The organism is Mycobacterium sp. NGS40 (genome assembly GCF_059812735.1).
Genome location: NZ_JCALDG010000007.1, coordinates 1 through 55,292 on the forward strand (window position 1 = coordinate 1; position 55,292 = coordinate 55,292).

At 66.7% G+C, this 55,292-nt stretch carries 52 protein-coding genes, 1 tRNA gene and 4 pseudogenes (1 of these 57 running past the window's edge); 28 read left to right on the top strand and 29 right to left on the bottom strand.

What is annotated here, in order from left to right:
- Positions 1-143 precede the first annotated feature (143 nt).
- Complete coding sequence (locus AC5Y5O_RS12415) at positions 144-851, bottom strand: hypothetical protein (protein ID WP_096289957.1); 708 nt, start codon at positions 849-851, stop codon at positions 144-146.
- Positions 852-880: 29 nt separating this feature from the next.
- Between AC5Y5O_RS12415 and AC5Y5O_RS12420 the strand changes: the two genes are divergently transcribed.
- Both AC5Y5O_RS12420 and AC5Y5O_RS12425 read left to right on the top strand, forming a co-directional pair.
- Positions 881-982, top strand: a tRNA-Ser gene (locus tag AC5Y5O_RS12420).
- A gap of 81 nt (positions 983-1,063) precedes the next feature.
- A complete protein-coding gene (locus tag AC5Y5O_RS12425) occupies positions 1,064-2,305 on the top strand; it encodes an HNH endonuclease signature motif containing protein (protein WP_500025456.1) in 1,242 nt (413 codons plus the stop codon).
- A gap of 92 nt (positions 2,306-2,397) precedes the next feature.
- Here AC5Y5O_RS12425 and AC5Y5O_RS12430 read toward each other — a convergent pair whose 3' ends face one another.
- Complete coding sequence (locus AC5Y5O_RS12430; protein WP_096291352.1) at positions 2,398-3,426, bottom strand: fused (3R)-hydroxyacyl-ACP dehydratase subunits HadA/HadB; 1,029 nt, start codon at positions 3,424-3,426, stop codon at positions 2,398-2,400.
- 231 nt (positions 3,427-3,657) lie between these two features.
- Positions 3,658-4,293: a TIGR03086 family metal-binding protein gene (locus tag AC5Y5O_RS12435; RefSeq protein WP_207768625.1), complete on the bottom strand. Its 636-nt coding sequence runs from the start codon at positions 4,291-4,293 to the stop codon at positions 3,658-3,660.
- 96 nt (positions 4,294-4,389) lie between these two features.
- Between AC5Y5O_RS12435 and AC5Y5O_RS12440 the strand changes: the two genes are divergently transcribed.
- Together AC5Y5O_RS12440 and AC5Y5O_RS12445 are read left to right on the top strand one after the other, a co-directional pair.
- The gene (locus tag AC5Y5O_RS12440) at positions 4,390-4,785 is read left to right on the top strand and encodes a MarR family winged helix-turn-helix transcriptional regulator (RefSeq protein WP_096291353.1); all 396 of its coding nucleotides are present in this window, start codon (positions 4,390-4,392) and stop codon (positions 4,783-4,785) included.
- Between the two features lie 234 nt (positions 4,786-5,019).
- Positions 5,020-6,021, top strand: a complete 1,002-nt coding sequence (locus tag AC5Y5O_RS12445; RefSeq protein WP_165796473.1) for an AraC family transcriptional regulator — start codon at positions 5,020-5,022, stop codon at positions 6,019-6,021.
- 22 nt (positions 6,022-6,043) lie between these two features.
- Here AC5Y5O_RS12445 and AC5Y5O_RS12450 read toward each other — a convergent pair whose 3' ends face one another.
- The gene (locus tag AC5Y5O_RS12450; protein WP_243394179.1) at positions 6,044-7,117 is read right to left on the bottom strand and encodes a GGDEF domain-containing protein; all 1,074 of its coding nucleotides are present in this window, start codon (positions 7,115-7,117) and stop codon (positions 6,044-6,046) included.
- A gap of 340 nt (positions 7,118-7,457) precedes the next feature.
- On the opposite strand from AC5Y5O_RS12450, the gene AC5Y5O_RS12455 reads away from it, so the two are divergent.
- Positions 7,458-8,687: a sensor domain-containing phosphodiesterase gene (locus tag AC5Y5O_RS12455; RefSeq protein ID WP_500025460.1), complete on the top strand. Its 1,230-nt coding sequence runs from the start codon at positions 7,458-7,460 to the stop codon at positions 8,685-8,687.
- Between the two features lie 4 nt (positions 8,688-8,691).
- Here the strand turns inward: AC5Y5O_RS12455 and AC5Y5O_RS12460 are convergent, their stop codons facing one another.
- Positions 8,692-11,433, bottom strand: coding sequence for a winged helix-turn-helix domain-containing protein (locus tag AC5Y5O_RS12460; RefSeq protein WP_500025462.1), 2,742 nt, complete (start codon positions 11,431-11,433; stop codon positions 8,692-8,694).
- A 252-nt stretch (positions 11,434-11,685) separates the two neighbouring features.
- Here AC5Y5O_RS12460 and AC5Y5O_RS12465 point away from each other — a divergent pair, with 252 nt between their 5' ends.
- The gene (locus AC5Y5O_RS12465; RefSeq protein WP_500025464.1) at positions 11,686-11,916 is read left to right on the top strand and encodes a hypothetical protein; all 231 of its coding nucleotides are present in this window, start codon (positions 11,686-11,688) and stop codon (positions 11,914-11,916) included.
- Positions 11,874-12,161, top strand: a pseudogene (locus tag AC5Y5O_RS12470) (response regulator transcription factor); the annotation flags it as partial. The gene AC5Y5O_RS12465 and the pseudogene AC5Y5O_RS12470, both read left to right, overlap by 43 nt.
- A 15-nt stretch (positions 12,162-12,176) precedes the next feature.
- Here the strand turns inward: AC5Y5O_RS12470 and AC5Y5O_RS12475 are convergent.
- Positions 12,177-13,661: a glycoside hydrolase family 183 protein gene (locus AC5Y5O_RS12475; RefSeq protein ID WP_500025466.1), complete on the bottom strand. Its 1,485-nt coding sequence runs from the start codon at positions 13,659-13,661 to the stop codon at positions 12,177-12,179.
- A gap of 468 nt (positions 13,662-14,129) precedes the next feature.
- Here AC5Y5O_RS12475 and AC5Y5O_RS12480 point away from each other — a divergent pair, with 468 nt between their 5' ends.
- From AC5Y5O_RS12480 to AC5Y5O_RS12495, 4 genes are all read left to right on the top strand, one after another.
- Positions 14,130-15,545: an MFS transporter gene (locus tag AC5Y5O_RS12480; RefSeq protein WP_279304549.1), complete on the top strand. Its 1,416-nt coding sequence runs from the start codon at positions 14,130-14,132 to the stop codon at positions 15,543-15,545.
- A 228-nt stretch (positions 15,546-15,773) separates the two neighbouring features.
- Positions 15,774-17,000: an acetyl-CoA acetyltransferase gene (locus AC5Y5O_RS12485; protein WP_500025469.1), complete on the top strand. Its 1,227-nt coding sequence runs from the start codon at positions 15,774-15,776 to the stop codon at positions 16,998-17,000.
- A gap of 1 nt (position 17,001) precedes the next feature.
- Positions 17,002-18,528: a carotenoid oxygenase family protein gene (locus AC5Y5O_RS12490; protein WP_096289964.1), complete on the top strand. Its 1,527-nt coding sequence runs from the start codon at positions 17,002-17,004 to the stop codon at positions 18,526-18,528.
- A 37-nt stretch (positions 18,529-18,565) separates the two neighbouring features.
- Positions 18,566-19,051, top strand: coding sequence for a VOC family protein (locus AC5Y5O_RS12495; protein WP_096289965.1), 486 nt, complete (start codon positions 18,566-18,568; stop codon positions 19,049-19,051).
- A gap of 4 nt (positions 19,052-19,055) precedes the next feature.
- On the opposite strand, the gene AC5Y5O_RS12500 is transcribed toward AC5Y5O_RS12495, so the two are convergent.
- Genes AC5Y5O_RS12500 through AC5Y5O_RS12525 form a run of 6 tightly spaced genes read right to left on the bottom strand, consistent with a single transcriptional unit; the run spans position 19,056 to position 25,489 of the window.
- The gene (locus tag AC5Y5O_RS12500) at positions 19,056-19,490 is read right to left on the bottom strand and encodes a hypothetical protein (protein WP_096289966.1); all 435 of its coding nucleotides are present in this window, start codon (positions 19,488-19,490) and stop codon (positions 19,056-19,058) included.
- Positions 19,491-19,546: 56 nt separating this feature from the next.
- On the bottom strand, positions 19,547-20,794 hold the full coding sequence (locus tag AC5Y5O_RS12505; protein ID WP_096289967.1) for an SAM-dependent methyltransferase: 1,248 nt from the start codon (positions 20,792-20,794) through the stop codon (positions 19,547-19,549).
- Positions 20,775-21,248: a type II toxin-antitoxin system Rv0910 family toxin gene (locus tag AC5Y5O_RS12510; RefSeq protein ID WP_096289968.1), complete on the bottom strand. Its 474-nt coding sequence runs from the start codon at positions 21,246-21,248 to the stop codon at positions 20,775-20,777. The genes AC5Y5O_RS12505 and AC5Y5O_RS12510 overlap by 20 nt, the downstream gene beginning before the upstream one ends.
- A gap of 3 nt (positions 21,249-21,251) precedes the next feature.
- Positions 21,252-21,440, bottom strand: coding sequence for an antitoxin (locus AC5Y5O_RS12515; RefSeq protein WP_096289969.1), 189 nt, complete (start codon positions 21,438-21,440; stop codon positions 21,252-21,254).
- Between the two features lie 60 nt (positions 21,441-21,500).
- On the bottom strand, positions 21,501-23,912 hold the full coding sequence (locus AC5Y5O_RS12520) for a cation-translocating P-type ATPase (protein ID WP_096289970.1): 2,412 nt from the start codon (positions 23,910-23,912) through the stop codon (positions 21,501-21,503).
- Positions 23,909-25,489: a serine hydrolase gene (locus tag AC5Y5O_RS12525; protein ID WP_096289971.1), complete on the bottom strand. Its 1,581-nt coding sequence runs from the start codon at positions 25,487-25,489 to the stop codon at positions 23,909-23,911. Before AC5Y5O_RS12525 ends, AC5Y5O_RS12520 begins: the two co-directional genes overlap by 4 nt.
- 42 nt (positions 25,490-25,531) lie before the next feature.
- Between AC5Y5O_RS12525 and mug the strand changes: the two genes are divergently transcribed.
- Positions 25,532-26,065 carry a G/U mismatch-specific DNA glycosylase gene (gene mug / locus AC5Y5O_RS12530; RefSeq protein WP_096289972.1) on the top strand — a complete coding sequence of 178 codons (534 nt, stop codon included), beginning with the start codon at positions 25,532-25,534 and terminating at the stop codon, positions 26,063-26,065.
- On the opposite strand, the gene AC5Y5O_RS12535 is transcribed toward mug, so the two are convergent.
- Together AC5Y5O_RS12535 and AC5Y5O_RS12540 are read right to left on the bottom strand one after the other, a co-directional pair.
- A complete protein-coding gene (locus AC5Y5O_RS12535) occupies positions 26,043-27,161 on the bottom strand; it encodes an MBL fold metallo-hydrolase (RefSeq protein ID WP_096289973.1) in 1,119 nt (372 codons plus the stop codon). The two genes, mug and AC5Y5O_RS12535, sit on opposite strands and share 23 nt — an antisense overlap.
- Before the next feature lie 5 nt (positions 27,162-27,166).
- Positions 27,167-27,898 carry an enoyl-CoA hydratase gene (locus tag AC5Y5O_RS12540; protein WP_096289974.1) on the bottom strand — a complete coding sequence of 244 codons (732 nt, stop codon included), beginning with the start codon at positions 27,896-27,898 and terminating at the stop codon, positions 27,167-27,169.
- Positions 27,899-27,925: 27 nt separating this feature from the next.
- On the opposite strand from AC5Y5O_RS12540, the gene AC5Y5O_RS12545 reads away from it, so the two are divergent.
- Entirely contained in the window at positions 27,926-29,398 is a 1,473-nt protein-coding gene (locus AC5Y5O_RS12545) for an acetyl-coenzyme A carboxylase carboxyl transferase subunits beta/alpha (RefSeq protein ID WP_096289975.1), read from the top strand.
- 13 nt (positions 29,399-29,411) lie between these two features.
- On the opposite strand, the gene AC5Y5O_RS12550 is transcribed toward AC5Y5O_RS12545, so the two are convergent.
- On the bottom strand, positions 29,412-29,960 hold the full coding sequence (locus tag AC5Y5O_RS12550; RefSeq protein WP_096289976.1) for a TetR/AcrR family transcriptional regulator: 549 nt from the start codon (positions 29,958-29,960) through the stop codon (positions 29,412-29,414).
- A 99-nt stretch (positions 29,961-30,059) separates the two neighbouring features.
- On the opposite strand from AC5Y5O_RS12550, the gene AC5Y5O_RS12555 reads away from it, so the two are divergent.
- Positions 30,060-31,199, top strand: coding sequence for an FAD-dependent oxidoreductase (locus tag AC5Y5O_RS12555; RefSeq protein WP_500025482.1), 1,140 nt, complete (start codon positions 30,060-30,062; stop codon positions 31,197-31,199).
- Positions 31,200-31,225: 26 nt separating this feature from the next.
- Here the strand turns inward: AC5Y5O_RS12555 and AC5Y5O_RS12560 are convergent.
- Positions 31,226-32,125 (bottom strand): annotated as a pseudogene (locus tag AC5Y5O_RS12560) (ATP-binding cassette domain-containing protein); the annotation flags it as partial.
- A 254-nt stretch (positions 32,126-32,379) separates the two neighbouring features.
- Here AC5Y5O_RS12560 and prrA point away from each other — a divergent pair.
- Positions 32,380-33,090 (top strand): two-component system response regulator PrrA, encoded by a 711-nt coding sequence (prrA, locus tag AC5Y5O_RS12565; RefSeq protein WP_090609587.1) that lies wholly within the window; start codon positions 32,380-32,382, stop codon positions 33,088-33,090.
- 22 nt (positions 33,091-33,112) lie between these two features.
- Positions 33,113-34,453: a HAMP domain-containing sensor histidine kinase gene (locus AC5Y5O_RS12570; RefSeq protein WP_096289978.1), complete on the top strand. Its 1,341-nt coding sequence runs from the start codon at positions 33,113-33,115 to the stop codon at positions 34,451-34,453.
- Positions 34,454-34,457: 4 nt separating this feature from the next.
- Here AC5Y5O_RS12570 and arfC read toward each other — a convergent pair whose 3' ends face one another.
- The 3 genes and pseudogenes from arfC to arfA all read right to left on the bottom strand — a co-directional run bounded on the left by arfC (position 34,458) and on the right by arfA (position 35,613).
- Positions 34,458-34,895 carry a channel accessory protein ArfC, sunset domain variant gene (arfC, locus tag AC5Y5O_RS12575; protein ID WP_096289979.1) on the bottom strand — a complete coding sequence of 146 codons (438 nt, stop codon included), beginning with the start codon at positions 34,893-34,895 and terminating at the stop codon, positions 34,458-34,460.
- 14 nt (positions 34,896-34,909) lie between these two features.
- Positions 34,910-34,990, bottom strand: a pseudogene (gene arfB, locus AC5Y5O_RS12580) (channel accessory protein ArfB); the annotation flags it as partial.
- Entirely contained in the window at positions 34,978-35,613 is a 636-nt protein-coding gene (gene arfA / locus AC5Y5O_RS12585; protein ID WP_133160883.1) for a channel-forming protein ArfA/OmpATb, read from the bottom strand. The gene arfA and the pseudogene arfB, both read right to left, overlap by 13 nt.
- 109 nt (positions 35,614-35,722) lie before the next feature.
- On the opposite strand from arfA, the gene AC5Y5O_RS12590 reads away from it, so the two are divergent.
- Positions 35,723-35,980 carry a DUF2630 family protein gene (locus AC5Y5O_RS12590; RefSeq protein WP_500025486.1) on the top strand — a complete coding sequence of 86 codons (258 nt, stop codon included), beginning with the start codon at positions 35,723-35,725 and terminating at the stop codon, positions 35,978-35,980.
- Between the two features lie 2 nt (positions 35,981-35,982).
- A complete protein-coding gene (locus AC5Y5O_RS12595) occupies positions 35,983-37,536 on the top strand; it encodes a phytoene desaturase family protein (RefSeq protein ID WP_500025488.1) in 1,554 nt (517 codons plus the stop codon).
- A 7-nt stretch (positions 37,537-37,543) separates the two neighbouring features.
- On the opposite strand, the gene AC5Y5O_RS12600 is transcribed toward AC5Y5O_RS12595, so the two are convergent.
- Both AC5Y5O_RS12600 and pdxH read right to left on the bottom strand, forming a co-directional pair.
- A complete protein-coding gene (locus AC5Y5O_RS12600; protein ID WP_096289983.1) occupies positions 37,544-38,836 on the bottom strand; it encodes a citrate synthase in 1,293 nt (430 codons plus the stop codon).
- A gap of 182 nt (positions 38,837-39,018) precedes the next feature.
- Entirely contained in the window at positions 39,019-39,690 is a 672-nt protein-coding gene (gene pdxH / locus AC5Y5O_RS12605; RefSeq protein WP_165796475.1) for a pyridoxamine 5'-phosphate oxidase, read from the bottom strand.
- A gap of 71 nt (positions 39,691-39,761) precedes the next feature.
- Here pdxH and AC5Y5O_RS12610 point away from each other — a divergent pair, with 71 nt between their 5' ends.
- On the top strand, positions 39,762-40,883 hold the full coding sequence (locus AC5Y5O_RS12610) for a citrate synthase 2 (RefSeq protein ID WP_096289984.1): 1,122 nt from the start codon (positions 39,762-39,764) through the stop codon (positions 40,881-40,883).
- Between the two features lie 126 nt (positions 40,884-41,009).
- The gene (locus AC5Y5O_RS12615; RefSeq protein ID WP_096289985.1) at positions 41,010-41,459 is read left to right on the top strand and encodes a VOC family protein; all 450 of its coding nucleotides are present in this window, start codon (positions 41,010-41,012) and stop codon (positions 41,457-41,459) included.
- Here AC5Y5O_RS12615 and AC5Y5O_RS12620 read toward each other — a convergent pair.
- Positions 41,456-43,138, bottom strand: coding sequence for an FAD-dependent oxidoreductase (locus AC5Y5O_RS12620; protein ID WP_096289986.1), 1,683 nt, complete (start codon positions 43,136-43,138; stop codon positions 41,456-41,458). The two genes, AC5Y5O_RS12615 and AC5Y5O_RS12620, sit on opposite strands and share 4 nt — an antisense overlap.
- A 16-nt stretch (positions 43,139-43,154) precedes the next feature.
- Entirely contained in the window at positions 43,155-44,180 is a 1,026-nt protein-coding gene (locus AC5Y5O_RS12625) for an AurF N-oxygenase family protein (protein ID WP_096289987.1), read from the bottom strand.
- Between the two features lie 226 nt (positions 44,181-44,406).
- Here AC5Y5O_RS12625 and serC point away from each other — a divergent pair, with 226 nt between their 5' ends.
- Entirely contained in the window at positions 44,407-45,531 is a 1,125-nt protein-coding gene (gene serC, locus AC5Y5O_RS12630) for a phosphoserine transaminase (RefSeq protein ID WP_423790937.1), read from the top strand.
- A gap of 141 nt (positions 45,532-45,672) precedes the next feature.
- Positions 45,673-46,428, top strand: coding sequence for a septation protein SepH (gene sepH / locus AC5Y5O_RS12635; RefSeq protein WP_096289988.1), 756 nt, complete (start codon positions 45,673-45,675; stop codon positions 46,426-46,428).
- On the opposite strand, the gene AC5Y5O_RS12640 is transcribed toward sepH, so the two are convergent.
- From AC5Y5O_RS12640 to AC5Y5O_RS12650, 3 genes are read right to left on the bottom strand one after another with little or no spacing between them, the layout of a single operon-like run.
- Complete coding sequence (locus AC5Y5O_RS12640; protein WP_096289989.1) at positions 46,429-46,716, bottom strand: DUF2537 domain-containing protein; 288 nt, start codon at positions 46,714-46,716, stop codon at positions 46,429-46,431.
- Positions 46,717-46,774: 58 nt separating this feature from the next.
- Entirely contained in the window at positions 46,775-47,593 is an 819-nt protein-coding gene (locus AC5Y5O_RS12645; RefSeq protein WP_096289990.1) for a TrmH family RNA methyltransferase, read from the bottom strand.
- Positions 47,590-48,021, bottom strand: a complete 432-nt coding sequence (locus AC5Y5O_RS12650) for an Rv0880 family HTH-type transcriptional regulator (RefSeq protein WP_096289991.1) — start codon at positions 48,019-48,021, stop codon at positions 47,590-47,592. Before AC5Y5O_RS12650 ends, AC5Y5O_RS12645 begins: the two co-directional genes overlap by 4 nt.
- A gap of 131 nt (positions 48,022-48,152) precedes the next feature.
- On the opposite strand from AC5Y5O_RS12650, the gene AC5Y5O_RS12655 reads away from it, so the two are divergent.
- Positions 48,153-48,428, top strand: coding sequence for a DUF2530 domain-containing protein (locus tag AC5Y5O_RS12655; protein ID WP_096289992.1), 276 nt, complete (start codon positions 48,153-48,155; stop codon positions 48,426-48,428).
- Between the two features lie 19 nt (positions 48,429-48,447).
- Positions 48,448-48,903, top strand: a complete 456-nt coding sequence (locus tag AC5Y5O_RS12660) for an SRPBCC family protein (protein WP_096289993.1) — start codon at positions 48,448-48,450, stop codon at positions 48,901-48,903.
- 239 nt (positions 48,904-49,142) lie between these two features.
- Here AC5Y5O_RS12660 and AC5Y5O_RS12665 read toward each other — a convergent pair.
- A pseudogene (locus tag AC5Y5O_RS12665) lies at positions 49,143-49,919 on the bottom strand (DUF3027 domain-containing protein); the annotation flags it as partial.
- A 209-nt stretch (positions 49,920-50,128) separates the two neighbouring features.
- On the opposite strand from AC5Y5O_RS12665, the gene AC5Y5O_RS12670 reads away from it, so the two are divergent.
- Both AC5Y5O_RS12670 and AC5Y5O_RS12675 read left to right on the top strand, forming a co-directional pair.
- On the top strand, positions 50,129-51,724 hold the full coding sequence (locus AC5Y5O_RS12670) for an MFS transporter (protein WP_096289995.1): 1,596 nt from the start codon (positions 50,129-50,131) through the stop codon (positions 51,722-51,724).
- Complete coding sequence (locus AC5Y5O_RS12675; protein WP_500025510.1) at positions 51,721-52,221, top strand: DUF2771 domain-containing protein; 501 nt, start codon at positions 51,721-51,723, stop codon at positions 52,219-52,221. Before AC5Y5O_RS12670 ends, AC5Y5O_RS12675 begins: the two co-directional genes overlap by 4 nt.
- Here AC5Y5O_RS12675 and AC5Y5O_RS12680 read toward each other — a convergent pair.
- Positions 52,218-53,222, bottom strand: a complete 1,005-nt coding sequence (locus AC5Y5O_RS12680) for a glutathione S-transferase family protein (protein WP_500025513.1) — start codon at positions 53,220-53,222, stop codon at positions 52,218-52,220. The two genes, AC5Y5O_RS12675 and AC5Y5O_RS12680, sit on opposite strands and share 4 nt — an antisense overlap.
- 37 nt (positions 53,223-53,259) lie before the next feature.
- A complete protein-coding gene (locus AC5Y5O_RS12685; protein ID WP_085221888.1) occupies positions 53,260-53,670 on the bottom strand; it encodes a cold-shock protein in 411 nt (136 codons plus the stop codon).
- A 165-nt stretch (positions 53,671-53,835) separates the two neighbouring features.
- On the opposite strand from AC5Y5O_RS12685, the gene AC5Y5O_RS12690 reads away from it, so the two are divergent.
- Together AC5Y5O_RS12690 and moaA are read left to right on the top strand one after the other, a co-directional pair.
- The gene (locus AC5Y5O_RS12690; protein WP_096290009.1) at positions 53,836-54,240 is read left to right on the top strand and encodes a YccF domain-containing protein; all 405 of its coding nucleotides are present in this window, start codon (positions 53,836-53,838) and stop codon (positions 54,238-54,240) included.
- Positions 54,237-55,292 carry the 5' portion of a GTP 3',8-cyclase MoaA gene (gene moaA, locus AC5Y5O_RS12695; RefSeq protein ID WP_500025517.1) on the top strand. The gene runs 24 nt beyond the window's last position, so only the first 1,056 of its 1,080 coding nucleotides appear in the window; its start codon is at positions 54,237-54,239; its stop codon lies beyond the right edge, outside the window. Before AC5Y5O_RS12690 ends, moaA begins: the two co-directional genes overlap by 4 nt.

Sequence of the window (55,292 nt, forward strand, 5' to 3'; positions counted from 1 at the left end):
GGGCACGTCAGGGATGGGAGCAGCTGCATTGTTTTGGCGGTGCTCATGCTTCGGCGCTCGATGTCCGGGCTCCCGTCGTTTCTTTCAAAATCAAATCAGAGCTGCCGCCCGTGGTTTTCGGGTTGATGAGGGGTCACGAGGGGTCACCAGATGACCACCTGGGCGTTGTCGCCGCCATAGCATCGCGTTGAGATCTTCGTCGATCCGTCGCTGAAGTAGGCGGGGTATCCGCTGATGCAGGTCATGTCGTAGCCGTTGCCGGTGACAGGCGAGTATGCGGTGAAGTTTCTGGACATTCCTGTGGCGTAGAAGATTTGGCGGACGTTGGCGGCGAATGCGCATGTGGTGTGGCCGCCCACGACGCCTTCGTGCCCGTCCGGGCAGATGGTGAAGACGTCGTTGCCGCCAGCGGCTGGCGGGGGTGCGGCTTGAGCGGTAACGGTGGTCGGCGGTGGTGTCACGGTCACCGTCGGTTGGGGTTGAGCTACGACAGTCGGTGGAGGCTGGGCGACACCACCAGGCGATGCCGTCGGCAAGTTAGCGGGTGCCGCAGCCGGGGCTAACAGGACCGGCGTCACCGGGGTCGCCGCACGCTTGGTGTCATTGCCGTCGCTGAATAGGGCAACGACGCCAAAGATGGCGAAAGCGACGACGACGCCGCACAACAGGCCGACGCCCGCGATCATCCACACGGATCGCCAGGGCCGCGACAACGCGACGGTGGCGGGTTCCTCGTTCGACCATGCATGACCGAACGCAGCCTCGGTCGGCGGTGACACCACGGTGGTTGGGTCGTCTGCGGCGCCGACTGTCGTAGCCGGCTGACCATCAGCAATCTCGTCGGCGGCCATCGCGCCTCCCCCTAGTTCGCTTCTCGATTAGTTTGCGCCAGCGGTAGGACAGCTGTCTCGAGAATCCCAGCAGCCCGGAGACCCGGTTTCCGTGTCCGTCACCAACCGGTGTCGCAGGTTCGAATCCTGCCGGGGCACAGGCCGCCGCGTATGCCGTCCGATGATGCCTGGGACACCCGAAAGTTGTCGTACCCCGCTGCGATGATGTGGTTATGTCGTTGGCCGCTTCGTGTAGCGCTGTTGAATCGCGCCCGGCGGACCGTCTGGGGGTGTTGTTTGAGGAGTTGGCGGAGTTGGCCGGTCAGCGTAATGCGATTGATGGGCGCATCGTGGAAATCGCCGCTGAGATCGAGCGCGACGAGCTGTGCGGAGCCACCGGCGCACGCTCAGTCGCAGCATTGCTGGGCTGGAAGCTCGCCCTGTCTCCGGCCAATGCCCACACGATCACCACCGTCGCGGGCCGGCTCGAGGAATTCCCGCGCTGCGCGGCCGGGCTGGCCGAGGGTCGGCTGTCGCTGGATCAGGTCGGCGTCATCGCCGCCCGGGCCGGTGAGGGATCTGATGAGCACTATGCGGCGCTGGCCGAGGTCGCCACGGTCAGCCAGTTGCGCACCGCGGTCAAACTCGAACCACGACCCGACCCCGATCCCGCACGCCCCGCACCGGCGCCCTCGATCACCAAAACCTCCACCGACGAGGGCAGCTGCTACCGGATCAAACTCCCCCACCTAGATGCCGCGAAGTTCGATGCGGCCTTGGCCTCACACCGGGACGCGCTTTTCGCCGAATGGAAACGCGATCACGCCGAAAGCGACCCCGAGGACAGGCCACCGCTGCCGGGCACCGTCGACGCGTTGATGCGCCTGGTGGAGGCCGGCTGGGACGCCGAGGCGGCCCGCCGCCCGCACGGGCAGCACACCACCGTGGTCGTGCACCTCGACGTGCAGCAGCGTGCTGCCGCGCTGCATCTGGGTCCGCTGCTGACCGACGCCGAACGCCAATACCTGACCTGTGATGCCACCTGCGAGGTCTGGTTCGAACGCGGCGGCGAGGTCATCGGTGCCGGCCGTGCGTCCCGGGTGATCAGCCGGCGGCTGCGCCGCGCGCTGGAGCACCGCCACCGCAGCTGCGCGGTGCCCGGGTGTGGGGCCACCCGCGGTCTGCACGCCCACCACCTCCGGCACTGGGAAGACGGCGGCCCCACCGAACTAGCCAACCTGGTACTGCTCTGCCCGTATCACCACCGCTGCCACCACCGCGGCCTGATCACCATCAGCGGACCCGCCGACGCTCTCACCGTCACCGACGAAACCGGCCAACCACTGCACGCGGGATCACTGGCGCGCCCGCCCACCCAACCCCCACCCGACGTCCCACCCTGCCCCGGACCCACCGGCGAACGCGCCCAATGGTGGTGGTACGAACCCTTCCAACCCCAACCACCACCCAACTAGACCAGTCACCGGGCGAATGCATCGAACCCCAAACACACCGGGGCATAACGAAATTCATTCGCGCCACCGGGTCGAGTGATTCGGCGTGTAGATCAGCTGAAGCGGACGGTTGATGTCGCCAGACCGAAGATCTTGCGGCCGCCTGACTTCGCGCCGACGATGACGACACCGCTGCGAGTTTCCGGATCCAACGACTTGACCCGGCCGCTGTACTCGATGTCCGCGCCCTCGGCGGCCGACACGACCACGGGCTGGGACAGCCGCACCGCGTAGCGGGTCACCGCGCCCGGGTCGCCAGTCCAGGTCGAGGCAAACGCGGCTCCCAAACCCATCGTGAGCATGCCGTGGGCGATCACGTCCGGCTGTCCCGCCATTTTGGCGAGGTTCTCGTCCCAGTGCAGCGGGTTCGCATCGCAGGCCACCCCGGCGTAGTTCACCAGGTCGCCGCGGGACAACCGGGCGTGGTGCACCGGTAACTCGTCGCCGACCTTCACGTCATCGAAACACGGCGTCCCCGGGGTGCGGGCGGTCCCTCCTTGGGAGATCAGAACCTCGTCCGCCGGGCGCACTGTCTTCTGGTAGTCCGCGTCCGAGTAGTCGATGCCGGCGAGGTTCACGTCGTGCATCATCACTTGCTGCGCGGTCCCCCTGATCGCCGGATCGACGTCCTCGGCGGTGACGCCGACGACGGTGGTGTGCAAGGTGTGCACCCGCTCGCCGGCGGTGTCGGTGAAGGTATTGGTCACGGTGATCAGGTCCCTGCCTGCGAACCTGCGCACCGAGGACAATTCGACGTCGATGTGCAGTTCGTCGCCGGCCACGATCGGCCGGTGCTGCTCGAAGACCTCCTCGGTCTGCAGGTACATCTCGTACCCAATGACCACCGATTCGAAGAGGCGCCGGTTTGCCGCCATGGCCGGGGCCGACGTGAACGTCAGCGGCGCCACGACGTCCGAATATCCCAACTCCGCGGCAGCGGCGACATCCCAGTGCGCAGGGTGATAGTCCTGAACGGCACGCGCGAATTCGCGCAGCTTCTCGCGGCCGACCTGATAGATGTCTTCCATCGCGTAGTAATGGCCGACCCGCGATTCGAGCGTCGACGAGTCTGCTGCCGTCATCAGTTTCCCCACCTGTTCTATTCGGTTGCCCCCTGAGGCCAACCAAAGAACACTAGCGTGCGGACACCATGGCAATACGCACCGATACTGTTTCGCCGAAAAATCACAGCACAATCCGAAACCACTTCGCCAAATAGACTGGACGCCTTAGCTATTCGCTATAGACGCGATAGCGCAAGACTAAATCTATTCCAGCACTGGACTATTCATTACAGATCGATGATGGCCGGATCACGCACCGGTGACCGCCGGAGGCCGTTGCGCCCAGTCCGGACGACGGCCGAGGTGGCACAGAATGCGGTCGAAATCGTCGCCGCCCGCCACCTCGAGCGCGGGCCCGAACGGGGCACCCTGATCGCCGCGGAATTCGCCGTCGGGCACGGCCAGCACCAGGGGCAACGCGGCGGCAATAACATCGGCGGGTAGCTCGTAGCGCTGGCCCAGCGATGCGGCGACATCCCAGCCGTGCACGACGTAGTCGACGAAGTGAAAGCCCATCGCCATCGCGCCGGGAACCGCAGCGCCCTCGCCGAACTCGGGCAGCCGGAAAGGCGTTTCGCTTAAGCCATCCGCGGCGAACGCGTCGATTACGTCGAGGGCGGCATCGGCATAGACGCGCCCGTGATCGGCCCTCACCGCGTCGACGACAGCGTCCGCATTCCACTTATCGAGATCTGCACCGGCGCCTCGCGCCGCCGCGGCGAAACCACGATGTTGAACGGTCATATGGGCGAGAAGATCCAGCAGCGTCCAATCTCCACAGGGCGTCGGCTTGGCGAAGTCGGCATGCGTGACAGCGTTGACGATGTCGATCGAGTGCAACAGCGCGATGCGATGCAGTGGGCGGATGTCGGCCGAATTAATAATCATTTGCTTACCATATGCGCACGCATACGATATTGCAATGCCTATGATGGCGCGGTGGTTGCGAAGTCGCCGGACCGGCGCCCTGACCTGGCCGCGATGATGGCGCCGCTGCTGCGCGAGCTGGTCGCGGCCGAGGAACCGGTCCTGGCCGCCCACGGCATGACGATGTGGGGCTACGTCGTGCTGCTGGCGCTGGACCGGTCGTCGATGCGCACCCAGGCCGCGCTGGCCACGGCGATCGGCGCCGACAAGACCCGCATTATTCGCACGCTCGACGACCTGCAGGACGACGGTTACATCGAACGACGGCCCGACCCGGAGGATCGCCGAGTGCGGTTGCTCGCCATCACCGAAGCCGGTCGGCGCGTCAAAGACGCCGTGCAGAGTGAGATCCAGCGCGGCGAAGAACGCTGGCTCGGTGAACTCAGCGCCGAGGAGCGAAGGATCTTCCTGCGGTCCCTCCAGCGGCTGGCTCCCCGCGATTGGGGATGACAGATGACACGGTGGCACGAAATATTTGCCCACCGGAAAGCGCTGGCTAATTAGGTACATCCAAACAATGCGGGATTCCCGCACGCGATGCGCTGGATCGCACATCCAGTAGGCCGGTTCTCCTAGACGGGCATACTCGATGGTCATTTGGTCGGGCACGAGGGTGGGAAGAGGCGAATCCGAGCTGCCATGAATAGCGGGAATCAAGTCAGCGTCAGGGCGCAGCGACCACGCGTGGTGAGTAGCTACGTCGCCCAGCGCAGCGACACGCGTAGCGCCCTCGGCGATCCCGCCGGCTACTGGGTCGACCACGTCTGCGCCAATCACGGCTCGCTGCACTTCGTTTTTCCAGACATGGCGAAGTTCAGAGCAGGCAGCATCGTCCAGCACAACGGAGATCACCGCGTCGTCGATTTCTGGTCGGAGGGCCTGCATTACGCGAAAACCAACGCCGACGTGCGTGCCGACGGCGATCTCGGGAGCATGCTGTTCATCATCCGCAGCGGCGTTCTCGACTTTGAGCAAGACAGCCGCCAGGTCCGGCTACAGCCGGGACAGGCTCTGCTGCTGAGCAAGTCCCGTGCTCTTCAGATCCGCCACAATTCCTGGGCGCGGGGCTGGACGTTCGATGTGGCGGACGCACGCCGGCCCCTCAACTTGCCGGAAGGCCCCGTCGCGATGGACTTCCGGCGCGGGCTCGGCTCGGTGGTCAGCGCGATGATCTCGACCGTGAGCCTGCAGCACGACACCCTCGACGACTACGAGTTCTCGCGGTCCTGCGCCACCATCAACGACCTGTTGTTCGCGTGCATGACCGGTCGCGGCGGAACTCCTGACACCCTCGGTTCAGTCGAGCAAGCGGTGCGCGAACACGTCGCGCGGTACGCGAGCAATCCGGACCTCACGCCGACCGGCGTCGCCCACGCACTGGGCTGGTCGGTGCGTCAAATCCAGTTGGCCTTGCAACGCGCCGGGACCACGGCCAGCGATCTGATCCGCACCACACGGCTCACCCGCGCCGCAGATCTGCTTCGCCAGTCGCCGCCGAACACCCCGATCGACGCCATCGCGACCGCCAGTGGCTTTCGTTCCAGGAGCACCTTCAACACCGTCTTCAAGCAGCATTTCGGCATCACCCCGAGCGAGGCGCGGATTCGCGGTGTGCCACAACGGGATTGCGATCACCGCGCGAGTCTGCTCTTGCACCACGCGAAGGATTGCTCCACCGCGCCCTGATGGACGGGAAGCCCTTAGCAACCTAACGCGCCGCGCGCATTAACTCCGGGCAGTGACAGACCCGATTCCCCCCGGCGCGTTTGGCCTCGTACATCGCGGCGTCGGCGCTACCGATCAAATCGTCGATCACTTTCATGTCGGCAATCGTCGGAAGCTCGGCAAGAGCGATCGCGGAAGTCCCGATGCTCGCGGTGATCGAGAAGGGAATGTCGGCGACCGCTTGACGGAGCCGTTCGGTCATGGTGGCGTGCTGCGGCGTGGCTGCGGTGTCGACAACGACAAATTCCTCGCCGCCGACACGAGCAATCACCGCCGCGGGCCGGCAGTTCTGTTCGAGCGCCGAGCCGACCGCGACCAACGCCTGGTCGCCGACCGCATGCCCCTGGGTGTCGTTGATCTGCTTGAAGTTGTCCAGGTCGATGACCACCGTCACGAGATAGGTGCCCGGCGGCCGACCGTGCAATGCCATCAACTCCGCCACCGCGTTGTAGAACGAGCGCCGGTTGTGCAGGCCGGTGAGTGAATCGCGGTCGGTGCTGCGCAGGTCGTTGCGCAACGTATGCATCAGCGACAGAACGCCAAAGGGCACGCCGATATTGAGCACCGCAATGGTGATCAGCCCGGCGCTGATCAGCGCTACGTCGCCGTCGGCGGCGATGAATCGGTGCGCCAAGATCGCCGCGCAGATCACGGCCACGACGAAGTTGGTGATCACCATGCGACGCGAGTGGAAGTATGCGATGAAGCCACCGAGAATGGCGAAAACCGTGCAACCCATCAGCCCGGTGTAAGGATTGGACAAGCACAGGGATGCGACGGCAATAGCCGCCATTGCCGAAAACGCGAACAGGATCGATTGCCGTCTCGTGGGCCAATGGACCAACCACAATGTCGCGCCGACCACCCCCAGCACCGATATCGCGACGGAAATTACCCGCAAAACCGGCTGGTTGGGTCCGGTGGGGCTCCACAGCATGATCGTCGGCAGCGTGCTCTGTGCGGCGATAGCAACGAAATTTGACCTTTGCCAGACTTTCTGCAGACCGCGGTTCTTCAAATAGGTGCTGAGCAGGTCATAGTGATCAGATTGCTGCATTATCGACCTGCTCACCCGAATCGGGCGCAACGACATCATGCACCGGAATTGCCACGTGAAGAATTAAATACCTAAGACATTGTTGGCGCATATCGGAGAACCGCATTCATCACTCCACTGGCGCTACCTAGCGGAGTAGCCGGTGTGTGCGCTAACAAGTGAACCGGGGACCGCGTCGCCATCCACCCTATGAAGAGGCCCCAGGCCGACCACTCATTGGGGTAGTCGGCGTGGGGAAAGCGGGTAGTGATGCAATGAAACACGGTGTTCGGAGTTAGCGTTGAATTCATGACCGCTGGATGTTCGCGCAGGTAGCCCTGTGATGACCCCTGGCCCGACAATGACCGAGGCTCTTGACGAGGCGGTCATGGGTACGGGGCTGAGCTCGGCATATCAGCAGGTCGTGGCGCTGCCGAGCGAAATCGTCGTTGGCTATGAGGCATTGGCTCGCTGGCCAGAGTTGGACAATCCATCGCCCATCGACGTATTTGCCCGCGCCGAACAGACCGGCCGTTTGAATACGCTGGATCGTGCCTGCATTACTGCCGCTGCCCGAGGAGCGTTGCTGGGCTCGTCGACTCCCGGAATGCTGCTGCTGATCAATTGCGAACCCGCAACGTCGCACATCGACCTGGCACAAGATGACGACGTCATGCACGCCGCCTCGCGCTTCCGCCTCACTTTCGAAGTCACCGAGCGGGGATTGTTGACCAATCCGCGCGCGCTGCTGCGCAAGGTCGTGGCGCTGCGTTCGCTGGGGTTCGCGATCGCGCTCGACGACATCGGCTCACGCCCCGATTCGCTGGTGTTGCTTGACGTGCTGTCGCCCGAAATCTTGAAACTCGACATGGGCTTGATACAACGCCAACCGGATCGGCTGCAGGCCCGCACCGTCGCGGCCATCACCGCGCACCACGAGCGGACCGGTGCCGTGATTTGCGCGGAAGGTATCGAAACGGAGGAGCATCTCGAACAGGCGTTGGCGTACGGCGCCACGCTCGGTCAAGGTATGCGGTTCGGCGGTCCCGGGGAGCTTCCGAGCACGCGACGGGCGTTCTCGTGGCCGGCGCGAAAGATGCAGTCAGCACCGACGAAAATCGCCCCGGCGAATCTTGGCCTGGCAGAAGCGGTTCCGACCACCCGGATCGTCCGCAAGGACACCGTCACCGAACTCGCCCGACACATCGGCCGGATGGCCGTCACTGCTGAAACCCCGCCGATGATTCTCTTCACGCTGAAGGACACCCGCGACATTCACGAGATGTCACAACAAAACCTCTCGATGCTTGCCGAAAGATCGCCGCTGGTAGCGGTTTTCGGCCAGCATCTGCCCGAAGAGCTGGGACCGCGAGTCAGGCAGGTGCGGCTTGACCCCGACGACCCGTTGACGAACGAATCGACCGTCTTGGTGCTCGGCCCCGACACCGCCGCGGCGCTGATCGCGCGCGAGCGAACGTTCCCCGCGTGCGGGCCCGACGCGGAGGGAGATCGGCGTTACGAGATGTCGATCACCTTCGACCGGGCCCGCGTCACGGCGGCGGCGCGAAGCCTGCTCGACCGGCTCGCGTGATCGATCAGGGCAGGATTTCGCGCCGACGCGCCTCCGCGATTGATTCGCCGCGTCGTGCGACCCCCAACTTGACGTAGATACCCTTCAGGTACCACTTGACGGTGTTGATCGTGACGCCGAGATTGCGGGCGATCTGCTTGTTTGTCATGCCGCGTTCCAGCAGGCGCAGGATTTCCACTTCACGGCTGCTGAGCCCTTCCTCGGGCAAGGAGTTGCGTTCGCCGGGAAGACCGATCATCGGAATCGCCGCCTTCTGGGCGTCGAAGTGCGCGGTGGTCAGCAGCAATGACAGGTATTCGGCCGGCACCTCAGGCAATTCGGTGTCTCGTCGACCGGTCCGGCTCGCCTCCCGAAGGCCGACAATGACATTGAGCAACTCGGGCCCGGCGTCGACGACGGTGCGAAGTAGACCGGCCTTAGCACCCGCGATCAGTGCGGGCACCAGTTCCTCGGTAGCGGCGCACGCATTGCCCGCCAAAGCGTGTGCCCGGCAAAGGGCTACGGTGCTGGCGACGTCGGCATAGCGCGCGCCCGCGTCACGGTTGTCCTGCCGGACCGCGGAAAGTAGATCGATCGCGGCGTCGTGATTGCCGCGTGCGCTGAGAATCTGCGCACGCATCACCAGCCGGTAGTGACGCACGGCCATGGCGATGCTGTTGGCACCCGACGGCAGTTCGGTGGCCTGGCGGTCGAGAACGTCCTGCGCCCGGTCGATGTCGCCCGCCGCCAGGTGCAGGCTCAGGCGGGCACAGTCGAGGGCGGCAGACAATCTGGGTAGCGAGAGTTGTTGTGCCGCTTGATTTCCCTCGTCGAGCAAGGAGTAAGCGTCATCGATGTCGCCGCGCAACACCTTGATCCGCGCCAGGGTGTTGTAGGTCGCGATCATGAAGTCGGCAACACCACTTTCCGCCCCGAGCTCGTGACATTCCTCCAAAAGTGTTTCGGCGGCTTCGATTTCGCCGCGCTCGTAGCACAGCCGACCTACCAATGCGCCCGCCAGCCGCGCGGCGTGTGAATGCTCGCCGGCCATGCTCCGGGCCAGATCACGGCCCTCGACGTAGCGCTGTTCGGCGGCGTCCAGATCGAGCTGGGCGAACGCCGCCAGCCCGGCGAAGCATCGTCCATAAACGCCGGCAAAGGGGCCACTGGCCATTTCGTGAAATGGGTTGGCCCACTGCTGGCGCGCGAGCGCCCTGTCGTAGGCGAAGGTGTGGATGTCGACGAACGTGCAGATGTTCGACGAGACCGCCACCAGGAACGGCCGGCAGGCCGGCTTCTCCACCAGGCAGGGCGCAACCAGAGCGGCGGCACGATCGATGCGGTCGCGGTAGACGTCGGTACACGCCTGCACGACGTCGGCCTCGCCGAGGATCGCGGAAGCCGCCGCATCGGATGCCCCGTCCAGGGCGGCACGGACGTGATCCAGTGCGATCTGAGCGTCCTCGGCGCGCTGCAGCAGACAATTCGCCCACGCGATCGCGATCTGCAGCGTAGGCCTGGTCGGCACCAGATCCTTCGGCAGTCTGTTGACCAGCCCGAGCAGGCTGGCCATCCGGCTGTGCTCGACGAGGTACATGGCCTGCTGCTCCACCAGATCGACGGCCTCGGTCTCCTCACCCGCGGCCAGCGCGTGCGTGACCGCCTCACCGAGCAGTCCCTGCTCGGAAAACCAGCCCGACGCGGTCCGGTGCAGGTCCACGATCCGGTCGGCGTGATCGCGTTCCAGACGCTGGCGCAGGTATCCGCCGAAGAGGTGGTGGTAGCGAAACCACTCGCGGTTGTCGTCGAGTGGCATCAGGAACATGTCGCGGCGTTCGAGCTCTTCGAGAATGGCCTGGCCGCGAGGCTGGCCGCTGACGGCCGCAGCGAGGCCACCACACAGGCGATCGCAGATCGAGGTGGTCAGCAAAAAGTCGAGCAGCTCGCTGGGCAGGCCGTCCAGCACATTCTCGGCCAGATAGTCGCCGATCGAATGGTGCCGGCCGGAGAAGCCGCTGATCAGCCCGACGGCGTCCTTGGTGTTGCGCAGCGACAGGGTGGCCAGTTGCAGCGCGGCGATCCAGCCGTCAGTGCTGGACCACAGCCGCAGCACGTCGTCGCCGTCGAGCTCGAGCGCGTTGAGGTCGAGTAGGAACGCCGCGGATTCACGTTGGTCGAACCGCAAGAGCGTCGCGTCGATTTCGCTGACCTGGTCGCGCACCTTGAGCTTGCCGATCGCCGGTGTACGGGTCCGGCTGGTCACGATCAGGTGCAGGTTGTCCGGGCCGACGTCGAGCAGGAATTCCAGCGCCGCGATCGTCTCGGGATCGTCGATCAGATGCCAGTCGTCGAGCACAATCGCCACGGGCAGACGGTATTCCGCGACCTGGTTGACCAGCTCGGCCAGCACGTAACGCCGCGCGTCGCGGGAGTGCTGTTCGAGGAGATCGGCCAGTTCGGCGCCCACCGTGGGCTCGACGCGACGGGCCGCCTCGATGAGGCTGCGCAGGAAGGAGTAGACGTCGTTGTCGTCGCGGTCGAGACTGATCCATGCCGTTGGTACGCCTTCGGCACGCAATTCGCGCTGCCATTGCATCGCCAGGGTGGTCTTGCCGAATCCGGCCGGTGCGTGGATCAAGGCCAAGCGCTTGCTGCGGTTGGCGCGCAGCAAGTCGATGAGGCGGTCGCGGGCGACGAGCTTGCCGAGGTAGGTGGGCGGTTGGATCCTGGTGGCGACGATCCGTGCGGAGCGCGCGTTGGTCTGCACCAAATACGCCTCCCCTCCCGCGGCTGCCCGGAATGCAGCGAGGCAGCTTATCCGATCCCCCATCACATCTTTATCCAAACCGTCCGCCCTTTGCTAGACCTGGGACTTTCGGACCGGGTGATACGGCGGTCGCAGGCGGCGCGGCCGCGGGCTCCTACTACGGTCGCAGATCAAGATCGAACCTCAGCACGATGCGTGGGAATAGCCGAAATTCGTAGCGTCGATGCATGACACAACACGAGGAGCGATCCGATGGCTGACATCGGCGATGTGTCGCGGCGTCCGGCATCCGTCGAACGTGCATCGGTGACCGGCTGGTGTGCCGGGGTGGTTTTCCCGGCGAATTCAGCCCAGGTCGGCGTCGGGTCGTTCCCGTTACCGCACAACAGTATTGGCCGCTTACTCGCGGACTTGGTGGTAGGAGCGCGCGAGGCGGCAACGGCCACAGTTTCCTCGACCCCGCCGTCACCGCGCGGGTTCTGAGCAACTATCGCGCCAGTGCTGCACCATCGGCGGTCCCGACCGTCTCGATCGACGAGCTCACTCCCCGCGAGCGCGATGTGCTCACGCTGATTGCCAAGGGGCACACCAACGCTGAGATCGCCGAAGAGCTATTCATCTCGGGCCTCACGGTCAAGACGCACATCGGACGCATCTTCACCAAGCTCGGGTTGCGCGATCGCGCCGCCGCGATCGTCTTCGCCTACGAACACCGCATCATCGCCCCGTCGCGACCCGATGGCCTACGGCAGCACCGTGTGCATCAACATCACGTCGTATGCGGACCACAGCGACAGGTTGAAGTACAGGTCCCGGCCCGACGACCACGGGTGGATCATCGGCGCGTAGATGCCGCCGGGCATCTGGAACGACGACACGAGCGGCTGCTCCCCACTCCACGGTCCCGTCGGCGTCGGCGCGGTCCGCGCCACGACGTCGTTACTACCGCCGTTGGTGTACAGCACCAGGTACTGCTTCAGGTAGCTGTTGTACTGGGCCGACATCTCGCCGACCGGCCCGGGCCAAAGTGGGGTCGCCGCACCAGGATTGGCCGCGACCCAGTGCCCGCCGTTGTCGCCGTTCCAATATTGATACTTGCTCAGGTCCGGCAGCTGGGCCGGGGGAACACGCGACAGGTATGCCGCACCACCTCGTCCCGACGGCGTTCCGAAGTTGTAGATGTAGCCGTCCTGCCCCTTCATGAACGCGCCCATCTGGAAGTTCTCGTTGCCGGGGGTGTACCCGGCGCCGGGCACGGTGTCGGGCGAAGACGTGCGGATCGAACCGGGGAAGATCCCCCAGTTCTGGCCGTTGTCGTTGGATCTCGCGATGGCCGAATAGTTGGTAGACCATTCGCCGTCGCGACCCCACTGGCGGATCGACATGTAACTCATGTACTGCGTGCGGCCCAGCGACATGGCCGAGGTCGGAATGATGCCTGTTTCGTGGTTCGCCTTGTGGATGGTGTTGACGACCTGCTTGGAAAGGCCGTTGGTCCAGACCGGGGAGCCGGAGTAGTTGTTGTTGGGGACCCCGTCGCCGATGTGAATGCCCTGCGACAGATCATGGTCGTTACTGCGGAACAGCACGTTGTATCGCCATTGCTGCCCGCGAACCTTGCAATAGCCGAAGGTGTCACCGAAGGCCATCAACGCCTGGCGGTTGGCGGGATCGCCGTTGTCCCAGATGATCCCGAGGTCCGTGCCGGAAATACCGAAACGTTGCAACGTCTTGTTCGGGCCGTTGGGCCCGGTGACCCAGTCGACCAGCGACGTCGGCGCTCCGGCGATTTGAGCCGGCGGCGCTGCCGCGTCGGGCGCCGGCTGCGGTGCTGCGGCCGGCGGAGCCGGGGGGGCGGCGTTCGGCCGAAGGGGCGCCGCGTTCGGCGACTGCGGCAGTCCGGGCACCGGCGGATTCGGCGCCGGCGGCGGCACCACCCCCGCCTGCGGAACCATCGGTGCCGAGTATCGCTGGCCGCCGCCGGTGGTCGGCTTGAGGAACGACGAGATCAGCGGGCCCAACTTGGGCAGCGGCGCCTGGTCATTCGCGTGCGAGGGCCGCCGCCCGGTGGGCGGCTGGACGACCGGCTGAGGCGCGGGTATCGGCGCCTGCACGGGAGGCTCGATGTTCGCCTCGGGCGCACCGCATGGTGTGGCGTTTGCTAACGGCGCGGGGCCTGCCGCGACGATGTAAGCGATAGCGCCCACCGGCACCAGCGCTAGCGACATGGTCCGAAGAATCCCCGACAAAGTCATACCTTTCCAGGAGCGAGACGCCACATTGACGTACGCAGTTGGCTCATGTGACGATAGTGATTTAAGGGGCTTGTGTGACCAGCGATCAGCTAATAGGTATGCATCCGTGACCGTGTCGAAACCCTGGTTTCAAGCCCTTCCCAGCCGGATTTGCTAGGCACTCGTTCTCGTCGCGCGGCCAGCCAGCCACCGGCGCCGGACCAGGGTGGCTTATGCCCGCCTCTCAGCGACGTTCGGAGGCTGTGCGCCGCCGAGCCGTGGACTGTCGCTGCGAGGCGGGCACAACGGCACCCGCTGAGCGGAGACTCCTTGCGGCCCTGCGGCACGCGGCCCGCGGAACAAATGACATGGACAACCTGCGTTGCCAGGCCGGCCCGGGTACGCTCCCATGCGCAGCAAACCCGTCATCGCGGGTGGGCAGTCCGCCAAGGAGGGCGAGCGGTGAATACAGGTGATGGGTTGCAGCGCAACCGATTCGGAGCCGGACGCGCTTACCTCAGCCGAGTGGTCGCCGCCTCCATGGCCGGCACCGTCGTCGAATGGTACGAATTCTTTCTCTATGGCACCGCGGCCACCCTGGTGTTCGCCAAGATCTTCTTCGCCAAGGGCGGCAACGACCTCGACGCCATCCTGGCCGCGTTCGTGACCTACGCCGTCGGCTTTGCCGCGCGCCCGCTGGGCGGCGTCGTCTTCGGCCAACTCGGGGATCGGCACGGGCGCAAGAAGCTGCTGCAGCTGAGCCTGGTGCTGGTCGGCGCCTCCACCTTCCTGATGGGTTGCCTGCCGACGTTCGCTCAGATCGGATACTGGGCCCCGGCGCTATTGGTGACGCTGCGGTTCATCCAGGGTTTCGCCGTCGGCGGTGAGTGGGGCGGGGCGGTTCTGCTCGTCGCCGAGCACAGCCCGAACGCCAGCCGCGGTTTCTGGGCAAGTTGGCCGCAGGCCGGTGTGCCGGGCGGCAATATGCTGGCGACCGCGGTGCTGCTGGTTCTCACCTCGACCCTGTCGGACGCGGAGTTCCTCAGCTGGGGCTGGCGGGTGGCGTTCTGGCTGTCCGCGGTCGTCGTGCTGATCGGCTACTACATCCGCACCAAGGTCACCGACGCCCCGATCTTCGTCGAGGCACAGCGGGAGGCGGAGCGCGCCAAGTCGTCTCGGGCCGGCATTTTGGAAGTGATAAAGCGTTATCCGCGCGCCATTTTCACCGCCATGGGACTACGGGTGGGCGAAAACATCATGTACTACCTGGTGGTCACCTTCTCTATCACCTATCTCAAGGTGCATGTGCACGCGAACACCAAAACCATTTTGTGGTGGCTGCTGGCCGCGCACGCCGCGCATTTCGCGGTCATTCCCTTTTTCGGGCACCTCAGCGATCGATTCGGTAGGCGCCCAGTCTATTTCGTCGGCGCTGTCGCGACCGCCAGCTGGGGCTTCTTCGCCTTCCCGATGATGAACAGCGGCCACAACGCGGTCATCATGTCCGCGGTCGTCATCGGCCTGGTGTTCCACGGGGTGATGTACGCGGTTCAGCCGTCCGCCATGGCCGAGATGTTCCCCACCCGGATGCGGTATTCGGGCGTGTCGCTGGGATACCAGGTCACGTCGATCGTGGCCGGGTCTCTGGCGCCGATCATCGCGGTTCGCCTGCTCGAGATCTACAACTCGGCGGTGCCCATCGCCTGGTACCTGGCGGGCGCCGCCGCGGTGAGCGCCGTGGCCGCCGTGGCCGCCCCTGAGACTAAGGGCATCGACCTTGCCGAGGTGGACCGCGCCGACGCTCAGGATGCCGCGGGTCGGTCTGCCCGGCCTCCCGAGGGACCCGAACCGACCGAGCTTGTCGGGGGCACCCTCTAGCCGCAATGCGCCGGTGAGCAGGGGGAATCGTCGTTCGCACAGGTCAAAGGCGGCTGAGCGAATCACGGCGAGCGTGATTTGCCATGTTTGCCCGGCCCCGGGGATGGTAATGCCCCAACAGGGTGTGCGCGTCGGCCGGCCTACGCGCCCATCTAGGTCCCGTCGGTTCAGCCCGAGAGCCGACGGGTCCGCCATTTCTGGGGTCATCCAGGAGTACCGTGCGCTGGTATGGACGGCTCGGCAAACGTGTGGATCATCGGTGGTTACCAGAGCGACTTCGCTCGCAACCTCACGAAGGAGAACCGCGACTACGCGGCGTTGACCGAGGAGGTGGTCGACGGCACCCTCACCGCGGCCATGATGGACGCCTCCGACATCGGCGTGGTTCACGTCGCGAATGCCTTCGGCGAGATGTTCGCCAGCCAGGGCCACCTTGGCGCGATGCCGGCGACGGTGTGTGACGGGCTGTGGGACACCCCGGCGTCGCGGCACGAGGCCGCCTGCGCGTCCGGCAGTGTGGCGACCCTGTCGGCGATCGCCGACCTGCGCTCCGGTGCCTACGACACCGCGCTGGTGATCGGGATCGAGCTGGAGAAACCCGTGCCCGGCGACATCGCCGCGGTATATCTCGGCGCGGCAGCGTGGACCGGACACGAGGGAGCCGACGCGCGCTATCTGTGGCCGTCGATGTTCGCACAGGTCGCTGACGAGTACGACCGGCGCTACGGCTTGGACGACAGCCATCTGCGGGCCATCGCGCAGCTCAACTTCGTTAACGCGCGGCGCAACCCCAACGCTCAGACCCGCGCATGGAGCATCCCCGACCCGATCACCGCCGACGACGCGACCAACCCGGTCACCGAGGGCCGGCTGCGCCGCTACGACTGCAGCCAAATGACCGACGGCGGAGCGGGATTGGTGTTGGTCAACGACGCCTATCTGCGCGATCATCCCGACGTGCGCCCGATCGGCCGCATCGAGGGCTGGGGGCATCGCACCGTCGGGCTGGGGCTGCAGCAGAAACTCGACCGCGCCGCTGACGACCCGTACGTGATGCCGCACGTGCGTTCGGCGGTGCTCGATGCGTTGGCGCGCGCACGGGTGGCGCTCGACGACATGGACGGGTTCGAGGTGCACGACTGCTTCACGCCCAGCGAGTACCTGGCCATCGACCACATCGGACTGACCGGACCGGGGGAGGCATGGAAGGCCATCGAGAACGGGGAGATCGAGATCGGGGGGCGGCTCCCGATCAACCCCAGCGGTGGGCTGATCGGCGGTGGACACCCGGTTGGGGCCTCCGGCGTGCGAATGCTGCTGGACGCGGCCAAGCAGGTCAGCGGCGGCGCCGGTGACTATCAGGTCGAGGGCGCGAAGACGTTCGGGACGCTGAACTTCGGCGGCAGCACCGCCACGACGGTCAGCGTCGTGGTGGGCACAACCAAAGGCGCATGACATGGACTTGCAGAACGACGTGACGATCGTCGGCAAGTTCTTGTCGACACTGCCCGAAGAAGACGACCACCCGTACCGGACCGGCCCGTGGCGGCCCCAGACCACCGAGTGGGACGCCAACGATCTGATCGCGGTGGAGGGGGAAATCCCGGTCGACCTGGATGGGATCTACCTGCGCAACACCGAGAACCCGCTGCATCCGGCAATCAAGACGTATCACCCGTTCGACGGTAACGGCATGGTGCACGTGGTCGGCTTCCGCGATGGAAAAGCCTTCTACCGCAATCGCTTTATTCGCACCGACGGCTTTCTGGCCGAAAACGACGCCGGGCAGCCGCTCTGGCCGGGCCTGGCCGAACCGGTGCAGTTGGCTCAGCGCGCAGAGGGCTGGGGCGCGCGCACGAAGATGAAAGACGCGTCGAGCACCGATGTCATCGTGCACCGCGGAATCGCACTCACCAGCTTCTACCAGTGCGGCGATCTGTACCGGATCGACCCGTACTCGGCCAACACCCTCGGCAAGGAAAGCTGGAACGGGCGCTTTCCCCGCGACTGGGGCGTCTCCGCACATCCCAAGGTGGACAACAAAACTGGAGAACTGCTGTTCTTCAATTACAGCAAGCAGGACCCGTACATGCGCTACGGCGTGGTCGACGAAGCCAACGAGCTGGCCCATTACGTCGACATCCCGCTGCCCGGCCCGCGTCTGCCCCATGACATGGCGTTCACCGAAAACTACGCCATCCTCAACGATTTCCCGTTGTTCTGGGATCCGCGGCTGCTCGAACACGACGTGCACCTACCCCGCTTCTACCCCGATATTCCGTCGCGCTTCGCGGTGATCCCACGCCGCGGATCGACCGCCGACATCCAGTGGTTCGAAGCGGACCCGACGTTCGTGCTGCACTTCACCAACGCCTACGAGGACGGCGACGAGATCGTGCTGGACGGCTTCTTCGAGGGCGATCCGCAACCGCTTGACACCGGAGGAACCAAGTGGGACAAGCTATTTCGCTTCCTCGCACTGGACCGCTTGCAGGCCCGGCTGCACCGCTGGCGTTTCAACCTGGTCACCGGCGCGGTCAAAGAGGAGCAATTGTCGGACTCGATCACCGAGTTCGGCACGATCAACGCCGACTACGCGGGCGGCAGCTACCGCTACACCTACGCCGCCACCGGGAAGCCGGGCTGGTTCCTGTTCGACGGGCTGGTCAAACACGACCTGCGCACCGGGAGCCAGGAGAGCATCTCGTTCGGCGACGGCGTCTACGGCAGTGAAACCGCGATGGCGCCCCGGGTGGGTGCGACCGGTGAAGACGACGGCTACCTGGTCACCCTCACCACCGACATGAACACCGACGCCTCCTACTGCGTGGTGTTCGACGCGGCTCGCGTCACCGACGGCCCGGTATGCAAACTACAACTGCCGGAACGTATTTCGAGCGGAACACATTCGACGTGGGCGCCCGGTGCCCAACTGCGCCGCTGGGACTCTGCCGAGTCGGCGCCGTCCGCCGTGGGCCTGTGAACCCCCCGACTCGGCGACACGTCATCATAGGATGGCAATGAACTCCGAAAAGCCCCGCCGGACCACACACTGGCCCATGCAATTGGCCCCGATCGGCGCCATCCGTTTCGCCCGCAGGTCGTCGAATTTCGAAGCGACCGTGCGGTTTTACCGTGAGCTGGTGGGTTTGCCGCTCTTCGAGACGTTCGAGGCCAGCTATGGCAGCAACGGCGCGATTTTCGGCTTGCCCAGCTGGAACCTGACGATGGAGATCGTCGCGGCCCCCGACGGCGACGTCGCCGTCGATCATCACGAACAGCTGTGCCTGTACTTTCCAGACGAGCAGTCTCAGCGCGCCGCGATCGCGCGCCTACGCGATGCCGGGGTTGAAGAGGTAGAACAGCATCCGTACTGGGCAGCAACCGGTGCGGTCACCTATCGCGACCCCGACGGTCGCGAGGTCGTGTTCGCGCCGTTCGTGTTCGGGGTCAACGAGCCCGCCGACAGCTCCGTGTCGGGCAAACACGAGTTTCCGTCGCGCTGAGGTCTCACCGCCGGGCGCGGCCGGCCATGACGGCGGCGATCAGCGATGCCACCGAGCACGCGACCGCGCCCAGCGCGGCGATCCCGCCGACATAGAGCCCGTACTCCGCGGACACCGGCGGGTTGACGTTGAGCTTGTAGTACCAGACCACCAGCGCCACGATGAGCAGTGAAATCACCAGCGCGGCAATTGAAGCAATCCGCATCGACAGGCCGCGGGCCACCATTGCCCCGGCCACCAGCAAGGCCGAGGACAGCAGCACGATCAGCTGGCCCGCGCCGAATCCCGGGGGAAGCTGCAGACTGCCGTGCTTGCCCCCGATCGCGCTGGCCCAGCCGCCGCCACCCACCGACGTCGTCAGCCACGGCATCCAGGCACTGGTCGAAACGACCAGGGCAAACAACGCCACCAGCCATCCAGGACGCAGGCGGCGGGTCATGGGTGCGACCTTAATAGGGCGCTGGACGCAGCGCCCGCTTGCCACGCTCGGGATCCTCAGGCCGGAGGTTTGACGGCGAGGATCTGGTCCACGCCCATCCGTCCTTGCTCGAAGGCCAGCATGCCGCCGGCCAGATACAGCCGCCACACGCGGGCGACTTCCTCCCCCAGCAGCGCCACGAATTCGTCGAAGCGCTCGTCCAGCGTCGCGATCCAGCACTGCGCGGTGCGGGCGTAGTGCTCGCGCATCGCCTGAACCGACGCAATCTCGAAGTCGCCGTCCTGCAGGTAGCGCAACGTCTGCCAGAGCGGTCGCATGTGCATGTCGGCCGCGATGTAGGCCTCGATGAACGCTCCCCCGCCCGGCGCCGCGTCGGCCCGCCGCGACATCTGTTGCAGCAACAGCCGGCCGCCGGGTCGCAGCGCGCGGCGCAGGATCCGCACGTAGGCGGGATACCACTGTTCGCCGACGTGTTCGCCCATCTCGATGGAGCCGACGGAGTCGAAGACACCCGCCCACTGCGGGTCATTGCCGAAGTCGCGGTAATCCTGCAGCCGAACCTCGATGGCCTCATCCAGACCGCGCTCGGCGGCGCGGGCCGCGATGAATTCGCGCTGCTGGCCCGACAACGTGATACCGGTGGCGCGTACGCCGTAGCGCTGTGCGGCGTACAGGATCAGCGAACCCCAGCCGCATCCCACGTCCAGCAGGCGCATGCCCGGTTCGAGCCCGAGCTTGCGACAGATCAGATCCAGCTTCGCGGTTTGGGCGTCGTGTAGCGGTTGTCCTGCATCGGTGAAATACGCCGACGAGTAAGCCATATGCTCATCGAGCAGCAGGCGATAGAAGTCGTTGGACAGGTCGTAGTGATGGGCGATCACCGCCCGGTCGCGCCGTCGGCTGTGCAATCGCCCGGACAACCGCGCCTCGCTGGCCGGGGTTCTCGGCGGCGGCCCGAGCGCCCCGAGCCGCGCAGCGCGCAGGACCGCCGCCATCGCGGCCCGCGGGGAGATCGAGACGCGCTCGCGCTCGCCCGCGTGGCGCCAGGCCCGCCGCAGGCCGTCGGCCAGGTCACCCTCGACATCGATATCGCCGGTCACATACGCACGGGCTAAGCCGAGTTCGCCGGGACACCAGAGCAATCGGCGCAATGCGCGACGCGAACGGACCACCAGGACCGGGCCGTCTGGGTCGTTTAGGGGCCCAGCCTCGCTGCCATCCCAGGCGCGCAGCCTGACCGGCAGCTCGACACCGACGGTGGTTGCAAGCAGGTCCGCCAGACAGTCAGCGGCCGGCGCCGCCATGTCCGTTGCGGCCGGGATCGGGAGCGGTGAACACGGTGACGAATCTTTCCAGGGATTCGTTGATGTCGCTTCGCAGCGCGGCGGCCACGATCATGCCGATCGGGCCGAACAGCGCAGGGCCGCCGAGGTGCACGTCGAAGCTCACGACCGAGCCATCGTCTTTCGGCTTGACCTTCGCCAGCAGCTTGACCTTCACGCCTCCGACACCGTCGCCGTTGAGTGTCATGGCTTCGGGCGGCTTGTAGTGCACGATCGTCCACTTGATCCGGTTGAGCATGCCCTTGACCTCGACGATCGATTCGATGATCGTCCCCTTTTGCAGGTCGTCGGGCAGCTTGCTGCGCCACACCCGGTGGATGCTCAGCCAGTCCTTGAAGCGCGACAGGTCAGACGCGTGCGTCCAGGCCTGTTCTGGCGACAGGGGCACGTCGATGGATCCGGAAAGTTTCGCCATGTGCTAGTTCTGCTGGTCGCCCGGAGCCGCAGACCCAGCGGCCTTCTTGGCCTCTTCGGCCACCTTGTGGATGGTGTCGGAGTACTTGCCGCCGGTCTTGTCGTCGACGAACTCACCGGCCTTGTCGATCGCGGTCTCGACCTTGTCGGCGTTCTGCGCCAACAGGTCCTTTGCCTTGTCCAGGAATCCCATGCGCTGTCCTTCCCCGCCGATCCCCGGGGCCGCCGGGGATCCTGCTTTGCTGGTAAAACCCTACTGGCCGAAGTCCGCCCTGGCGCCATCGGCCTCGTCGGCCGTCCGCCACAACCGGGGCTCGATGTCGAGCATTCTGGCCCCGATCCACCACGTCGCCTCGATCGCCGCGGCGCCCAATGCACCGATCCCCAGCGCGGTCGACGTCACGGCCGGATTCGACGGATCGAGCAGAAACTTCTCCTGCGCCAGCGGGATGCTGAAGATCGCGAGGTACGCCAGGCCGCAGGCCGTGATCAGCGCGACCCGCCACCACTGGTAGGGACGCGCCACCACCGCCAGCACCCAGAGCGCGGTCACCAGCAGCGTGATCAGCGCGGCGGTCGACGCCTGGTCCTGTTCGGTGAAGGTGGCATGCCGGCCGTGGTAGGCCACCAGGTAGGAGACGAAAGTCGCGGTGCCGACGATCAATCCGGACGGCAGCGCCGAGGTCAGCACCCGCCTGACGAAGCCGGGATAGGCGCGCTCGTTGTTGGGCGCCAGCGACAGGACGAACGACGGGATCCCGATGGTGAACCAGGCGGCGATCGTGACGTGGATCGGCTGAAACGGGTACAGCAGCGGATCGGCTCCGAGGGGTTTGGCCAACAGGCATTCGATACCCACGAACAACGCCAGCAGCACCGAGTACACCGTTTTGGTCAGAAACAGGTTGGCCACCCGCTCGATGTTGCCGATCACCCGCCGGCCTTCGCCGACGACGTACGGCAGCGTCGCGAACTTGTTGTCCAGCAACACGATCTGCGCCACCGCGCGCGACGCCGGGCTTCCCGCACCCATCGCCACGCCGATGTCGGCGTCCTTGAGCGCCAGCACGTCGTTGACGCCGTCGCCGGTCATCGCCACGGTGTGCCCGTGCGCTTGCAGGGCGTGCACAATGGCCCGTTTCTGATCGGGCCGCACCCGGCCGAAGGTGGTGTAGGCGTCCAGCGTGTCAGCCAATTCGTCTGGCTCCGTCGGCAATTGGCGGGCATCGACAGCCTCGCCGTGCAGCCCGAGCTTGGCCGCGACAGCGCCGACCGATACCGCGTTGTCACCAGAAATCACCTTCACCGAAACATCTTGGGCGGCAAAGTACTCCACTGTTTCGCGGGCATCCGGGCGTATTTTCTGCTCGAGCACCACCAGCGCGACCGGCGTGACCTGTCCCGGCGCGTCGGGGTGGTCCACGGCGACATCGGCGGCGCCGAGCAGCAGTACCCGCAATCCCTGGGCGCCGATCCGTTCGGCCTGTGCGGCCGCGGCCGAAGCCGGATCGAGTAATACGTCCGGCGCGCCGATCACCCAGTTGCCGTGGTCGGCGTAGGACACGCCGCTCCATTTGGTGACCGACTTGAACGGTGCTGTGGCGGTGGCGATCCAGCCGGGTGGCCGGTCAAAGGTTTCGGCGATCGCCCGCATGCTGGCATTGGGGCGAGGGTCGGCCGCGGCCAGCGCGGCCAGCGCGTCGGGCATGGTCTTGTTGCCGGTGAGTTCGACGACGTCGCGGACCCGCATGCCGCTTTCGGTCAGCGTGCCGGTTTTGTCGGCGCACACCACGTCGACACGGGCCAATCCCTCGATCGCGGGCAATTCCTGTACCAGGCAACGACGTTGCCCGAGCCTGATGACACCGACCGCGAACGCGATCGAGGTCATCAGCACCAGGCCCTCGGGCACCATCGGCACCAGCGCGCCGACCGTGCGCAGCACCGACTGCCGCCAGCCCGCATGCGTGGTGGTGAACAGCTGCGTGTAGATCGTCAGCAGGCCGGCCGGCACCAACAGATAGGTGATGAACTGCAGAATCCGGTTAATGCCGTTGCGCAGCTCGGATTTCACCAGGGTGAACTTGCTGGCTTCCTCGGCGAGCTTGGCGGCATAGGCCGCCGGACCGACCTTGGTGGCGCGATAGGCACCGGTGCCGGCGACGACGAAACTCCCCGACATGACGGCGTCGCCGACGTTCTTGCCGATCGGGTCCGCCTCGCCGGTCAGCAGCGATTCGTCGACCTCCAGGTTGTCTGCCTCGAGCACCTCTCCGTCGACGACGATCTGGTCTCCGGGACCGAGCTCGATGACGTCGTCGAGCACCACCTCGCCGGGCAGCAGTACCGCGGTCCCGGATTGCCTGCGCACCAGAGGTTTTGCCTGACCGACGATCGCGAGGGCGTCCAGCGTCTGTTTGGCCCGGATCTCCTGAATCATGCCGATGACGCTGTTGGCGATGATCAGCAGGCCGAACAGCCCGTTGATGACCGAGCCGGTCGCGAGCACGATCGCCAGCAGCACGCCCAGGATCGCGTTGATGCGCGTGAAGACGTTGGCCCGGACGATGTCCGCGGTGCTGCGGGCCGCGCGTGCCGGCACCGCGTTGCTGTGACCGTCGGCTACCCGCTGCGCCACCTCTGCATCGGTTAGCCCGGGATTCATCGGGTGAACGTTCCCAGCTTGTCGGAGTCGTAGTACTCCAGGTTCAGGGTGTTCGGCGAGAACACGGCCTTGGAAATCGTTCCGGGCGGGGCATTTTCGTCGGTGATCGAGAAGGTGAAGGTGTCGCCGTCCCAGTGTGTGAGTCCGAATGTCCGATTCTTCGGCCCCAGCGCGAGCAGCAGTTGCCCGTTGTTTTGGGTCACGACGGCCGGGCCCCAGTAGTCGCTGGCGTAGACGCCGAGGTAGTCGGTGAGCGGCCGGGCCGGCGCGGGGTTGGCGGGGGCCTGCTTGCCGACCAGCGAGCCCTCAGCGTTGTTCATCCAACCGATGGCGTGGTTGTACAGCGCCGGCCAATCCTCTCGAATTTGGCCGTACTGCACCAGGTCCATGAATTGGGCGGTCAGCGCTTCGGGGATGCCGTACGGCGCACCGTTGGTCAACGCGATGATGCCGACGTCCTCCGACGGCATCGCGACGAAATTGGTCGCCGCGCCCGATGCGAAGGCGCCGGAGTGGCTGTACTCGGTGCGTCCCGACGAGGTCACCGACGCGTTGAAACCGTGACCGTAGGTCCCGGCCCTGGCTTTCGGCGATGACGCGGGCGAGGAAACGATCTGCGGCGTGATCGCGGGCAGCAGGGCCTCGGGCGAGGTGATCTGCTGCCCGTTGTAGGTTCCGTTGGCCATCACCATGGTCAGCCAGCGCGCCATGTCGTTGATCGACGAACTCACCCCACCCGCCGGCGTCTGCGCGTCGGGGTCACGCTGGAAGCGCGGCTCCCACTTGTCGCCGACCTTGATGTGCAGCACCGCCCGGTTGGGCCGGGCCAGAAAATCGGCGTATTTCGAACTTGTCGACGCCATACCCAGGGGGCGGTAGAGCACCTCGTCGGACAGGTCCTCCCAGGATTTGCCCGCGGCGGCCGCCACCGCTTCAGCTGCAGCCGTCAAGCCAAAGTTGGTGTAGGCGTAGCTTGTTCGAAAAGGAGCGAGCGGCAAGTACTTCAGCCGCTCCAGCACTTGCCGGCGGTCATACCCGAGATCCTCCAGCTTGTCGCCGGCGTGATCGGGCAGCCCAGAGCGGTGCGAGTACAGGTCGGCCACGGTCACATGGCCGGTGACATAGGGATCCGACAGCGCAAACCATCCCAGCTTGGAAACCACCGGCGTGTCCCAGGTGACGACATTGCTGGTCACTTCGTGTGCGACCACGGTCGCGCCCACCGATTTCGACACCGATGCCAACTGGAAGACCGTGTCGGCGTCGACCTTGTTGTCTGAAGCGTTGCCTCTGGTCGCGTCCTTCACTCCGAATCCCTTGGCGTACAAGGTCTTTCCGCCACGGACAATGGCAACCGACAGGCCGGGGACCCCGGTGCTGCGCATCAGGTCGCCGACCAGGCCGTCGACCTTCGCGATCGCCGCGTCGATGCGGCCGGCGGGAATGTCCAGGCCCGACATTTCGTTGGGGGGCGCTTCGGACAGCGTCGAGAGCGGGCTCGATACGGGATGACCTGAGCCGCATCCGACCAGCGACAACAACACCACGACAGCGGCGATCACCGCGCGTTTCGTCATGCCCGCAGACTTTAGCGTGCTCGCCCGATGGGAGTATCACCCATGATGCGATACGAATCGGACATCCTCGCCCCGGGTCTCGACGTCGTCTTCTGCGGCATGAACCCGGCAGCGACGGCTGTCGCCGACGGGCACAATTTCTCGAATCGCAGCAACCGGTTCTGGCCCGTTTTGCATCTGGCCGGCTTCACCGATACGCGGTTGCGGCCCGCGGATGAGCGCCGATTGCTCGACTACGGTTGCGGCATCACCGCGGTCGTTGCTCGACCGACTCGTCGGGCCGGTGATGTCTCGACCGAGGAATTCCGGCGCGCCCGAGCCGAGTTCGAAGCGAAGATGCGACGTTACGCGCCACGCGCGATCGGCTTTCTCGGAAAGCGTGCCCTGGCGGCGATGACCGGCGTACCCAGTATCCCGTGGGGCCACCACGCCCCCGGATTTGCCGGCGCCATGGCATGGGTATTGCCTAACCCCAGCGGACTCAACCGAGGGTTCACCCTCGACGATCTGACTCGCGCATACACCGAATTGCGTTGCGCGCTAGCGGATAGCTCTACAACCGCCACCACGGGTTGAAGCGCAGCGGCCCGGACGGATCCAGCCGCTGTCCGGGGGCCGGAACCGCCACCGCGACTTCGGCGGCTTCGGCGGCCACCAGCATCCGCTCGACCGGCTCTGCCCACGGGTGTGGCGCCAGCCGGAAGGTGCCCCAGTGGATCGGCACCAACAGACCGGACCCGCCGGCCGTGAGGTCTCGGTGCGCCCGAACCGCCTCTTCCGGATTCATGTGGATGTCGGGCCATCCCGGGTTGTAGGCGCCGATGGGCAACAGCGTCAGGTCGAACGGTCCGTGCTCGGACCCGATCTGCTCGAAGCTCTTCGTGTATCCGGTATCTCCGCCGAAATAGGCGCGGTGGGTGGGGCCGACGATTCCCCACGACGCCCACAGCGTCGTGTTGCGGTCCAGGAAACGACCCGAAAAGTGCCGTGCCGGCAGGCAACTCAGGGTCAGCTGGTCGACGTGACCGCTTTCATTCCAGTCGAGTTCGACGATGCGGTGCCCAGGTATCCCCCACGCGCGCAGGTGAGCGCCCACACCGAGCGGGACGAAGAACGGCGCCCGCTGGGTACGGGCCAACGCCATGACCGTGTCGATGTCGAGATGGTCGTAGTGGTCATGGCTGATCACCACCGCATCGATGGCGGGCAAAGCTTCGAGCTGCACCGGCGGGGGATGCAGACGCTCGGGTCCGATCACGTCCGACGGCGAGCAGCGGTGGCTCCACACCGGATCGGTCAGCAACCGGTAGCCGTCGATCTCCAGCAGGGCGGTCGAGTGACCCAGCCAACTGACGGCCAATCGGCCCGGGTCGGCGTCGAACGTCCCCGGCGCACCCAGCGGAATCGGTCCCGGCGGACGGCTGCGGCCGCGCCGCCCGACGAGCTCCCACGCGATCAGTGCAAACTGCTCGCGGTCCAAGCTGGCGTTCGAGGCGGGGTCGAGGTTGACGAAGACGCCGTCGCGCACATTGGGCGAGTGCTGCGTCACGTCCCGGATCGACGACGGGCCGGCGCCGAGTGCGGCCGGCGCCCCCTGCAGCGCGCGCAACATCCAGCCGCCGGCGGCGAGCGAGACCGTGCCGGCGGCCAGGCGAAGCGTTGCGGGCACCATGACCGTCAGGCCCCCTGGAACCTCGGCGGCCGCTTCTCCACCCGGGCGACTTGCGCCTCGATCACGTCCTGGCTGCCCCACGCCTTGTCGAACAGTTCCTTGTGCACCGGCCAGGCCTCCTCGATCGAACCGTCGTCGTTGAGTACCCGCTTGGCGTGCTGAATCGCCAGCGGCGCCAGACCGCTGATCTCGGCGCCCCAGGCCTGGGCGTCCGCCAGCGTCCCGATCCGGTTGGCCATCCCGGTCTGCAGCGCGGTCTCGGCGGTCAACTTCTCCGCCGTCAGCAGCATCGCCCGGGCCCGGCCGTGGCCGACCAGCGACGACAGTCGCCGGATGCTCCAGTTATCTAGGGCCAGGCCGTATTTCGACGTTGGAAATTGAAAAAACGCGTCCGGGGCGACGACTCGCAGATCGCATTGCATGGCCAGCTGCAGACCCGCGCCGATGGCCGGGCCGTTGATCGCGCCGATCACCGGGATGGGGGCGGCGTCCAGGGCCTTGTGCAGCTCGATGAGCCGGTCCGGGTAATCGGCGGCAAACGCATCGCCGGACAGGTCCGCGCCGGCGCAGAACACCGTGCCCTGGCCGGTCAGCACGATCGCCCGGATGGATCCGTCACCGGCCTTCAGCACGGCCTCCCGGAGCTCGTCGACGAGCTCGGAGTTCAGGGCGTTGCGACGCTCCGGACGCTGCAACTCGATGGTCATTACGGCTTCGACCTGCGTGATACCGATCATGGGCGCCAGCCTATATAGCCTGGCCGCGTGAGTCGCATCACGACCGAACAACTGCAGGAAGCCGTGCTGGACGAGGGCTCGTTTGTGAGGTGGGACAGCGCTCCGTTACAGATACCGATCAGCGAGGCCTACGCGCGCGAGCTCGCCGACGCCCGGGCCGCCACCGGCCTGGACGAAGCGGTTCTGACCGGCGAGGGACGAATACACGGGCGCCGGGTGGCGGTCGTGGTGTGCGAGTTCGGCTTCCTCGGCGGTTCGATCGGGGTCGCGGCGGCCGAACGGATCACCACCGCCGTGCAGCGGGCCACGGCCGAGCGGCTCCCGCTGCTGGCCTCGCCGAGCTCCGGCGGCACCCGCATGCAGGAGGGCACCGTGGCGTTCCTGCAGATGGTGAAGATCGCCGCGGCCGTCCGGCTGCACAAACGGGCACATCTGCCCTACCTCGTCTACCTGCGCAACCCGACCACCGGCGGGGTGTTCGCGTCCTGGGGATCGCTGGGCCATATCACCGTCGCCGAACCGGGCGCGCTGATCGGGTTCCTCGGGCCGCGGGTGTACGAGCAGCTCTACGGCGAGCCGTTCCCGAAGGGCATCCAGACCGCGGAGAACCTGCAGCGGCACGGGGTGATCGACGGCGTCATCGCGATCGACGAGTTGCGCCGGACGGTGGATCGCGCGCTGACCGTCATCGCCGACGCTCCAAAACCGCTGCCTCCCGCGGCACCCGGCGAATCGATACCCGATGTGCCGGCCTGGGATTCGGTGATTGCGTCGCGGCGACCGGATCGGCCGGGTGTGGGGCATCTGCTGCGCCACGGCGCCACCGACCTGGTGCTGCTGTCCGGTACCGGCATCGGGGAAGCGGCGACCACCCTGTTGGCGCTGGCCCGATTCGCCGGCCAGCCCGCGGTGGTCCTCGGCCAGCAGCGCCTCACCGGTGGACTGGTGGGGCCCGCGTCGTTGCGGGAAGCCCGTCGTGGCATGGCGCTGGCCGCCGAGCTGCGGCTACCGCTGGTGCTGGTGATCGACACCGCGGGCCCCGCGCTGTCGGCCGAAGCCGAGCAGGGCGGGCTGGCCGGTCAGATCGCCCAATGCGTGGCCGAGCTGGTGACGCTGGACACCCCGACTGTGTCGGTGCTGCTGGGTCAGGGCAGCGGCGGGCCGGCGCTGGCGATGGTGCCGGCCGACCGGGTCCTGGCCGCGCTGCACGGCTGGCTGGCGCCGCTGCCGCCCGAGGGCGCCAGCGCGATCGTCTTCCGCGACACCGATCATGCGCCTGAACTTGCTGCGGCCCAAGGCATTCGGTCGGCAGACCTGTTGCGGGCCGGAATCGTCGATGCCATCGTGCCCGAGCATCCCGACGCCGCCGACGAGCCGCTCGAGTTCTCCCAGCGACTGTCCAGTGCGATTGCCGCAGAGGTGCACGCGCTGCGCGACATCCCCGGCGAGGAACGGATCGCCGAGCGGTTGCGCCGCTACCGCGGCATCGGATTGCCTTGAGGCACTTGGGTCGTCAGCCCTCCGGTAGCCCCAAGTAGCGCTGGATCGTCGGGCCGAGCCAGTCAACAACCTCGTCGCGGGTCATGTCGACAATGGGCGGAATTCGTAACACGAAGCGGCACAACGCCATACCCAGAATTTGGCTGGCAACCAGCCCAGCTCGCCGGGCGGATTCACTTTCGGGTACGAAAGATGCTGCCAACGGCTGGATTTGGCTACGGAAAATCTCCTGCATGCGCTGTGCCGCTTCGTCGTTGGTGGCACTGGACCGCAGCAGAATCACCAACGCGTCATCCTCCCAGCGTTCGAGAAAGTGCCGGACCAGCGACCGTCCGATCTGGGCGGGGTCCATCGCCGCGACATCCGGGAACCGCAAGTCGAACTCCGCCGCGGCCGCGAACAGCTTGTCTTTGCTGCCGTAGTAACGCATCACCATCGCCGGATCCACCCCGGCATCGGCGGCGATCCCCCGGATCGTCGCCCCCTGGAAGCCGGCCGACCCAAACCGCTCCCGGGCCGCGGCCAGGATCACCGCCTTGGTCTGTTCCGACGTCCGCCTCATGTCAACAATTGTAGGCCAACAACTGTTGACATCGGGATTCCGGCGCGCAAGCATTGGGTATGCCAACAAGCGTTGACTAGCTTCCGAGGAGCCGAAATCATGTATGACACCGATGTCCTGGTCATTGGCGCCGGACCCACCGGCCTTACCCTCGCCGCCGCACTGGTCGCCCGCGGGATCCGAACCGTCATCGTCGACAAGCAGGCCCAGGGAGCGAACACCTCCCGCGCGGCCGCGGTCAACGCCCGCACACTCGAGGTGCTCGAAGACCTCGACGTGGCGCGGCGAATGGTCAAAGCGGGGCTGATCGCGCCGCGCTTCACCATCCGCCAAGGGCGGCGCGTACTGATTCCGGTCGACTTCACCGAGTTGCCGACCGCGCATCCCTACACCCTGATGCTCTCGCAGGCCGACACCGAGCGGTTGTTGCTGGAGCGACTGCACGAACTGGGCGCCGACGTGATCCGACCCAAGATCCTGAGCCGCGTCACCCAGGATGCAAACGGCGTGACGGCCACTTTCGAGGATGACGACGGCATTCGGGCCGCCTACCTCGTGGGCGCGGACGGGATGCACAGCACTGTGCGTCAGCAAGCCGGAATCGGTTTCACCGGTGGCGAATTCGCTGAATCTTTCACGCTTGCCGATGTCCGCGTGTCCGGCGAGGCGCCTCGTGACGAGGTAGTCCTGTTCTATGCCAAGGAAGGGTTGAATGTGTTAGCCCCTCTGCCTGACAACATCTTTCGTGTCGTTGCTCCCACTACGGATGCCCCTCAGGCGCCTTCATCGCAGTTCGTGCAGTCACTGTTGGATACCCGCGGGTTCGGGCCGGGCCGGACGGCGGTCACGGAGCTACTGTGGGGGACCCGGTTCCGCATTCACCATCGCGTCGCCGACAACTACCGGGCAGGTCGCGTAATACTCGCCGGCGATGCCGCGCACGTCCACAGCCCCGCCGGCGGTCAGGGCATGAATCTCGGTATCGCCGACGGTATTTCACTGGCCGCGGCGCTCTCCGAGGTCCTCTCGGGCGAATCGGATGCGACGCTGGAACGGTACTGCGCGGTTCAGCGCCAGCGGGCCGAGCAGGTTCTGAAACTCACGGGTCGCCTCACCCGGATCTCGACGCTGCCGCGCCCGATACGCCCAATCCGTAACTCCGGAATGCGCCTGGCCGCGCAGTTCCCCGCTGTGCGAAGGCAGCTGGCGTTGCAGTTGAGCGGCCTGCGGCACCGTTGATCCGCACTGCGGGTCGCGGCGACGGTTTAGATCTCGAAGTCTCTTGCTGTCCGGTCGGTGGCGTCGCCGACGGGCCTGCGACGGTCGGTCAAAAGATGGCGGTATCGCGGCACTCGAGCGAAAAGCTCTGCATGCCTGCCGACATGGGTGATCGTGGGGCCCGATGCAGCCTCGTCCACGAAGGCCACCCGATCCGCGAGCAGCATGGTGGACAACCGGCGCGCGACAACGATGCCGGTGGCCGCCTTCAGCGCCACCCGCAGCGCCGGGGCGGTCTCGGTCCCGGTATGCACGCCGAGGCCGGGCCGGGCCTCGTCGATCACCAGTAGTCTGGGAGTCGCGACAATCGCCCGGGCCAGGCACAAGCGCTGGCGCTGGCCGCCGGACAGGCGCATGCCCTGCTCGCCGATGCGGGTATCGATGCCGAACGGCAGGTCGTAGACGAACCGCGCCGCCGCGATGTCGATGGCCGCGGACAATTCCGCGTCGGTGGCATCCGGCCGGCCGATCCGCAGGCTCTCGGCCACCGACATCGAAAACACGGTCGGGTCCTCGAATGCCGTACATACCGCGCGGCGCAGCGACGGCAGCGACATGTCGCGAATATCCCTGCCGTCCAGCAGTATCCGCCCCTCGGCGGCGTCGTAGAGTCGGGAAAGCAACGCTGTCAGAAGCGATTTCCCCACGCCCCGCGCACCGACCAGGGCCACCGTCTCGCCAGGTTCGACCACCAGCGTGACATGGCGTAGCAACCATTTGTCGCCGGCGACCGGGTCGGGCACCCGAAAACCCACGTCGTGCAGCTCGAGACGGCCGGCCCGGCCCGGTTGAGAGCTGGGTCCGTCCGCGATATCGCCGGGTGTATCGAAGATTTCGGCGATGCGGCCCGATGTGACCATCGCTTCCTGGGGCATCGACGGCAGGAAGGCAGGTGCATCCGGCGGGCGCATGGCCTCAGTCACAACGATTCCGTCTCTGGAGTTCCGTTACGCGCAGTGGCACCGAAATCGAAGGCCCGCAACAACAACGCCGACCAAGGCTTCCAATGTGCTGGGCTGCCACCTGGATTCGATCATGGCATGGCGGTACCGATCGCTAGTCGCGGCGCAGACTCGAAAACGTAACCATTTGGGCACCGGGCCACTCCCCGATGACCCGTCCGCGGCAACAATCCGGCAAAATGGGCGGCATGGACTCTGGTGTCAGCTCACCGCGCGTCTTGGTCGTCGACGACGACTCCGATGTGCTCGCCTCGCTGGAGCGTGGCCTGCGGCTTTCCGGCTTCGAAGTGTCCACCGCCGTCGACGGGGCCGAGGCCCTGCGCAGCGCCACCGAGACCCGCCCGGACGCGATCGTGCTGGACATCAACATGCCCGTGCTGGATGGGGTCAGCGTCGTCACCGCGCTGCGGGCGATGGACAACGACGTCCCGGTCTGCGTGCTGTCCGCCCGCAGCTCGGTCGACGATCGCGTCGCGGGCCTGGAGGCAGGCGCCGACGACTACCTCGTCAAGCCATTCGTGCTGGCCGAGCTGGTCGCGCGGGTGAAAGCGCTGCTGCGCCGCCGCGGTGCCGTCGCGTCGACCTCGTCGGAAACCATCACCGTCGGCCCGCTGGAAGTCGACATTCCCGGCCGGCGGGCTCGGGTCAACGGCGTCGACGTCGACCTGACCAAGCGTGAGTTCGACCTGCTGGCCGTGCTGGCCGAGCACAAGACCGCCGTGCTGTCCCGCGCGCAGCTGCTGGAGCTGGTGTGGGGCTACGACTTCGCCGCCGACACCAACGTCGTCGACGTCTTCATCGGCTACCTGCGCCGCAAGCTGGAGGCCAACGGCGGTCCCAGGCTGCTGCACACCGTCCGCGGGGTTGGATTCGTACTGCGAATGCAGTGACGACGCGGTGGGCAGCACAGCCATGAATTTCCTATCGCGGATGTTGGCCCGGACCCCATCGCTGCGGACCCGGGTGGTGCTGGCGACGGCCATCGGCGCCGCGATTCCAGTCCTGATCGTCGGTGCCGTCGTCTGGGTCGGCATCACCAACGACCGCAAGGAGCGGCTGGACCGCCGGCTCGACGAGGCCGCCGGTTTCGCGATCCCGTTCCTGCCGCGCGGCCTGGACGAGATCCCGCGCTCACCCAACGACCGTGACGCGATCATGACGGTCCGGCGCGGCACCCGGATGAAGTCGAATTCGGACGTGACGCTGCCCAGGCTGGACGTCGACTATGCCGACACCTACGTGAACGGCGTGCGCTACCGGGTGCGCACGGTGGAGATCCCGGGGCCGGAGCCGACCTCGCTGGCCGTCGGCGCGACGTATGACGCCACCCTCGCCGAGACCAACAACCTGCACCGCAGGGTGCTGCTCATCTGCGGCTTTGCCATCTTCGCGTCGACCGTGTTCGCCTGGCTGCTGGCCTCTTTCGCGGTGCGACCGTTCAAACAGCTTGCGCAGCAGACGCGATCGATCGAGGCGGGCGACGAGGCACCCCGGGTCGAAGTGCACGGCGCCACCGAGGCCGTCGAGATCGCCGAAGCCATGCGCGGGATGCTGCAACGCATTTGGGATGAGCAGAACCGAACCAAGGAGGCACTGTCGTCGGCGCGCGATTTCGCTGCCGTGTCCTCCCACGAACTCCGCACTCCCCTGACCGCGATGCGCACCAATCTCGAGGTCCTGTCGACCCTCGATATGACCGATGACCAGCGCAACGAGGTGCTCGGCGACGTCATCCGGACCCAGTCCCGCATCGAGGCGACGCTGACCGCGCTGGAGCGGTTGGCGCAGGGCGAACTGTCCACCTCCGACGATCACGTACCGGTCGACATCACCGAACTGCTGGACCGCGCCGCCCACGACGCGACAAGGGTTTACCCCGACCTCGATGTGTCGTTGGTGCCCTCGCCCACCTGCATCATCGTCGGGATGCCGGCCGGGTTGCGCCTCGCGGTCGACAACGCGATCGCCAACGCCGTCAAGCACGGCGGCGCCACCCGGGTCCAGCTGTCGGCGGTCAGTTCGCGTGCCGGAGTGGACATCGCCGTCGACGACAACGGCAGTGGCGTGCCCGAAGGCGAGCGTCAGGTGGTGTTCGAGCGGTTCTCACGCGGGTCGACCGCCTCGCACTCGGGCTCGGGTCTGGGGCTGGCGTTGGTGGCCCAACAGGCCCATTTGCACGGCGGGACGGCGTCGCTGCAAGACAGCCCGCTGGGCGGCGCGCGGCTGCTGCTCAGCCTGCCCGCGCCCAGTTAAACCCTCACGTGCCGGAGTTGTTGTGCCACGGCGTAAATCCCGCCCTCAAAGCGGATTGCTCGTCGGAAAACCACACCTGCGCGATCGCCGGGTCGTAGCCGGCGGTGTCGGGGGTGTAGTACAGCCGGGTGTCGATGCGCGCCTTGACCAGCCATCCCGCCGGTCCACGTCCATCGGGGCCGGCGGGCGCGGAGCCGGGCCCGTAGGGGGCCGGCGGCGGCACCGCGATTTTCCTGGTCGGCGACTCCCGTTGCACGCCAAGAATCTTCGTCGTCGCGGGATCCGTCACGATCCTCGTCGTCGGAGGGTCGGGTATCACTGGGTGGTCGACCGGAACATCAAGTGGCACTGAACGTTTGACGGGCCGGGCCAAAAACGCCAGCGTCAACACCAATCCCATCGTGAACGACACGCCGAAGAGCCACCAGTTCACGTGATTCATCGACGCACACCGATGACCGCGGTTATCACCCAGGCGAGGCCCGAGCCCGCCACGAAGGCCAGCAGGTACCACAACCACTGGATCACGAAATCCATAGCGGATCCTGCCTGACCGCCCACGATTTCGACGCGGCGATTCTTGGCGCGATCGTCGGCGTGCGGTCAACGGCGAGCTCGTCGACGACGGTCAGATTCGACCAGGTGTGCGCGGCCTCGGAGTCGATCGTATTCTTCTGGTCTTGTGACGCCGCGGTACCGGTCAAGGAGATCGTGTCCCCGTTGACGGTGAGACCGAAGTCGGTAATCGACGCGCTGTTCTTGAAAATCTTTCCGGCATTGGAGAAATCGAGTGTGTCGACCTTCGGGTCGATTTGGATTCGGTCGATGATGCTGAGGCCGGCGGGCAATGCGCCTTTCAGCACCTTCGTCAGCACCGCCTTCGCGGAATCGTCGGGGAATTCACCGGTCAGGGTTATGTCGTTGCCGTTGCGGACAATTGACAGTGGCGCCAGTGACAACGGTGGCTTGCCGGGGTTGCCCGACGACACGACCACCGGCGGCGCATGGGCAGCCCGGGACGGGGCGTAGCCGATCGCGGTTATCAGCAAGGGAATAACCACCAAGCCGATCAGCCAGCCCATACCCAGCGAACGCGGGTAGGAGATCGGGGTCCGCCGCGGCGTTTCGCCCGGCCGGCCGAAGCGCCCCCCTAGCCCCACGACTGCCCCCTCCTCGACTTCCGGCGCCCTGACGCGTCCGTTCTGCCGACGATATTGCAGCCTACCGGCCGCACCCGTGGTCACTCGTTGCGTCGGGCACACTGGAGCGATGGGCAGCAAACCGACCGACAGCGAAACCCTGGCGCACATCCGCAACCTCGTCAACGAGGAAAAAGATCTCCGGGCACAGCTGCAGCACCGCGACATCAGCGAGTCCGAGGAGCATGAACGGCTCCGGCGGGTCGAGGTCGAACTCGACCAGTGCTGGGACCTGCTACGACAGCGGCGCGCGCTGCGCGAAACCGGTGGTGATCCACGTGAAGCCGCGGTACGCCCCGCCGACCAGGTCGAGGGTTATCTGGGATAGCCATGTCCCTCGGTGACGCGCCGGATTTCGACGCCGTCGTCGTGGGCGGGGGCCACAACGGGTTGGTGGCGGCCGGCTATCTGGCCCGAGCCGGTCTCCGGGTGCGATTGCTGGAGCGGTTGGGGCACACCGGCGGGGCCGCGGTGTCGGCGCGCGCCTTCGACGGCGTCGATGTCCGGGTGTCGCGATACTCCTATCTGGTCAGCCTGTTGCCATCGCGCATAGTCGCGGACCTAGGCGCCGACGTACGGCTGGCCCGGCGGCCATTTTCGTCGTACACACCCCAACCCGCGACCGGCGGACGCGGCGGACTGCTGGTCGGGTCCCCGGAGTCGTTCCGCGCGATCGGCGCCGCCGACGACGAGCCCGGCTTCGCCGAGTTCTACCGGCGCGCCCGCCTGGTGACCGAGCCGCTGTGGCCGACGCTGACCGAACCGCTGCGCACCCGAGAGCAGGCCCGCCGCCTCGTCTGCGACGGCGGTGATCCGGCTGCCGACGCGGCCTGGCACTCGATCGTCGAGGAGCCGATCGGATGCGCGATCGCCGACGCGGTGCGCGACGACCTGGTCCGCGGGGTGATCGCCACCGACGCATTGATCGGCACGTTCGCGCGCCTCGACGACCCGTCGCTGCGCCAGAACATCTGCTTTCTGTACCACGTGATCGGCGGCGACTGGGACGTCCCGATCGGTGGGATGGGCGCGGTGACGGCAGCCCTGGCCGCCGCCGCTGTCCGCCATGGGGCCGAAATAGTCACCGGCGCAGAAGTTTACGGTGTGGAGCCGGACGGCCAGGTCCACTACCGTCAGGAGGGCGCACAGCGCCGGATTCGAGGCCGGTTCGTTCTGTCCGGCGTCACCCCGACGGTGCTGGCCGAGCTGCTCGGTGAGCCGCCGGGACCGGTGGCACCGGGGTCGCAGGTGAAGGTGAACTTGGTGCTGCGGCGGCTGCCCCGATTGCGCGACGACAGCGTCACCCCCGAGCAGGCGTTCGCCGGCACGTTCCACGTCAATGAGACGTGGAGCCAACTGGATACGGCCTACGCACGCGCGGCCGCCGGCAAGCTACCCGAACCGCTGCCGTGTGAGGCGTACTGCCATTCGCTGACCGATCCGAGCATCCTGTCGGCCGGGCTGCGGGAGTCGGGTGCGCAGACGATGACCGTATTCGGCCTGCACACACCACACCCGTTGCTGGACAACGTTTCCCGCGACCAGCTGACGGAGTCGGTGTTGGCGTCGCTGAATTCCGTTCTGGCCGAACCGGTTCAGGACGTGCTGATGAGCGACGCGCAGGGCCGGGCCTGCATCGAGACGACAACCACACTGGACCTGCAGCACACGCTGGCGATGACGGCGGGCAACATCTTTCACGGCGCCCTGTCCTGGCCGTTCGCCGACGACGACGAAGCGCTCGACAGCCCGGCCCGTCAATGGGGGGTGGCGACCGCCCACGAACGAATCATGGTGTGCGGCGCGGGTGCTCGCCGCGGTGGCGCCGTGTCGGGCATCGGCGGCCACAACGCCGCGATGGCGGTTCTGGCGTCGCTTGGCTAGAGCGCGCCTAGCGCCCGTCGATCGGGGCGTAGTCGCGCTCGGTGTAGCCGGTGTAGATCTGGCGCGGACGGCCGATCTTGCTGTCACCCTCGTCGTGCATCTCACGCCAGTGCGCGATCCAGCCGGGCAACCGGCCCAGCGCGAACAGCACGGTGAACATCCGGACCGGGAAGCCGAGCGCCCGGTAAATCAGCCCCGTGTAGAAGTCGACGTTCGGGTACAGCTTGCGCTCGATGAAGTAGTCGTCGGTCAGCGCGGCCTCTTCGAGCTGCTTGGCGATGTCCAGCAGCGGGTCGCCGCCGAGCTTGGCCAGGATCTTGTCGGCCTGCTCCTTGACGATCCGGGCACGCGGGTCGTAATTCTTGTAGACCCGGTGGCCAAAACCCATCAGCTTGACGCCCTCTTCGCGGTTCTTCACCTTGCGGACGAACTCGCCGACGTCGTCCCCGCTCTGGCGGATCTGTTCGAGCATCTCCAGCACGGCCTGGTTGGCGCCGCCGTGCAGCGGCCCCCACAGCGCGTTGATGCCCCCGGAGATCGAGGTGAACAGGTTGGCCTGCGATGAGCCCACCAGCCGAACCGTCGACGTCGAGCAGTTCTGCTCGTGGTCGGCGTGCAGGATCAGCAGCATGTCCAGCGCCCGGACCACCTCGGGGTCGGCGTGGTAGGGCTCGGCGGGCAGCCCGAACGTCATCCGCAGGAAGTTCTCCACCAGCGACATCGAGTTGTCCGGGTAGAGGAACGGCTGTCCGACCGACTTCTTGTAGGCGTAGGCGGCGATCGTCGGCAGCTTGGCCAGCAACCGGATTGTGGACAGCTCGACGTCCTCGGTGTCCATCGGGTCGAGCGAATCGGGGTAGTACGCCGAGAGCGCGTTGACGGCGCTGGACAGCACCGGCATCGGGTGTGCGTTGCGCGGGAAGCCGTCGAAGAACCGCTTGAGGTCCTCGTGCAGCATCGTGTGAAGCTGGATCCGCTTGGTGAAGTCGGCCAGTTGGTCGGTGGTGGGCAGCTCGCCGTAGATCAGCAAGTACGAGACCTCGAGGAAGGTCGACTTCTCCGCGAGCTGATCGATCGGGTAACCGCGGTAACGCAGGATGCCGGCGTCGCCGTCGATGTAGGTGATCGAGCTCTTGCACGCGGACGTGTTGACGAAGCCGTTGTCGAACGTCGTGTAGCCGGTCTTGGACAACAGCGGGCCAAGAGCAATACCGTCGGCGCCTTCGGTGGCTTTGACGATCTGCAGGTCGATCTCACCGCCTGGGTACTTCAGAGTTGCGGTGTCGTCGGTTTCGGCCACGAGAACCCCTTTGCGCTCTGGCTGGTATGGCTGCGCCTTGGCTAGGTGCGTACAGCTGAAGGTAGTCGTTCTCGCGGCGATGCGCCTGCCCGGGGTCTGCTCTCCTGACCTCGCGGCTTTCCTCGAGGTGAACCGCGCCTTATCGTGCGGTGTTAGGCCTCACAGCCGCGCGCCGTATGTGATCAGGGCTGCAGGCGTTCGACGCGACCGCCGGCGACCCGAATGCGGTTATGCAACCGGTTTTCCCGGCCCTGCCAGAACTCCACCGTCTCGGGCGCGATCAGGTACCCACCCCAGTTCGGCGGCACCGGAACGCTCTCGGAATCAGCGAAGCGAGCGGTCACGTCGGTGAGCTGATCGAGCAGCGCCGCCCGGGATGCGATCGGCTGCGACTGGTGCGACGCCCACGCACCCAGCTGTGAGCCGCGCGGCCGCTTGGACCAGTAGTCCGCGGTGTCCTGCGGGTCGACCTTGGTCACCGCGCCGCGGACGTGAACCTGGCGCCCCAGCAGATACCAGGGAAAGGTCGCCGACGCATACGGCGTCTCGGCCAGCTCGAGGCCCTTGGCGGAGTCGTAGTTGGTGAAGAAGGTGATACCGGTCTCATCGACGCTCTTGCACAGCACCGTGCGGCTTGTCGGCGTGCCGTCGGAGACCGTCGCCAGCACCATCGCGTTGGGCTCGGCGACCCCGAAACGTTCGGCGTCTTCAATCCACTTCCGCAATAACGCAAGCCAGCCGTCGTCGAGCCAGGAAGCGTCGAGATCGGAGCTGCCGTCGCGCTCCGCCGACCCGTACTCCACGCGCATCCGCTGCAGGTGCTCTTGGTCAGTCAAGGGGTCTGGTCCGGCCATCGGACCAACGCTACCGGCGTTAGCTACCGGCCGGTAGCGTCGGCAAAAAGCCAAGGTGCAAGAATTTTCCTATGTCTGTGGTCCCGGAAAATTTTGTCCCCGGTCTCGAGGGCGTCGTCGCCTTCACCACCGAGATCGCCGAGCCTGATAAAGACGGCGGCGCCCTGCGCTACCGCGGCGTCGACATCCAGGATCTGGTGGATCAGCAGGTGACATTCGGCGATGTCTGGGCTCTTCTGGTCGACGGTAGGTTCGGCCACGGTTTGCCGCCCGCCGAGCCGTTCCCGTTGCCGATCCACACCGGCGACGTGCGCGTCGACGTCCAGGCGGGCCTGGCGATGCTGGCGCCGATCTGGGGCTACCAGCCGCTGCTCGACACCGACGAAGGCGTCGCCCGCGACCAGCTGGCCCGGGCGTCGGTGATGGCGCTGTCCTATGTCGCGCAGTCCGCGCGCGGAATCTACCAGCCGGCCGTGCCGCAGCGGGTGATCGATGAATGCCCAACTGTCACAGCACGTTTCATGACCCGCTGGCAGGGTGAGCCCGACCCGCGGCACGTCGAGGCCATCGACGCCTACTGGGTCTCGGCCGCCGAGCACGGCATGAACGCCTCGACGTTCACCGCGCGGGTGATCGCGTCCACCGGCGCCGACGTCGCCGCGGCGTTGTCGGGGGCGATCGGGGCGATGAGCGGTCCGCTGCACGGCGGCGCGCCGGCGCGGGTGCTGCCGATGATCGAAGAGGTCGAGCGCACCGGTGACGCGCGTGGCCTGGTCAAGAAGATCCTGGACAGCGGGGACAAGCTGATGGGATTCGGGCACCGCGTCTACCGCGCGGAAGACCCGCGGGCGCGAGTACTGCGTGCCACCGCCGAGCGACTCAAAGCGCCGCGCCACGAGGTCGCCGTCGCGCTGGAGCAGGCCGCCCTGGCCGAGCTGCGCGAGCGGCGTCCGGACCGGGCGATCGAGACCAACGTCGAGTTCTGGGCCGCGGTCATCCTGGACTTCGCCGAGGTGCCCGCCAACATGATGCCGGCGATGTTCACCTGCGGGCGCACCGCGGGCTGGTGCGCGCACATTCTCGAGCAGAAGCGGCTCGGCAAGCTGGTGCGCCCATCGGCCATCTATGTGGGGCCGGGCCCGCGCAGCCCGGAATCCGTCGAGGGCTGGGACCGGGTTCTCAGCCACGCTTAACCCACTTGTCGGTGCCCGGCGTTTGAATGGTCTCGCCGCGATGAGTTTGTGTCGCGGGCGCAGTCAATAACCGTGAGCCAGTCCCCAGCCGGGGCCGGCGCGCGACACGACAGCAAGGAGATCGCAATGCCCATCACCATCGAACCCGCAGTAATCCCCCACCTGGTCGTTAGCGATTCTGCCGCCGCGATCGACTTCTACGTCAAGGCTTTTGGCGCTGAAGAGCTGGGACGCGTGCCGCGTCCCGACGGCAAGATCGTCAACGCTGCGGTCCGCATCAACGGCTTCACCGTGATGCTCAACGACGACTTCCCGGAGACCTGCGGCGGCAAGTCGATGACACCGAAGTCGCTGGGCGGAACGCCGGTGACGATCCACCTGACCGTCACCGACGTCGACGCCAAGTTCCAGCGGGCGGTCGACGCGGGCGCGACGGTGGTGGTCCCGCTCGAGGACATGTTCTGGGGCGACCGGTACGGCGTGGTCGAGGACCCGTTCGGCCACCGCTGGTCATTGGGTCAGCCGGTGCGCGAGGTCAGTCCCGACGAGATCCAGGCGGCGATGTCGAGCAGCTAGCCGAGCAGCCGCGCCAACAGCCGGCGTTTCGGCGCCGGTGGCGCGGTCGCCGCGGCAGCCAGCATGTCGGCGACGTCGGTGAATTTGTTGCGTGGGCGGCCGTCGTCAATGCCACGGGCGACCTCGGCGGCATCGATTGCGGCCCATCCCGCGGAGTCGACGATGTCGGGCTGGCGGGCGCGCACCAGTCGCTGCAGCCCGTCGGCTCTGGTCACCGGGTCCGTCAGCGCGCCGGCGTTGTAATCGGCGACCAGCGCTTGGACGGTCTGCAACGAGCACGACTTGTTGGTGCCGATGAAACCGGTCGGGCCGCGCTTGATCCACCCGGCCACGTAGGCCCCGGTCACCGACTGGCCGGACTCGGGATCAACCACACGACCGCCGTCGTTCGGAACAACCGCCGTCGACTCGTCGAACGGTAGACCGGGAATCGGCTTGCCGCGGTAGCCAATCGACGTCAGCACCAGACCCGCATCGATCCGGTGCGTGTCTTCGGTGCCGGTGATCGAGAACTCCACCCCGGTGGCGCGCCGCTCACCCAGGACGCGCGAGGGCGTGAGCTGATAGGCCAGCCGGATACGCGGGCGGGGCCCGGGCTCTGACGCGTCGCCGAGCTTGCTCAAGTTCTCGAGCTTGTTTCGGGTCAACCGGTCCGAGGCGGTGGCGAGGTCGCGCGCCACCAGCTCGTGGTCGCCGGCATCGAGCACCACGTCGGATGTGCCGGTGAGCCCGATCAATTCGGGCAGGGTGAACGCCGAGTGGGCAGGCCCGCGCCGGGCGGCGATGACCACCTCGCGGACCGCCGAGTGGCGAAGCGCTTCGAGTGCACGGTCGCAGATGTCGGTCCGGGCCAACTCGTCCGGGTCGGTCGTAAGCACGCGGGCGACGTCGAGCGCGACGTTGCCGTTGCCGACAATCACCACGCGTTCATGACTCAAATCGACTGGCAGATCAACGAAGTCGGGATGACCGTTGATCCACGCGACCAGCTCGGTGGCGGTTGCGGTGCCGGGCAGGCCCATGCCGTCGATGTCGAGCCGCCGGTCGTCAGGCGCACCGACCGCGTAGAGCACGGCGTGGTGGTGCGCCAGCAACTCGGCGTGACTCAGGTGCTTGCCGACCTCGACGTTGAGATAGAACCGGAAGTGGCGATGGCTGCAGACCCGGTCGAAGAGCCGGGTGACCTTCTTGGTGGTCTGGTGATCGGGGGCGACCCCGGCGCGCACCAAACCGTAAGGCGTGGGCAGCTTTTCGAAGACGTTGACCCGCACGCCGCGCTGGGTGAGCAGCTCGTCGGCGGCGTACATCGCCGCGGGACCGGACCCGACGATCGCCACGGTCAACGGCCGGCGACGGGCGTGCACCTGTGCGGCCGGGATCACCGGCGCCAGCTTCGATGTCGGCGGCAGCTTCACGTCGGAGGGTCGCTCCGGGTAGAACGACGCGTTGATCTCGACGAACGGCAGCTGCTTGTCCTCCAGCCGACTGTCGGGCGCGATAGCGCCCACCGGGCAGGCGCTCACGCATGCCCCGCAGTCCACACAGGCGACCGGATCGATGTAGAGCATCTCGGTCGTCGCGAAGTCTGGCTCGTCCGGCGACGGGTGGATGCAATTCACCGGACAGGCGAAGACGCAGGACCCGTCGTTACAGCACGACTGGGTAATAACGTGCGGCATAGACGAACTCGCAGTGCTATGCGGCCGGCACAGCGGCCAGGTGCTGGCGCTGCGGCTCGCTGCGGTAGCGCGACGGCTTGCCGTTGATCTTGCAGATCCGCCACATCAGCCGCGCGGACCGATTCTCCATCAGGCCGGTGTCGTAGGCCAGCATGCGCACATCGCCGAACATGTCGGACAGCCACTTACGCGATTCCGGCGACCGGAAGAACAGTTCCTTCTTGACCTCGCGCGGGATGTCGAACTCGCGCCAGAAAGCTTTGGGCGGCACCACGATTGCCCGGCACAATATCTTCATGGTCAGCGGCAGGTACAGCGCCGTCCAGAATCGTTGCCTCTTGGTCAACTCCGGCAGCCGCTTACGCAGGAATTCGTGCGCGAACGAAATGTGCCGCGCTTCCTCGGCCACGTGAATCGCCATCACCCGTTCCATGATCGGATGCAGCGACTTGCCTTCACGCAGAACGTTTTTCTGCGTGTGATCGATGGGCTCCTCACCGGCCAGCACACCGATGAAGAACGCCACCGGCAGCGGCCCCGCCACCAACGGAACCAACGGCGAGAGCCATTTCAGCGTGCGCGGCATGCCCGGGACGTCGGCACCGATGCGGTTGACCATCTCCTGGAACATCATCGTGTGGTTGCATTCTTCAACCGATTCGTGCAAGCAGTACCGGTATTCGGGAGACCCGTTCGGCACCCAGAACGTGTAGTTCATCAGGCCACGGATCAGGATCGACTCGAAGTGCAGACCCACCTTGGCCACATTCGCCTGACGCCACATGCCGATCTTGATCTGGCGCTCTTGCGATTGGGCCTGATACCAGGGATGGCGACCCAGCGGGTCGGTCGCCGGCAGGATCCACCGCGGATCGTTCTCGGTGACGGCGAATTCGGGCGACTCCCAGTCGATGTCGGTGTACGGGTTGAAGTTCCGCCGCACCGACCCCTCAGACAGTGTGGCGAGCATCTTGACGTAGTCAGCGTCGTCGCGCACTTCCATCCTCTTGCGCCAACGCCGGACCGTTCGCGTTCTAGCCATACCCAAGCCTCCCCAGCGAGGTTTACATTCGGCCGTACTGTGTCCAAACAGTACCGCAGGTACCGGGAACTTTCTAGAGCCCGGACGGCCACTGTTGCCTGACCGGTGGTCACCGACTTCGTGTGGTATGGCTCACACTCAGCGGCGCTATCCTCGATGTGTAGCCGTCGGCGGAACAGAACAAACAGCCCGCCCCAGCACCGTCCCGGGTCGGCTCACTACCCTGATGAGCATGGCTGACCAGCTCCAGATCCCCGCTGACCTCAAACCCCGCGACGGCCGCTTCGGCTGCGGCCCCTCCAAGGTCCGACCCGAACAATTGCAGGCGCTGACCACCACCGCAGCCGCGCTGTTCGGCACCTCGCACCGGCAGGCGCCGGTCAAGAATTTGGTGGGCCGGGTGCGCAAAGGGGTGTCGGAGCTGTTTTCCGTACCCGACGGGTACGAGGTCATCTTGGGCAACGGGGGCGCGACCGCGTTCTGGGATTCGGCCGCGTTCGGGCTGATCGACAAGCGCTCGCTGCACCTGACCTACGGCGAGTTCAGCTCGAAATTCGCGTCCTGCGTCGCCAAGAACCCGTTCGTCGGGGATCCGATCGTCATCAAGGCCGACGCCGGAAGTGCACCCGAGCCGCAAACCGACCCGTCGGTTGACCTGATCGCGTGGGCGCACAACGAGACGTCGACCGGGGTCGCGGTCCCGATCAAGCGTCCGGCCGGATCGGGCGACGCACTCGTCGCGATCGATGCGACGTCCGGGGCCGGCGGCCTGCCGGTCGACATCACCGACACCGATGCTTATTACTTCTCGCCGCAGAAGAATTTCGCCAGTGACGGCGGACTGTGGCTGGCGATCATGAGCCCCGCCGCGCTGGCCCGGGTCGAGGCCATCGCCGGGACCGGTCGCTGGGTCCCCGACTTCCTGTCGCTGCCGATCGCGATCGAGAACAGCTTGAAGGACCAGACGTACAACACCCCGGCGATCGGCACGCTCGCGCTGATGGCCGAGCAGCTCGACTGGCTGCTGGGCAACGGCGGACTGGACTGGGCGGTCAAGCGCACGGCGGACTCGTCGCAGCGGCTGTACTCGTGGGCGCAGGAGCGGCCGTACACCACGCCTTTCGTCAGCGACCCGGCGCTGCGCTCCCAGGTGGTGGGCACGATCGACTTCGTCGACGACGTCGACGCCGCGGCGGTCGCCAAGATATTGCGGGCGAACGGGATCGTCGACACCGAGCCGTACCGCAAGCTCGGCCGCAACCAGTTGAGGATCGCGATGTTCCCCGCGGTCGACCCCGATGACGTCAGCGCGCTGACGCAGTGCGTCGACTGGGTCGTCGAGCGGCTTTAGCCATCGGGCCCTCCGGCCATCGGCGCGCAAACCGCCCAGCGTGTCAGCACAGGTTGTGGGCGTTAGCTGGACTAGAGTGCGGCACAGTGACGGGTCCGGAGAAATTGAAGCTGACCTGCACAAAGCCTGCGAGGAGAAGCCATGCGGGAACTCAAAATGGTCGGGCTGGACGCCGACAGCAAATACGTCATCTGCGAGGGCGATGGCCCGGAAGAGCGATTCAAGCTGGCGGCCGACGATCGACTGCGTGACCTGCTGCGTGGCGAAGTGACGCCGCCGGAGCAACCACACCTCGACATGGAAGTCACCAACATGCTGAGCCCCAAGGAGATTCAGGCCAAGATCCGCGCAGGCGCCTCGGTCGAGCAGGTGGCCGCGGCATCGGGCTCTGACCTCTCGCGGGTTCGCCGGTTCGCCCACCCGGTGTTGCTGGAGCGCTACCGCGCCGCCGAGCTGGCAACCGCCGCGCATCCGATGCTGGCCGATGGCCCCGCGGTGATGACCCTGCTGGAGACCGTCAGCGCCGCGATGGTCACCCGTGGCTTGGACCCCAGCGGACTCAGTTGGGACGCCTGGCGCAACGAGGACAACCGCTGGACCGTGCAGCTGGCCTGGAAGGTCGGTCGCTCCGACAACCTTGCGCATTTCTTCTTCGTTCCGGGCGCCCACGGCGGCACCGTCACCGCGGTCGACGACGCGGCCAGTGAGCTGATCGACCCGGACTTCGAGCGTCCGCTGCGCCCGCTGGCCCGGGTGGCCCATGTCGAATTCGAAGAACCGGAGCCGGTGGCACCCGCTCCCACCCCGGATCCGCCGGTGCACAGCCGCCGCGGCAAGCCGGTCATTCCGGCGTGGGAAGACGTGTTGCTCGGCGTGCGCTCGGGCGGACAGCGCTAGCTACGACAGCGTGAGCGCGAGGAGCGCCAGCCACGCGATCGTCACGCCCACTCCCGCGCCCAGCACAAACCAGCGCAGCACCGGGGTGCGCCGCCACCCCCACAGCGTCGGCGCCAGGCCTCCGGCAGCCACCACGTTGAGCCCGACGGCCAACAGGGGATGCACCCGGACCAGCCCGAGACTGAGCACCACGATCGCGGCACCGGTCACCGCGGCGACAAAACCCGCGACCGTCAAACCCGTTGCCCAGGGCACAGACTGGGCGGGCGGGCCGAGTTTGTCGCTCACGCGCCGAGCCTAACCTGATTGCCCGGTTCCTCCTCCGGCCGCGTCGCGGCCCGCATCGTCACCGGGCGACCCGCTCGTAGAACGCCAACGCCGCGGCGGTCGCGACGTTGAGCGAGTCGGTACCGCGCGACATCGGGATGCGCACCCGCACGTCACTGATCCGCAGCGTGGCCGGGGTCAGGCCCGGGCCCTCGGCGCCGACCAGCACCGCGATCCGGTCATCGCGTGCGGCCGCCATCGCCTCGGCCAGCGAGCACGCCCCGGCGTCGGGGGTCATCGCCAGCAGCCGGAATCCCTGTTCCTTGAGCATCCCGAGATCGCCGGGCCAATTCGCCGAGCGCGCATACGGCACCAGCAGCGCATGTCCCATCGACACCCGCACGGCGCGACGGTAGAGCGGGTCGGCGCAGCCGCTGCCGAACATCACCGCGTCCACCCCCAGCCCCGCTGCGTTGCGGAAGATCGAGCCCAGGTTCTCGTGGTCGTTGACCCCTTCGAGCACGGCGATCGTCCGCGCGCCCTCGACGAGTTGCGCAACGCTCGGCTCGGGCACCCGTCGCGCGGCGGCCAGCACACCGCGGTTGAGGTGGAAGCCGACCACCTGGGCCATGACCTCCGCGGACGTGCGGTAATACGGCGCACCGACTCCGGGCAGGTCGCCTTTGAGTTCGTCGAGCCGGCGCCCAGTGCCGAGCAGTGCGTGCGGGGTGAACCGCGACGCCAGCATGCGCTGCACGACCAGCACTCCCTCGGCGATCACCAGCCCTTTGCCGGTCGGCAGGTCCGGGCGGCGGTCGATGCTGTTGAGGTCGCGGAAATCGTCGAGCCGTGGGTCGTCGGGATCGTTGACGTCCTGGACATCCAGGCGCGGGCTCACGGGCTTTCGTCGACGAGCGCCAACATCAAGTCGGCCGCCTCGCGAAGGGTGGCGCGTTTGCCGCTGTCCATCGTCGCCAGTTGCTCGGCCAGCCACTCCTGGCGGGCGCGTCGGGCGGCCTTGACCAATTCGGCGCCGGACTCGGAGACCGAGACCAGAACCTGCCGGCCGTCGACGGGGTGCGGCGTGCGGTCCACGAAGCCCTCGTCGGCGAGCGACGCGATCACCCGGGTCATCGACGGGGGCCGGACGCGTTCGCGAATCGCCAAGGCGCCGGGCGTCATCGCACCCTCGTTGGCCAGGGTCGTCAATGCCGACAGCTGAGAAAGCGACACCGGAGAGGACGGATTCCGGAACCGCAGTTGGCGCGCCAACCGCATAACCGCCAACGACAGGTCGGCCGCCAGCCGCGCATCGCTGTCAGGCATGGCGCGAGGTTACATCGGAACCCGAGAGTTCGGGCTGAGAAACGTCGAACGGTCGCCTATCGCGCATTCGCTGGGACAGACAGCGACGCCCACGCCGCGGTGGCCCCCGCTGCGGGGTTAGATTGATCGCGATGAGCGCCGAACCTGGCCGGAGTCCCGAGCCGCCACCGCTGCCATCCGGGCTGCTGCGAGTGTGGCCGTTCATCACGATCGGCGCCGTGGGCTGGCTGATCGCCGTGGCCGCCGCGTTTCTCGTTCCCTCGCTCGAGAGTTGGCGTCCGGTGGCGCTGGCCGGGCTGGGAACCGGCGCGGTGGGTACGACCATCTTCTTACTGCAGCTCGCCGGGGCCCGTCGTGGCGAGCGAGGCGCCCAGACAGGCCTGGAAACCTTTCTCGACCCTAAATAGCTTCAGCCGGGAGGAAGCGATGGTAGCCCCGCTACTGCAGGCGCAGATCGACATCGACGCGCCGGCCGCGAAAGTCTGGGCCTTGATCTCCGACTTCCGCCGCATGCCGGAGTGGAGTCCGCAGTGTCGCTGGATGAAGGCGTTCGGACCACTGCGTCCGGGCACCCGCACGCTGAACCTCAACCGGCGCCTGGGCCTGCTCTGGCCCACCACGGCCACGGTCGTCGAGGTCATTCCGGAGCAGAAGCTGGCTTTCCGGGTCGACACAAACCGGACGATCTGGAGCTATGAACTCGAGCCCAACGGCGACGGCACCCGGGTCGTCGAAAGTCGGCATGCCGAAAACGGCCTCAGTGCGTACGCGAGCCTGTCGATCAACGCGTTCCTGGGCGGGACAGCGAACTTCGAACGCGAATTGGTCGAGGGTATGAACGCCTCGCTGGCGAGAATCAAGGCCGCGGCCGAGAAAAGCTAGTCGAGTGAATCCGTCGCGGATTCCGAAGCGGCATCCGGTGACTCGGCTGTCCCGGAGGCCTGCGGCGAATCCGACGATTCGGCCGTTTCCGCCACGGCCTCCGGCGTTTCGGTCACGGCCTCCGGCGTTTCGGTCACGGCCTCGGCCGGTTCGTCCGGCGACTCCGGCGTTTCGGCCACGGCCTCGGGCGATTCGTCGGGCGGCTCGGACACCACGGCCGGCGCCTCGGGCGGGGCCGGCGGAGGCGCCATGATGTCAAGGACACCGTCGTCGTAGGGCTCGTACGCCGGCGAACCGCTGCCCGCCGGTGGCGGTGTGTCGGAATGTGCGCCGCAGCCGTACTGCTTGTCGACGATGTGCCCGTCCGCGGACAGCTCGTTGCCGCAGACGCCGAACATCGCGCCCAGCGATCCCGCCAGCGGCAGGAAGAAGCCGCAGTCGCGGCACACCCGTTTGGTGGACCGCGCCATCGCCGCGTCGGGGCCGTAGTCACCGGTGTGCCAGCGCTCGGCGGCGTCGGCCCGGCCCCACAGACTCATCACCCAACGCCGGCCCAGCCCGACTTCGGCGGCGGTCTCGTCGACCTGCGGGTCACCACTGGACATGAAGCCGGGAACCAGCCGCTCGTCGTTCGCCGCCGGCGGCAGCAGATCGCCGGGGCTCAGATCCCCCTGGCGCACCCGCTGGTCCCAGGGCACCCAATTGGGCGCCAGCAGCGACGTCGGCCCGGGGACCAGCACGACCTCGCTGATCGTGGCCTGGTCGGCGCCGGGGTAGGCAGCGACGACGGCGGCCCACTGCCAACCGGTGTAACCGGGCAGGTGAGCCAGGAACCGGTGCGTGGCGGCGTTCGGGTCTTCGAAGCTGACGCCCAGATAATCCCCGACCGCGTCGGGTCCGCTGAACTCCTCGACGGCCGCCCTGGCCTGGTCGACCGCACGCGTGAGCACCGCCGTCAACTCTGCCGGCCAGTCGGCCACGGTTGCCACGGCGGATTCCTCGATGGGTCCGGTCACGCTGTCTTCTCCATGCATCGCGTCTCCAATAGTAGGTTGGCGAGCCGCACCCGGTTGCCCCTCGGTCTAAGTTGGCGAGCCACGCCCGGTTGCCCCCCGGTATAGGACAGAATTGATTTGTGTCTGGACGGCGGCGTGACGATCCGGGCCGTGGGCCCTCCAACCCGGGCCGCCGGACCCGCACTGGATCGACTAATCAGCACCCCGGCATGGCCAACTACCCCACCGACGACGCGGACTATCGACGCACGCGCCGCCCACCTGCGCCACCCAGTGCCAACCGCTACCTGCCCCCGCTGGGCCGGCAGAAAGAACCGAACCGCGACGCCGCGCCCCCGCGTCGCGAATCCTCGGGTGAACGTGAACGGATCACTGTCACCCGCGCCGCCGCCCTGCGCAGCCGCGAGATGGGCTCCCGGATGTATTGGATGGTGCAACGGGCGGCCACCGCCGATGGCGCCGACAAGTCGGGCCTTACCGCGCTGACGTGGCCGGTGGTCGCGAACTCCGCGGCGGACTCCGCGATGGCCGTCGCGCTGGCGAACACGTTGTTCTTCGCCGCCGCCAGCGGCGAGAGCAAATCGAAAGTCGCGCTGTATCTGTTGATTACGATCGCGCCGTTCGCGGTGATCGCGCCGCTGATCGGGCCCGCGCTGGATCGCTTGCAGCACGGCCGGCGCGTCGCGCTGGCGTTGTCTTTCGGGCTGCGTACCGCGCTGGCGGTGCTGCTGATCATGAACTACGACGGCGCCAGCGGCAGTTTCCCATCGTGGGTGCTCTATCCGTGTGCGCTGGGGATGATGGTCTTCTCCAAGTCGTTCAGTGTGTTGCGCAGCGCGGTGACGCCCCGGGTGATGCCGCCGACCATCGACCTGGTGCGCGTGAACGCGCGCCTGACGATGTTCGGTCTGCTCGGTGGCACCATCGTCGGCGGCGCGATCGCAGGCGGCGTCGAGTACGCCGGCGCGAACCTGCTCAAGCTGCCGGGAGCATTGTTCGTCGTGGTGGCGGTGACGGTGGCGGGCGCCTTCCTGTCGATGCGAATACCACGATGGGTCGAGGTGACCGAGGGTGAAGTTCCGGCCACCCTGAGTTATCGCCAGGACAGCGAGCCACTGCGCCGCAGCTGGCATAAGGAAGTCAGCGGGGCACTGCGACAGCCGTTGGGCCGCAACATCATTACCTCGCTGTGGGGGAATTGCACGATCAAGGTAATGGTCGGGTTCCTGTTTCTGTATCCCGCGTTCGTCGCGAAGTCGCACGAAGCCAACGGCTGGGAGCAGCTCGCGATGCTGGGCATCATCGGCGCGGCGGCCGGGCTCGGAAACTTCGCCGGCAACTTCACCAGCGCACGGCTGAAACTTGGCCGGCCCGCCGTGCTGGTGGTGCGCTGCACCGTGGCGGTGTGCGCGGTCGCATTGGCCGCCGCACTGGCCGGCAGCCTGATGGCGGCCGCGATCGCCACCCTGATCACGTCCGCCGCCGCCGCCATCGGCAAGGCGTCGCTGGACGCATCCCTGCAAGACGACCTGCCCGAAGAAAGCCGGGCGTCGGGGTTCGGGCGCTCGGAGTCGACGCTGCAGCTGGCCTGGGTGCTGGGCGGCGCGGTGGGGGTGATGGTCTACACCGAGCTGTGGGTAGGCTTCACGGCCATCAGTGCGATATTGATTCTGGGTCTGGCGCAAACCATCGTCAGCTTCCGCGGCAACTCGTTGATCCCGGGCCTCGGCGGTAACCGGCCGGTGATGGTCGAGCAGGAAGGCATGCCCCGCGACAGCGGCATGACCGCGGCGGTCCCGAAGTGAAACGTGGTGCGGCCGTTGCCCTTGCGGTCGTGGTCGTGCTGCTGGCCGCCGGCGCTGGAGTCGGCACCTGGTGGCTGCTGCGCGACTCGGGCCCGCAGCGACCGGAGATCAGCGCGTACTCGCACGGGCACTCGATCCGGGTGGGGCCCTACATGTACTGCAATGTGCTCAACCTTGATGACTGCCAGCAACCACAAGCTCAGGGCGAGCTGCGGGTCACCGGCCGCTATCCGGTCCAACTCTCGGTCCCCGAGGCGATTTCGCGCGCACCGTGGCGGCTGCTCCAGGTGTATGAAAACCCCGCGAACACGTCGACCACCATGTTCCGGCCCGGCACCCGGCTGGCCGTGACGATCCCATCGGACGACCCACAACGCGGGCGGCTGACCGGAATCGTCGTGCAGTTGCTGACCTTGGTGGTCGACCAGGCGGGTGAACTGCACGAGGCCCCGCATGCGGAATGGTCGGTACGGCTGGTTTCTTCAGGCCGCGCCTAGGCGCCGTGGCCGGCCTGCACTCGCTCGCCGTCGACCGGCGGCCCCGGCGGCGTTCCGTCACCGAAAGGCTTGCCGCCCAAGGCCTCCCGGCCGTGCGCGGTGAGCCAGCTCGCCAGTTCCGGCCCCTTGGGCACGATGCGGGTCGGATTGATGTCGGCATGCACGATGTAGTAGTGCTGTTTGATCTGCACGAAGTCGATGGTGTCGCCGAAGCCCGGCGTCTGAAACAGGTCCCGCGCGTAGGCCCACAACACCGGCATCTCGCTCAGTTTGCTTCGGTTGCATTTGAAGTGCCCGTGATACACCGGGTCGAAGCGGGCCAGCGTGGTGAACAGTCGCACGTCGGCCTCGGTGATGGTGTCGCCCACCAGGTATCGCTGATCGGTGAGGCGATCGCTCACCCAATCCAGCGCGGCGAACAACCGGTCGTAGGCGGCGTCGTAGGCATCCTGCGAGCCGGCGAAACCGCAGCGGTATACCCCGTTGTTGATCTCGGTATAGATCCTCTTGTTGACCTCATCGATCTCGGCGCGTAGCCGCTCGGGATACAGCTCAGGCGCACCGTCGCGGTGCAACGCGGTCCACTCGGTGGACAGATCCAGCGTCATCTGCGCGAAGTCGTTGGTGACGACGGCACCGGTCGGGACGTCGACGATCGCCGGGACGGTGATGCCCTTGGGGTAATCGGGGAAGCGTTTGAAGTAGGCGTCCTGTAGCCGCGGAATCTCCAGCACCGGGTCGATACCGCCCGGGTCGAGGTCGAAGGTCCAACTGCGCTGGTCGTGCGTGGGGCCGCAAAACCCAATGGAGAGAACATCTTCCAGACCCAGGAGTCGCCGCACGATGATCGCGCGGTTCGCCCATGGGCAGGCGCGGGCGACGATCAGCCGATATCGGCCGGGCTCGACCGGATAGCCGTCGCGTCCGTCGGCGGTGATGCGGGTGCTGATGTAGTTGGTGTCGCGGGTGAATTCCCCGGCACCGGCGACATAGCTGGCCATGTCGTCATTCTGCTACTCCAGAGGAGAACCGGCGGTGCTAGGCGTCGAGCTCCCGGGCCACGGCCTTGACCACCTCGGAGACGCGGCGTGCCACCTTGCGGTCGGGGTAGCGCCCCTTGCGCAGCTCGGGTTGCACGGTGCCCTCCAGCAGGGTGATCATGTCCTCGACCATGCCGTGCAGCTCGTCGGGACTGTGCTTGTGATCGACAGCGGGTGCCTCGCGCCGCGTCTTGGCAAGGGTGGGCGGTGGGTCGATCAGCTTGAGACTCAGCGCCTGCGGTCCGCGCCGGCCGGAAGCCAACCCGAATTCCACCTTCTGCCCCGTCTTCAGCCCCTCGACGCCCTCGGGCAACGCCGACGAACGGACATAGACGTCCTCGCCGTCTTCCTGCGATAGGAAGCCGAACCCCTTCTCGGCGTCGTACCACTTAACCTTGCCGGTCGGCACTGGTCTCACCTGCTTGTCTGAAGGAAATGTCTAGGAATGGACAACATAAGAAGCGTCCCGCCTGTGCAGGACGCGATGCGGATTCAGATCCTACTCGGGTGGTTGCCGGACCAGCACCCCCGTTTCCTTCTCACTCGCTAGGCTGGCATTACTGCTGGAGGTGATATGCGCCTGGTTCTGAACATAATCTGGCTGATATTCGGCGGCCTCTGGATGGCCGTCGGATACCTCGCTGCGGCGCTCATCAGCTTCTTGCTCATCATTACGATTCCGTTCGGGTTCGCCGCGCTGCGCATCGCCTCGTACACGTTGTGGCCATTCGGCCGGACCATCGTCGACAAACCGACCGCCGGGACCGGCGCCCTGATCGGAAACGTCGTCTGGGTGCTGCTGTTCGGCATCTGGCTGGCGATCGGCCATTTGGTGAGCGCTGCGGCCATGGCGGTGACGATCATCGGCATACCGCTGGCGCTGGCCAACCTGAAACTCATCCCGGTGTCGCTGATGCCGCTGGGCAAGGAGATCGTTCCGGTCGGGTCGACGGCACAATTCGCGCGGGTGCCCGCATGACGCTGACCGCACTGGGTCTACCAACGGTGCCGAGTCTGACCGGCGGCGCGCCCGCTGCCGGGATGCCAACGGACGGCCCACTGCTCGACACCTACGGCAGGGCCGCCACCGATCTGCGCATATCGCTGACCGATCGCTGCAACCTGCGGTGCAGTTACTGCATGCCTGCCGAAGGCCTGGACTGGCTGCCCGGCGAGCAGCTGCTGCGGCCCGAGGAGCTGGCCAGGCTGATGCACATCGCCGTCACCCGGCTCGGCATCACCAGCGTGCGGTTCACCGGCGGTGAGCCGCTGTTGTCCCGCCACCTCGAAGGCGTGATCGCGGCAGTGGCGGCACTGCGGCCCCGTCCGGAGATCTCGCTGACCACCAACGCCGTCGGGCTCGCGCGACGCGCGGCCAAGCTGGCCGCGGCCGGGCTGGACCGCGTCAACGTCTCGCTGGACAGCGTGAACCGGGATCGCTTCGCGGCCATCACTCGTCGGGACCGGCTCGCCGATGTGGTGGCCGGCCTGGCCGCCGCCCAGGCGACAGGGCTGGCGCCGGTCAAGGTGAACGCGGTGCTGGATCCCGCCACCGGTCGCGAGGATGTCGTGGAGCTACTGGGGTTCTGCCTCGAACACGGCTATCAGTTGCGGATCATCGAGCAGATGCCGCTGGACGCCGGGCACCAGTGGCGCCGGGAGGCCGCGTTGACGGCCGACGACGTTCTGGCGGCGCTGCGGCCGCACTTCCGGCTGCGCCCGGACCCCGCGCCGCGCGGTTCGGCGCCTGCCGAGCTGTGGCTGGTGGACACCGGCCCGAATACGCCCGCCGGAAAGTTCGGTGTCATCGCCTCGGTGTCGCACGCCTTCTGCGGGACGTGTGACCGCACCCGGCTGACGGCCGACGGCCAGATCCGCAGCTGCCTGTTCTCCGCCGACGAGACCGACCTGCGCGGCCTGTTACGCGGCGGTGCGTCCGACGACGCGATCGAGTTGGCTTGGCGCACCGCGATGTGGGCCAAGCCCGCCGGCCACGGGATCAACAACCCGAATTTCATCCAGCCTGACCGC

What these genes read in the sequence shown, in the direction of transcription:
- AC5Y5O_RS12465 (WP_500025464.1), top strand. Translation starts at nt 11,686, where the DNA reads ATGGCTGACATCGGCGATGTGTCGCGGCGTCCGGCATCCGTCGAACGT.
- AC5Y5O_RS12555 (WP_500025482.1), top strand. Translation starts at nt 30,060, where the DNA reads ATGTATGACACCGATGTCCTGGTCATTGGCGCCGGACCCACCGGCCTT.
- prrA (WP_090609587.1), top strand. Translation starts at nt 32,380, where the DNA reads ATGGGCGGCATGGACTCTGGTGTCAGCTCACCGCGCGTCTTGGTCGTC.
- mug (WP_096289972.1), top strand. Translation starts at nt 25,532, where the DNA reads ATGATGCGATACGAATCGGACATCCTCGCCCCGGGTCTCGACGTCGTC.
- AC5Y5O_RS12590 (WP_500025486.1), top strand. Translation starts at nt 35,723, where the DNA reads ATGGGCAGCAAACCGACCGACAGCGAAACCCTGGCGCACATCCGCAAC.
- AC5Y5O_RS12525 (WP_096289971.1), bottom strand. Translation starts at nt 25,489, where the DNA reads ATGACGAAACGCGCGGTGATCGCCGCTGTCGTGGTGTTGTTGTCGCTG.
- AC5Y5O_RS12415 (WP_096289957.1), bottom strand. Translation starts at nt 851, where the DNA reads ATGGCCGCCGACGAGATTGCTGATGGTCAGCCGGCTACGACAGTCGGC.
- AC5Y5O_RS12520 (WP_096289970.1), bottom strand. Translation starts at nt 23,912, where the DNA reads ATGAATCCCGGGCTAACCGATGCAGAGGTGGCGCAGCGGGTAGCCGAC.
- pdxH (WP_165796475.1), bottom strand. Translation starts at nt 39,690, where the DNA reads ATGGCCGGACCAGACCCCTTGACTGACCAAGAGCACCTGCAGCGGATG.
- AC5Y5O_RS12670 (WP_096289995.1), top strand. Translation starts at nt 50,129, where the DNA reads ATGGCCAACTACCCCACCGACGACGCGGACTATCGACGCACGCGCCGC.
- AC5Y5O_RS12690 (WP_096290009.1), top strand. Translation starts at nt 53,836, where the DNA reads ATGCGCCTGGTTCTGAACATAATCTGGCTGATATTCGGCGGCCTCTGG.
- AC5Y5O_RS12550 (WP_096289976.1), bottom strand. Translation starts at nt 29,960, where the DNA reads ATGAGGCGGACGTCGGAACAGACCAAGGCGGTGATCCTGGCCGCGGCC.
- AC5Y5O_RS12610 (WP_096289984.1), top strand. Translation starts at nt 39,762, where the DNA reads ATGTCTGTGGTCCCGGAAAATTTTGTCCCCGGTCTCGAGGGCGTCGTC.
- AC5Y5O_RS12625 (WP_096289987.1), bottom strand. Translation starts at nt 44,180, where the DNA reads ATGGCTAGAACGCGAACGGTCCGGCGTTGGCGCAAGAGGATGGAAGTG.
- AC5Y5O_RS12615 (WP_096289985.1), top strand. Translation starts at nt 41,010, where the DNA reads ATGCCCATCACCATCGAACCCGCAGTAATCCCCCACCTGGTCGTTAGC.
- AC5Y5O_RS12515 (WP_096289969.1), bottom strand. Translation starts at nt 21,440, where the DNA reads ATGGGATTCCTGGACAAGGCAAAGGACCTGTTGGCGCAGAACGCCGAC.
- AC5Y5O_RS12425 (WP_500025456.1), top strand. Translation starts at nt 1,064, where the DNA reads ATGTCGTTGGCCGCTTCGTGTAGCGCTGTTGAATCGCGCCCGGCGGAC.
- AC5Y5O_RS12475 (WP_500025466.1), bottom strand. Translation starts at nt 13,661, where the DNA reads ATGTCGCTAGCGCTGGTGCCGGTGGGCGCTATCGCTTACATCGTCGCG.
- AC5Y5O_RS12680 (WP_500025513.1), bottom strand. Translation starts at nt 53,222, where the DNA reads ATGGCCAGCTATGTCGCCGGTGCCGGGGAATTCACCCGCGACACCAAC.
- AC5Y5O_RS12490 (WP_096289964.1), top strand. Translation starts at nt 17,002, where the DNA reads ATGGACTTGCAGAACGACGTGACGATCGTCGGCAAGTTCTTGTCGACA.
- arfC (WP_096289979.1), bottom strand. Translation starts at nt 34,895, where the DNA reads ATGAATCACGTGAACTGGTGGCTCTTCGGCGTGTCGTTCACGATGGGA.
- AC5Y5O_RS12485 (WP_500025469.1), top strand. Translation starts at nt 15,774, where the DNA reads ATGGACGGCTCGGCAAACGTGTGGATCATCGGTGGTTACCAGAGCGAC.
- AC5Y5O_RS12505 (WP_096289967.1), bottom strand. Translation starts at nt 20,794, where the DNA reads ATGGCGGCGCCGGCCGCTGACTGTCTGGCGGACCTGCTTGCAACCACC.
- AC5Y5O_RS12500 (WP_096289966.1), bottom strand. Translation starts at nt 19,490, where the DNA reads ATGACCCGCCGCCTGCGTCCTGGATGGCTGGTGGCGTTGTTTGCCCTG.
- AC5Y5O_RS12660 (WP_096289993.1), top strand. Translation starts at nt 48,448, where the DNA reads ATGGTAGCCCCGCTACTGCAGGCGCAGATCGACATCGACGCGCCGGCC.
- AC5Y5O_RS12535 (WP_096289973.1), bottom strand. Translation starts at nt 27,161, where the DNA reads ATGGTGCCCGCAACGCTTCGCCTGGCCGCCGGCACGGTCTCGCTCGCC.
- AC5Y5O_RS12595 (WP_500025488.1), top strand. Translation starts at nt 35,983, where the DNA reads ATGTCCCTCGGTGACGCGCCGGATTTCGACGCCGTCGTCGTGGGCGGG.
- AC5Y5O_RS12620 (WP_096289986.1), bottom strand. Translation starts at nt 43,138, where the DNA reads ATGCCGCACGTTATTACCCAGTCGTGCTGTAACGACGGGTCCTGCGTC.
- AC5Y5O_RS12440 (WP_096291353.1), top strand. Translation starts at nt 4,390, where the DNA reads ATGATGGCGCCGCTGCTGCGCGAGCTGGTCGCGGCCGAGGAACCGGTC.
- AC5Y5O_RS12655 (WP_096289992.1), top strand. Translation starts at nt 48,153, where the DNA reads ATGAGCGCCGAACCTGGCCGGAGTCCCGAGCCGCCACCGCTGCCATCC.
- serC (WP_423790937.1), top strand. Translation starts at nt 44,407, where the DNA reads ATGAGCATGGCTGACCAGCTCCAGATCCCCGCTGACCTCAAACCCCGC.
- AC5Y5O_RS12455 (WP_500025460.1), top strand. Translation starts at nt 7,458, where the DNA reads ATGACCGAGGCTCTTGACGAGGCGGTCATGGGTACGGGGCTGAGCTCG.
- AC5Y5O_RS12495 (WP_096289965.1), top strand. Translation starts at nt 18,566, where the DNA reads ATGAACTCCGAAAAGCCCCGCCGGACCACACACTGGCCCATGCAATTG.
- AC5Y5O_RS12540 (WP_096289974.1), bottom strand. Translation starts at nt 27,898, where the DNA reads ATGATCGGTATCACGCAGGTCGAAGCCGTAATGACCATCGAGTTGCAG.
- AC5Y5O_RS12510 (WP_096289968.1), bottom strand. Translation starts at nt 21,248, where the DNA reads ATGGCGAAACTTTCCGGATCCATCGACGTGCCCCTGTCGCCAGAACAG.
- AC5Y5O_RS12430 (WP_096291352.1), bottom strand. Translation starts at nt 3,426, where the DNA reads ATGACGGCAGCAGACTCGTCGACGCTCGAATCGCGGGTCGGCCATTAC.
- AC5Y5O_RS12450 (WP_243394179.1), bottom strand. Translation starts at nt 7,117, where the DNA reads ATGCAGCAATCTGATCACTATGACCTGCTCAGCACCTATTTGAAGAAC.
- sepH (WP_096289988.1), top strand. Translation starts at nt 45,673, where the DNA reads ATGCGGGAACTCAAAATGGTCGGGCTGGACGCCGACAGCAAATACGTC.
- AC5Y5O_RS12570 (WP_096289978.1), top strand. Translation starts at nt 33,113, where the DNA reads ATGAATTTCCTATCGCGGATGTTGGCCCGGACCCCATCGCTGCGGACC.
- AC5Y5O_RS12650 (WP_096289991.1), bottom strand. Translation starts at nt 48,021, where the DNA reads ATGCCTGACAGCGATGCGCGGCTGGCGGCCGACCTGTCGTTGGCGGTT.